51 protein-coding genes, 6 tRNA genes and 2 pseudogenes (2 of these 59 only partly in view) are annotated in these 56,247 nt (G+C 71.4%); 15 read left to right on the top strand and 44 right to left on the bottom strand.

The window, feature by feature from the left end:
• The 4 genes from alaS to rpsD form a co-directional block, all read right to left on the bottom strand.
• Positions 1-1,378, bottom strand: partial view of an alanine--tRNA ligase gene (gene alaS / locus QQM67_RS10290; protein WP_314173383.1) — the 5' portion only. 1,295 nt of this gene lie to the left of the window's left edge; the window shows 1,378 of its 2,673 coding nt (coding positions 1-1,378); it begins with the start codon at positions 1,376-1,378; its stop codon lies beyond the left edge, outside the window.
• Positions 1,378-1,722, bottom strand: a complete 345-nt coding sequence (locus QQM67_RS10285; RefSeq protein ID WP_314173382.1) for a DUF6167 family protein — start codon at positions 1,720-1,722, stop codon at positions 1,378-1,380. The genes alaS and QQM67_RS10285 overlap by 1 nt, the downstream gene beginning before the upstream one ends.
• Positions 1,723-1,729: 7 nt before the next feature.
• Positions 1,730-2,176 (bottom strand): DUF948 domain-containing protein, encoded by a 447-nt coding sequence (locus QQM67_RS10280; RefSeq protein WP_314173381.1) that lies wholly within the window; start codon positions 2,174-2,176, stop codon positions 1,730-1,732.
• 488 nt (positions 2,177-2,664) lie between these two features.
• Positions 2,665-3,291: a 30S ribosomal protein S4 gene (gene rpsD / locus QQM67_RS10275; protein WP_314173380.1), complete on the bottom strand. Its 627-nt coding sequence runs from the start codon at positions 3,289-3,291 to the stop codon at positions 2,665-2,667.
• 170 nt (positions 3,292-3,461) lie between these two features.
• Here rpsD and QQM67_RS10270 point away from each other — a divergent pair, with 170 nt between their 5' ends.
• Positions 3,462-4,181, top strand: a complete 720-nt coding sequence (locus tag QQM67_RS10270) for a DUF2470 domain-containing protein (protein ID WP_399066361.1) — start codon at positions 3,462-3,464, stop codon at positions 4,179-4,181.
• Between the two features lie 48 nt (positions 4,182-4,229).
• Here QQM67_RS10270 and QQM67_RS10265 read toward each other — a convergent pair whose 3' ends face one another.
• The 4 genes from QQM67_RS10265 to QQM67_RS10250 form a co-directional block, all read right to left on the bottom strand.
• Entirely contained in the window at positions 4,230-5,645 is a 1,416-nt protein-coding gene (locus QQM67_RS10265) for a replication-associated recombination protein A (protein ID WP_314173378.1), read from the bottom strand.
• Between the two features lie 56 nt (positions 5,646-5,701).
• Positions 5,702-6,337, bottom strand: a complete 636-nt coding sequence (locus QQM67_RS10260) for a vitamin K epoxide reductase family protein (RefSeq protein WP_399066071.1) — start codon at positions 6,335-6,337, stop codon at positions 5,702-5,704.
• Between the two features lie 70 nt (positions 6,338-6,407).
• Positions 6,408-7,670 carry a histidine--tRNA ligase gene (gene hisS, locus QQM67_RS10255; protein ID WP_314173376.1) on the bottom strand — a complete coding sequence of 421 codons (1,263 nt, stop codon included), beginning with the start codon at positions 7,668-7,670 and terminating at the stop codon, positions 6,408-6,410.
• Positions 7,671-7,681: 11 nt separating this feature from the next.
• Positions 7,682-8,401: an MBL fold metallo-hydrolase gene (locus tag QQM67_RS10250; RefSeq protein WP_314173375.1), complete on the bottom strand. Its 720-nt coding sequence runs from the start codon at positions 8,399-8,401 to the stop codon at positions 7,682-7,684.
• Between the two features lie 232 nt (positions 8,402-8,633).
• Here QQM67_RS10250 and QQM67_RS10245 point away from each other — a divergent pair, with 232 nt between their 5' ends.
• Together QQM67_RS10245 and QQM67_RS10240 are read left to right on the top strand one after the other, a co-directional pair.
• Positions 8,634-9,476 (top strand): peptidylprolyl isomerase, encoded by an 843-nt coding sequence (locus QQM67_RS10245; RefSeq protein WP_314173374.1) that lies wholly within the window; start codon positions 8,634-8,636, stop codon positions 9,474-9,476.
• Between the two features lie 160 nt (positions 9,477-9,636).
• Positions 9,637-10,869, top strand: coding sequence for a DUF349 domain-containing protein (locus tag QQM67_RS10240; protein WP_314173373.1), 1,233 nt, complete (start codon positions 9,637-9,639; stop codon positions 10,867-10,869).
• A 30-nt stretch (positions 10,870-10,899) separates the two neighbouring features.
• Here QQM67_RS10240 and QQM67_RS10235 read toward each other — a convergent pair whose 3' ends face one another.
• The 15 genes from QQM67_RS10235 to pgsA form a co-directional block, all read right to left on the bottom strand.
• Positions 10,900-13,563, bottom strand: coding sequence for a RelA/SpoT family protein (locus QQM67_RS10235; protein WP_399066066.1), 2,664 nt, complete (start codon positions 13,561-13,563; stop codon positions 10,900-10,902).
• A gap of 149 nt (positions 13,564-13,712) precedes the next feature.
• Positions 13,713-14,234: an adenine phosphoribosyltransferase gene (locus QQM67_RS10230; RefSeq protein WP_314173759.1), complete on the bottom strand. Its 522-nt coding sequence runs from the start codon at positions 14,232-14,234 to the stop codon at positions 13,713-13,715.
• 58 nt (positions 14,235-14,292) lie between these two features.
• Positions 14,293-15,489: a protein translocase subunit SecF gene (secF, locus tag QQM67_RS10225; protein ID WP_314173371.1), complete on the bottom strand. Its 1,197-nt coding sequence runs from the start codon at positions 15,487-15,489 to the stop codon at positions 14,293-14,295.
• Position 15,490: 1 nt separating this feature from the next.
• Positions 15,491-17,266, bottom strand: a complete 1,776-nt coding sequence (gene secD / locus QQM67_RS10220; protein WP_314173370.1) for a protein translocase subunit SecD — start codon at positions 17,264-17,266, stop codon at positions 15,491-15,493.
• 128 nt (positions 17,267-17,394) lie between these two features.
• Positions 17,395-17,916 carry a preprotein translocase subunit YajC gene (yajC, locus tag QQM67_RS10215; protein ID WP_314173369.1) on the bottom strand — a complete coding sequence of 174 codons (522 nt, stop codon included), beginning with the start codon at positions 17,914-17,916 and terminating at the stop codon, positions 17,395-17,397.
• 162 nt (positions 17,917-18,078) lie between these two features.
• Positions 18,079-19,170, bottom strand: coding sequence for a Holliday junction branch migration DNA helicase RuvB (ruvB, locus tag QQM67_RS10210; protein WP_314173368.1), 1,092 nt, complete (start codon positions 19,168-19,170; stop codon positions 18,079-18,081).
• A 144-nt stretch (positions 19,171-19,314) separates the two neighbouring features.
• A complete protein-coding gene (gene ruvA / locus QQM67_RS10205) occupies positions 19,315-19,950 on the bottom strand; it encodes a Holliday junction branch migration protein RuvA (protein ID WP_314173367.1) in 636 nt (211 codons plus the stop codon).
• Positions 19,950-20,558 (bottom strand): crossover junction endodeoxyribonuclease RuvC, encoded by a 609-nt coding sequence (gene ruvC / locus QQM67_RS10200; RefSeq protein ID WP_314173366.1) that lies wholly within the window; start codon positions 20,556-20,558, stop codon positions 19,950-19,952. Before ruvC ends, ruvA begins: the two co-directional genes overlap by 1 nt.
• A 193-nt stretch (positions 20,559-20,751) precedes the next feature.
• Positions 20,752-21,510 carry a YebC/PmpR family DNA-binding transcriptional regulator gene (locus QQM67_RS10195; protein ID WP_314173365.1) on the bottom strand — a complete coding sequence of 253 codons (759 nt, stop codon included), beginning with the start codon at positions 21,508-21,510 and terminating at the stop codon, positions 20,752-20,754.
• A gap of 108 nt (positions 21,511-21,618) precedes the next feature.
• Entirely contained in the window at positions 21,619-22,212 is a 594-nt protein-coding gene (pdxT, locus tag QQM67_RS10190) for a pyridoxal 5'-phosphate synthase glutaminase subunit PdxT (protein ID WP_314173364.1), read from the bottom strand.
• 60 nt (positions 22,213-22,272) lie between these two features.
• Positions 22,273-23,241: a pyridoxal 5'-phosphate synthase lyase subunit PdxS gene (gene pdxS / locus QQM67_RS10185; RefSeq protein WP_399066358.1), complete on the bottom strand. Its 969-nt coding sequence runs from the start codon at positions 23,239-23,241 to the stop codon at positions 22,273-22,275.
• A 130-nt stretch (positions 23,242-23,371) separates the two neighbouring features.
• A complete protein-coding gene (locus QQM67_RS10180) occupies positions 23,372-23,932 on the bottom strand; it encodes a LemA family protein (RefSeq protein WP_314173362.1) in 561 nt (186 codons plus the stop codon).
• Between the two features lie 80 nt (positions 23,933-24,012).
• The gene (locus QQM67_RS10175) at positions 24,013-25,173 is read right to left on the bottom strand and encodes a glycosyltransferase family 4 protein (protein WP_314173361.1); all 1,161 of its coding nucleotides are present in this window, start codon (positions 25,171-25,173) and stop codon (positions 24,013-24,015) included.
• Positions 25,170-26,219 (bottom strand): phosphatidylinositol mannoside acyltransferase, encoded by a 1,050-nt coding sequence (locus tag QQM67_RS10170; RefSeq protein WP_449657450.1) that lies wholly within the window; start codon positions 26,217-26,219, stop codon positions 25,170-25,172. Before QQM67_RS10170 ends, QQM67_RS10175 begins: the two co-directional genes overlap by 4 nt.
• A 41-nt stretch (positions 26,220-26,260) precedes the next feature.
• Complete coding sequence (gene pgsA / locus QQM67_RS10165) at positions 26,261-26,962, bottom strand: phosphatidylinositol phosphate synthase (RefSeq protein ID WP_399066057.1); 702 nt, start codon at positions 26,960-26,962, stop codon at positions 26,261-26,263.
• Between the two features lie 170 nt (positions 26,963-27,132).
• On the opposite strand from pgsA, the gene QQM67_RS10160 reads away from it, so the two are divergent.
• From QQM67_RS10160 to QQM67_RS10150, 3 genes are all read left to right on the top strand, one after another.
• Positions 27,133-29,331, top strand: a complete 2,199-nt coding sequence (locus tag QQM67_RS10160) for an elongation factor G-like protein EF-G2 (RefSeq protein WP_314173359.1) — start codon at positions 27,133-27,135, stop codon at positions 29,329-29,331.
• A 127-nt stretch (positions 29,332-29,458) separates the two neighbouring features.
• A complete protein-coding gene (locus QQM67_RS10155; RefSeq protein WP_314173358.1) occupies positions 29,459-31,129 on the top strand; it encodes a hypothetical protein in 1,671 nt (556 codons plus the stop codon).
• 558 nt (positions 31,130-31,687) lie between these two features.
• On the top strand, positions 31,688-33,166 hold the full coding sequence (locus QQM67_RS10150) for an amino acid permease (protein WP_314173357.1): 1,479 nt from the start codon (positions 31,688-31,690) through the stop codon (positions 33,164-33,166).
• 107 nt (positions 33,167-33,273) lie between these two features.
• Here QQM67_RS10150 and QQM67_RS10145 read toward each other — a convergent pair whose 3' ends face one another.
• The 4 genes from QQM67_RS10145 to thrS all read right to left on the bottom strand — a co-directional run bounded on the left by QQM67_RS10145 (position 33,274) and on the right by thrS (position 37,499).
• On the bottom strand, positions 33,274-34,005 hold the full coding sequence (locus QQM67_RS10145) for a VC0807 family protein (protein WP_314173356.1): 732 nt from the start codon (positions 34,003-34,005) through the stop codon (positions 33,274-33,276).
• A complete protein-coding gene (locus tag QQM67_RS10140; RefSeq protein ID WP_314173757.1) occupies positions 34,005-34,607 on the bottom strand; it encodes a TetR/AcrR family transcriptional regulator in 603 nt (200 codons plus the stop codon). Before QQM67_RS10140 ends, QQM67_RS10145 begins: the two co-directional genes overlap by 1 nt.
• A 256-nt stretch (positions 34,608-34,863) precedes the next feature.
• Entirely contained in the window at positions 34,864-35,424 is a 561-nt protein-coding gene (locus QQM67_RS10135; protein ID WP_314173355.1) for an HIT family protein, read from the bottom strand.
• A 98-nt stretch (positions 35,425-35,522) separates the two neighbouring features.
• Complete coding sequence (gene thrS / locus QQM67_RS10130) at positions 35,523-37,499, bottom strand: threonine--tRNA ligase (RefSeq protein ID WP_314173354.1); 1,977 nt, start codon at positions 37,497-37,499, stop codon at positions 35,523-35,525.
• 215 nt (positions 37,500-37,714) lie between these two features.
• Between thrS and QQM67_RS10125 the strand changes: the two genes are divergently transcribed.
• Positions 37,715-38,398 carry a 3'-5' exonuclease family protein gene (locus QQM67_RS10125; RefSeq protein WP_314173353.1) on the top strand — a complete coding sequence of 228 codons (684 nt, stop codon included), beginning with the start codon at positions 37,715-37,717 and terminating at the stop codon, positions 38,396-38,398.
• A gap of 270 nt (positions 38,399-38,668) precedes the next feature.
• On the opposite strand, the gene QQM67_RS10120 is transcribed toward QQM67_RS10125, so the two are convergent.
• The 4 genes from QQM67_RS10120 to QQM67_RS10105 form a co-directional block, all read right to left on the bottom strand.
• Positions 38,669-38,743 (bottom strand) — tRNA-Val (locus tag QQM67_RS10120).
• Between the two features lie 33 nt (positions 38,744-38,776).
• Entirely contained in the window at positions 38,777-39,253 is a 477-nt protein-coding gene (locus tag QQM67_RS10115) for an SRPBCC family protein (RefSeq protein WP_314173352.1), read from the bottom strand.
• 327 nt (positions 39,254-39,580) lie between these two features.
• Positions 39,581-39,652, bottom strand: a tRNA-Val gene (locus tag QQM67_RS10110).
• A 61-nt stretch (positions 39,653-39,713) separates the two neighbouring features.
• Positions 39,714-40,034: a TIGR02611 family protein gene (locus QQM67_RS10105; RefSeq protein WP_314173351.1), complete on the bottom strand. Its 321-nt coding sequence runs from the start codon at positions 40,032-40,034 to the stop codon at positions 39,714-39,716.
• Between the two features lie 190 nt (positions 40,035-40,224).
• Here QQM67_RS10105 and QQM67_RS10100 point away from each other — a divergent pair, with 190 nt between their 5' ends.
• On the top strand, positions 40,225-40,638 hold the full coding sequence (locus tag QQM67_RS10100; RefSeq protein WP_003959770.1) for an SsgA family sporulation/cell division regulator: 414 nt from the start codon (positions 40,225-40,227) through the stop codon (positions 40,636-40,638).
• Positions 40,639-40,827: 189 nt separating this feature from the next.
• Entirely contained in the window at positions 40,828-41,397 is a 570-nt protein-coding gene (locus QQM67_RS10095; RefSeq protein WP_314173349.1) for a CGNR zinc finger domain-containing protein, read from the top strand.
• A 20-nt stretch (positions 41,398-41,417) separates the two neighbouring features.
• Here the strand turns inward: QQM67_RS10095 and QQM67_RS10090 are convergent, their stop codons facing one another.
• Together QQM67_RS10090 and QQM67_RS10085 are read right to left on the bottom strand one after the other, a co-directional pair.
• Positions 41,418-41,636, bottom strand: a complete 219-nt coding sequence (locus QQM67_RS10090; RefSeq protein ID WP_314173348.1) for a hypothetical protein — start codon at positions 41,634-41,636, stop codon at positions 41,418-41,420.
• A 152-nt stretch (positions 41,637-41,788) separates the two neighbouring features.
• Positions 41,789-42,307, bottom strand: coding sequence for a hypothetical protein (locus QQM67_RS10085; RefSeq protein ID WP_314173347.1), 519 nt, complete (start codon positions 42,305-42,307; stop codon positions 41,789-41,791).
• Between the two features lie 102 nt (positions 42,308-42,409).
• On the opposite strand from QQM67_RS10085, the gene QQM67_RS10080 reads away from it, so the two are divergent.
• On the top strand, positions 42,410-42,919 hold the full coding sequence (locus tag QQM67_RS10080; RefSeq protein WP_314173346.1) for a DsbA family protein: 510 nt from the start codon (positions 42,410-42,412) through the stop codon (positions 42,917-42,919).
• Positions 42,920-42,973: 54 nt separating this feature from the next.
• On the opposite strand, the gene QQM67_RS10075 is transcribed toward QQM67_RS10080, so the two are convergent.
• The 3 genes from QQM67_RS10075 to QQM67_RS10065 all read right to left on the bottom strand — a co-directional run bounded on the left by QQM67_RS10075 (position 42,974) and on the right by QQM67_RS10065 (position 45,821).
• Complete coding sequence (locus QQM67_RS10075; protein WP_314173345.1) at positions 42,974-43,810, bottom strand: GNAT family N-acetyltransferase; 837 nt, start codon at positions 43,808-43,810, stop codon at positions 42,974-42,976.
• Between the two features lie 74 nt (positions 43,811-43,884).
• On the bottom strand, positions 43,885-44,706 hold the full coding sequence (locus QQM67_RS10070) for an aminotransferase class IV (protein WP_314173343.1): 822 nt from the start codon (positions 44,704-44,706) through the stop codon (positions 43,885-43,887).
• On the bottom strand, positions 44,703-45,821 hold the full coding sequence (locus QQM67_RS10065) for a chorismate-binding protein (protein ID WP_314173342.1): 1,119 nt from the start codon (positions 45,819-45,821) through the stop codon (positions 44,703-44,705). The genes QQM67_RS10070 and QQM67_RS10065 overlap by 4 nt, the downstream gene beginning before the upstream one ends.
• A gap of 190 nt (positions 45,822-46,011) precedes the next feature.
• On the opposite strand from QQM67_RS10065, the gene QQM67_RS10060 reads away from it, so the two are divergent.
• From QQM67_RS10060 to QQM67_RS10050, 3 genes are all read left to right on the top strand, one after another.
• Positions 46,012-46,084, top strand: a tRNA-Gly gene (locus QQM67_RS10060).
• Between the two features lie 30 nt (positions 46,085-46,114).
• Positions 46,115-46,188: transfer RNA gene (locus QQM67_RS10055), tRNA-Cys, on the top strand.
• A 1-nt stretch (position 46,189) separates the two neighbouring features.
• Positions 46,190-46,261: transfer RNA gene (locus QQM67_RS10050), tRNA-Val, on the top strand.
• A gap of 112 nt (positions 46,262-46,373) precedes the next feature.
• On the opposite strand, the gene QQM67_RS10045 is transcribed toward QQM67_RS10050, so the two are convergent.
• Together QQM67_RS10045 and QQM67_RS10040 are read right to left on the bottom strand one after the other, a co-directional pair.
• Complete coding sequence (locus QQM67_RS10045) at positions 46,374-46,940, bottom strand: GNAT family N-acetyltransferase (protein ID WP_314173756.1); 567 nt, start codon at positions 46,938-46,940, stop codon at positions 46,374-46,376.
• Positions 46,941-47,288: 348 nt separating this feature from the next.
• Positions 47,289-47,627, bottom strand: a pseudogene (locus tag QQM67_RS10040) (class I SAM-dependent methyltransferase); the annotation flags it as partial.
• 1,063 nt (positions 47,628-48,690) lie between these two features.
• On the opposite strand from QQM67_RS10040, the gene QQM67_RS10035 reads away from it, so the two are divergent.
• Positions 48,691-48,762: transfer RNA gene (locus tag QQM67_RS10035), tRNA-Val, on the top strand.
• Positions 48,763-48,836: 74 nt separating this feature from the next.
• On the opposite strand, the gene QQM67_RS10030 is transcribed toward QQM67_RS10035, so the two are convergent.
• From QQM67_RS10030 to QQM67_RS10020, 3 genes are all read right to left on the bottom strand, one after another.
• Positions 48,837-49,133: a TFIIB-type zinc ribbon-containing protein gene (locus QQM67_RS10030; protein WP_314173341.1), complete on the bottom strand. Its 297-nt coding sequence runs from the start codon at positions 49,131-49,133 to the stop codon at positions 48,837-48,839.
• Between the two features lie 38 nt (positions 49,134-49,171).
• Positions 49,172-50,266 carry a phosphotransferase gene (locus tag QQM67_RS10025; protein ID WP_399066043.1) on the bottom strand — a complete coding sequence of 365 codons (1,095 nt, stop codon included), beginning with the start codon at positions 50,264-50,266 and terminating at the stop codon, positions 49,172-49,174.
• Positions 50,267-50,499: 233 nt separating this feature from the next.
• Complete coding sequence (locus QQM67_RS10020) at positions 50,500-50,709, bottom strand: hypothetical protein (RefSeq protein WP_314173340.1); 210 nt, start codon at positions 50,707-50,709, stop codon at positions 50,500-50,502.
• Between the two features lie 746 nt (positions 50,710-51,455).
• Between QQM67_RS10020 and QQM67_RS30630 the strand changes: the two are divergent.
• Positions 51,456-52,313, top strand: a pseudogene (locus QQM67_RS30630) (serine/threonine-protein kinase); the annotation flags it as partial.
• A 991-nt stretch (positions 52,314-53,304) separates the two neighbouring features.
• Here the strand turns inward: QQM67_RS30630 and QQM67_RS10010 are convergent.
• From QQM67_RS10010 to cobT, 3 genes are all read right to left on the bottom strand, one after another.
• Positions 53,305-54,111: a TrmH family RNA methyltransferase gene (locus tag QQM67_RS10010; RefSeq protein ID WP_314173337.1), complete on the bottom strand. Its 807-nt coding sequence runs from the start codon at positions 54,109-54,111 to the stop codon at positions 53,305-53,307.
• An 11-nt stretch (positions 54,112-54,122) separates the two neighbouring features.
• A complete protein-coding gene (gene cobA / locus QQM67_RS10005) occupies positions 54,123-55,391 on the bottom strand; it encodes a uroporphyrinogen-III C-methyltransferase (protein WP_314173335.1) in 1,269 nt (422 codons plus the stop codon).
• Between the two features lie 424 nt (positions 55,392-55,815).
• Positions 55,816-56,247 carry the 3' portion of a nicotinate-nucleotide--dimethylbenzimidazole phosphoribosyltransferase gene (gene cobT / locus QQM67_RS10000; protein WP_314173334.1) on the bottom strand. The gene runs 3,768 nt beyond the window's last position, so only the last 432 of its 4,200 coding nucleotides appear in the window; the start codon falls outside the window, past its right edge; the stop codon is at positions 55,816-55,818.

The following is a 56,247-nucleotide window of genomic DNA, read 5'->3' as shown; positions in this document are numbered from 1 at the left end:
CGCTGCCGTCCGCGATCTCGCGGTACGCGGAGAGGTCGGCGTGGCCCTGCTTCTTCGACTTCGCGTCGGCCCTGGCGCGGTCCCGCTGCTCCTGCATGAGCCGCCGGAAGCCCGCCTCGTCGACGGAGAGGCCCTGTTCGGCGGCCATCTCCAGCGTGAGGTCGATGGGGAAGCCCCAGGTGTCGTGCAGCAGGAAGGCCTTCTCGCCGGGCAGGACGGTGCTGCCGGCGGCCTGGGTCTCGGTGACGGCGGTGTCCAGGATGTTGGTGCCGGACCGCAGCGTCTTGAGGAAGGCGGCCTCTTCGGCGAGGGCGACCGTCTCGATGCGCTTGCGGTCGGTCTCCAGCTCCGGATACTGCGGCGCCATGGCCTTGATGACGCTGTCGGTCAGTTCGGCGACGGTCGGGCCGGTCGCGCCGAGGATGCGCATGTTGCGGATGGCGCGGCGCATGATGCGGCGCAGCACGTAGCCCCGGCCCTCGTTGCCGGGGGTGACGCCGTCGCCGATGAGCATGACGGCGGTGCGGATGTGGTCGGCGACCACGCGGAGCGAGACGTCGGTGTGCTCGGCGTCGCCGTAGCGCACGCCGGTCAGTTCGGTGGCCTTGTCGAGCACCATGCGCGAGGTGTCGATCTCGTACATGTTGCGCACGCCCTGGAGCACCATCGCCAGGCGCTCGAAGCCGAGGCCGGTGTCGATGTTCTGGCTGGGCAGGTCGCCGATGATCGGGTAGTCCTTGCCCTCGCCGGGGCCGCGCTCGTACTGCATGAACACCAGGTTCCACAGCTCGACATAGCGCTCGCCGTTGACGGCGGGGCCGCCCTCGGGGCCGAACTCCGGGCCCCGGTCGTAGTTGACCTCCGAGCAGGGGCCGCAGGGGCCGGGGACGCCCATGTCCCAGTAGTTCTCGTCCTTGCCGAGGCGCTGGATGCGCTCCGCGGGCACGCCGACGACGTCGCGCCAGATGCGCTCCGCCTCGTCGTCCTCCTCGTAGACGGTGATCCACAGACGCTCGGGGTCGAGACCGTAACCGCCCTGGTCCTGCGGGGTGGTGAGCAGTTCCCAGGCGTAGACCGCGGCGCCTTCCTTGAAGTAGTCGCCGAAGGAGAAGTTGCCGCACATCTGGAAGAACGTGCCGTGCCGGGTGGTCTTGCCGACCTCCTCGATGTCCGGCGTGCGCACGCACTTCTGCACGCTGGTGGCCCGGTCGTACGGCGGTTTGACCTCACCGAGGAAGTACGGCTTGAAGGGGACCATGCCCGCCGGGACGAGCAGCAGCGTCGGGTCGTCCGCGATCAGCGACGCCGACGGCACGACGGTGTGCCCCCGCTCCTCGAAGAAGCGCAGCCAGCGGCGGCGGATTTCAGCCGACTCCATCAGTGGTCCTCGTTTCGGTCGTTCGGTCGGTCGGGGCCCAGGCGGTGGTGTGCCGGGCCGAGTTGCGGTCTGCGGGCCTGGGCGGGAAGCCCGGGGGCACCCGCGTGGCCGGGCGGCGGTGCGTCGAGCCCGAGGGCGTCGTTCAACTCGCTTTCGCGCTGGGCCATTCCGGCCCGTACGTCCAGGGCGAAGTCCTTCAGGCGGTGGCCGGTGTCGACGGCCTTGTCCGCGGCGCGGACGGCGAGCGCGTCGGGCGCGAGGGAGCGCAGCTTGCGCTGGACCTTGGTGGTGGCCCACACACCGGCTGCGGCGCCGGTGGTGAACCAGAAGGCACGGCGGAACATCTGAGGATCAGCCCTTTCCCCGGCCGCGCCCGCGGCCGCCGCCACCGCGCCGGGCGCCCGGCAGGGTGCGGCTGACGACGACGGGCGGCGGCGTCTGCGATGCGGCGGGCCGCTTCCGGCCCAGCGCACGCCGTACGCCGTAGCCGAAGGCCGCGACCTTCACGAGCGGGCCGCCGAAGGTGGTGGAGACGGTGGAGGAGAGCGCGGAGGCGTTGGAGGCGACCTCCTGGACGTCGGTCGCGATGGCGTCCACCCGGTCCAGCTGGGTCTGGGCGGAGCGCACCGTCGCGGACGCCTCTCCCAGCAGCGGCACGGCCCGCTCCGTGACGCCCGTCACCAGCTTGGTGGCCGCCTTGAGCGTCTGCGCGAGCCTCACCAGCACCACGGCGAGGAACGAGACCAGAATCGCCCAGAAGACCGCCACGAGGAGACCGGCCACCTCTCCACCGGACACGCTGCACCGCTTCCCTCGGGTCGTTCGGGGTCGGCCGCCGCTCCGGCTCGCGCTCGCTCTCGGACCGCATCCGGTGCCCGGACCCGGGCCCGGGCAGCGGCGGCTGTGAGCCCGAGCCTATCGCGCCGGCGGGGCCGCTTCGTACCGCATAAACGACGGCATCGGAGCAGGAGGGACGGTGTGCGCTCCGTCGCCGGAGCGCATGCGCGCCGGCGACGGCGGACGGTTCCGCGGCGGGTGCGGGGACCCGAACGGGCTTGCGCGGCACGCGGGTTGGACGGGTGGCGACGGGACGCTCGACCCGGCCGCCCACGGGCACCCGGTGAACCTGCCGACCCGCAGCGGCGGTTGAGGTGCGCACCCGCACGCCGCGCCTCCTCGGAGTACGCGGCGGCCCGCCGTGCCGGCGCTGGGCGGAATGCCCGGCGCACGCGGTGGCAGGCGGGCCGTGCCGGCGTGCTTCTGGCGCGCCTGTGACGCGCCAGGGCTCAGCGTGCGTAGTACTCGATGACCATCTGCTCGTCGCAAACCACAGGAATCTCCTTGCGGTTGGGCGTGCGGTCCAGCCGGAAGGCGAGCGCCTCCAGGTTGACCTCCAGATAGCGCGGGGTCTCGCCGTCGGGGGCGTAGCCGCCCTCGCGCGCGACCAGGAAGGGGTGCTTGGTGCGGCTGCGCTCGCGGACCTGCACCACGTCGTCCGGCTTGAGCCGGTACGAGGGCTTGTCGACCTTCCGGTCGTTCACGGCGATGTGGCCGTGCACGACCATCTGCCGGGCCTGGTAGATGGTGCGGGCCAGACCGGAGCGGAGCACGAGCGCGTCGAGGCGGCGCTCCAGCTCGATGACGAGCGCGTCGCTGGTCTTGCCGTCCGTCTTGCGGGCGCGGTCGTAGGCGCGGACCATCTGGCGCTCGCTGATGTCGTACTGGGCACGCAACCGCTGCTTCTCCAGCAGCCGGACCTTGTAGTCGCTGTTCTGCTTGCGGCCACGGCCGTGCTCGCCCGGCGGGTAGGGCCGGTGCTCGAAGTACTTCACGGCCTTCGGGGTCAGCGCGATGCCGAGGGCACGCGACTTCTTGACCTTGGGACGCGACTGGTTCACGGAACGGACCTCCATGTAAGTTAGGTGAGGCTTACCTTAGCGGAGGAGAACGTATGTTTCGACCTGGGATTCCCCGCTCCGGCACCGATACCGACCGGGGACAGCCGCGTCCCGTGGACGACGTCCGGGCACCCACTGCCGCGGAGCGCGTACGAACCCTCGTGGAATCCAGCGTATCGGCCGTGCTGGACATTCCGGCGGCCCGGGCCGCGGACCCCGCTCCGCCCGGACACGGCTCCCCGGAGGCCCGCGCCGTCACGGACGACGGCGACGTGGTGCTCCTGGTCCCCGCCTCGTCGCCCGCCGCTCAACTCGCGGGGCGCGCAAGCGGCGACGAGGTCACCGCGGTGATGGAAATCACCGACGTGGCACCCGTCGCGGTTCCGCACCGCGTGCGCGGGCGGGCCTGGATCGCGGGCTGGCTCAGCGCCGTCGAGGCCGGGGAACGGGCCGCTCTCTCGCGGCTGATCGCGGAGCGGCACCCGTCCGGGCCGCCCGCGGCCGACGTGGCGTGGCTGCTGCTGCGGCTGGAGGTCGGCGAGGCGTACGTCGACGACCTGTGGGGCGCGGAGGCCGTCGAACCCGACGACTTCGCGGCGGCGGCGCCCGACCCGATGGCGCCCCACGAGGCCGAACTGCTCCAGCACTTGGCCTCCTCGCACGACGATCAGATGCGCACGCTCTGCGGGCTGCTGGGCGAGCCGGGGCCCGCGTGCGCCGCCGCGGGCGCGCGGGCGGTGCCCCTGTCCGTGGACCGGTACGGAATGCGGGTGCGCTTCTGCGGCATCGAGGGGCAGCCCGCGGGCGCGTGCTTCGACGCGAGGTTCGAATTCCCGGACCCGGTCGAGGATGTGGCTCAGCTGAGGCGGGCGATGCGTCTGCTCTTCGAGGCGGCGGCGGAGTAGCGGGGCCGGCCGGCACGGGCTGGGCGCCCGCACCCCGCCGTGCGGCGCTCAGTCCTCGGGTGACTTGTGCGGCTCCGTGCTCGTGCTCTGCGGTGACTCCTGTGCCGGAACCGCCCCCGTGCCGCGCAGCCGCTCCCGTACGCGCTCGGCCACCTCCGCATAGCGGGCCTCGGCGCCGTAGCGCGTCGGTTCGTAGTAGCGCTTGCCGTGGATCGCGTCCGGCGCGTACTGCTGGGCGGCGATGGCGCCGGGGAGATCGTGCGGATACTGGTAGCCCTCGCCGTGGCCGAGCTTCTTGGAGCCCTGGTAGTGGCTGTCGCGCAGATGCGGCGGGACGGGGCCCGCGAGCCCGTTCCGCACGTCGGCCAGGGCCGCGTCGACAGCCATGTACGCGGCGTTGGACTTCGGGGCCAGGGCGAGGGCGACGACCGCGTGCCCGAGCGTGATGCGCGCCTCGGGAAAGCCGATCATGGCGACGGCCTGGGCCGCGGCCACGGCCGTCTGGAGGGCCGTCGGGTCGGCCAGGCCGATGTCCTCGCTCGCGGAGATCATCAGGCGGCGGGCGATGAAGCGGGGGTCCTCCCCCGCCTCGACCATCCGCGCCAGATAGTGCAGCGCGGCGTCGACGTCCGAGCCGCGGATGGACTTGATCAGGGCGCTCGCGACGTCGTAGTGCTGGTCGCCGTCGCGGTCGTAGGTGACCGCCGCCCTGTCGACCGCCTCCTCCAACGTGGCCAGCGTGACGGCGGTTTCGCCCTTCGCGAGGGCGGCGCCCGCGCCCGCCTCCAGCGCCGTCAGGGCGCGCCGGCCGTCGCCGCCCGCGATGCGCAGCAGGTGGCCCTCCGCCTCCGGAGGAAGCGTGACCGAGCCGCCGAGGCCGCGCTCCTCTTCGAGGGCGCGGCGGATCAGGGAGCGCACGTCCTCCTCGGTGAGCGCCTCCAGCGTGAGCAGCAGCGAGCGCGAGAGCAGCGGCGAGATCACCGAGAAGTACGGGTTCTCCGTCGTGGCGGCGATCAGCGTGACCCAGCGGTTCTCCACCGCGGGCAGCAGGGAGTCCTGCTGGGCCTTGCTGAAGCGGTGGATCTCGTCGAGGAAGAGAACGGTGTCCTTGCTGTACGCACCGGAGGAGCGCCGAGCGCTCTCGATCACCGCCCGCACCTCCTTCACCCCCGCCGTAATGGCCGAGAGCTCGACGAAGCGCTTGTCGGTGGCCTGGCTGACGACATACGCGAGCGTCGTCTTGCCGGTGCCCGGAGGCCCCCACAGCATCACGGAGGAGGGCCCGGCGGGGCCGCCTCCGCCCTCGCCGACGAGGCGGCGCAGCGGGGAGCCGGGGCGCAGCAGATGCTGCTGGCCCACGACATCGTCGAGGGTGCGCGGGCGCATCCGCACTGCCAGGGGGCTGGCGGACGGATCCTGCGCCTGACGTTCCTCTGCGGCCGCGGTGAACAGGTCGGGTTCCACGCCAGGAACCCTAAATCAACCGTCTGACAACCGGCTCCCGGCCGCCCTCGCCCGCCTCAGCCCGTCCAGAACTCCCACCAGCGCATCAGGACCAGCAGCCCGATGACGCCGATGTGCAGCGCCGGCAAGACCCAGGGGAACTCCTCCAGGAAGCCCCGCACCGGCGCGGGCGCCGGCAGGAAGCCGTGCCGCACGTTGTGCGCCGTCACGTACCAGAACATGACGATGGTGGCGACCCAGGCGAGGGAGCACCACAGGCACAGGGCGCCGATGTCGTACAGCGACTGGTACATGAGCCAGGTGCAGAATCCGACGCCGAAGAGCGTGCCCGCGTTGAACGTCAGCCAGTACCACCGGGGGAAGCGCGCCCCGGTGAGCAGGCTCATCCCGACGCAGATCACGACCGCGTACGCGACGAGGCCGATCATCGGGTTCGGCACCCCGAATGCCTCGGCCTGCGCGCTCTTCATGATGCTGCCGCAGGAGATCACCGGGTTGAGGCTGCACGCGGGCGTGAAGTCCGGGTTCTCCGCCAGCTTGATCTTGTCGAGGGTGATCACCCAGGACGCCAGAAGGCCCGCGGCCGCTGTGACAAGCAGCATCCAGGCGAAGGCACGGCCGGCGCCGACGACGCTCCCGGAAGGCTCGTCCACACCGGTGCGAGCGTCGTCGAGGGGTGCCGTCATGGTCATAAGCCCTTGATCCCGTCGTCGGTCGTCTTCTGCCCCGTGTGCCGCTCATTGTGCACCAAGGCCCGCACGGTCAGCGGAGTTTCGCGGCCACCTCGGCCACCACCCCGTCGAGCTGTACGGCGGTCTGCTCACCGCTGCGCAAATCCTTCAGCTGCGCCACGCCCTGAGCCAGGTCCCGCTCCCCGACCAGCAGCGCGAAGCGCGCGCCGGAGCGGTCCGCGGACTTCATGGCGTTCTTCATGCTCTTGCCGCCGTAGGCGAAGTCGGCCGCGACACCGCCCCTGCGCAGCTCCGTGACCACTCGGAAGAGTGTCCGGCGCGCCTCGTCGCCGATCGGGACGGCGAACACGTCCGTGGCGGAGGGCAGTTCGAGCTCGACGCCCTCCGCACGCAGCGCCAGCACGGTGCGGTCGACGCCGAGGGCCCAGCCGACGGACGGCAGTGCCGGACCGCCGATCATCTCCGAGAGCCCGTCGTAGCGGCCGCCGCCGCCCACGGCGGACTGCGAGCCGAGCCCGTCGTGCACGAACTCGAAGGTGGTGCGCGTGTAGTAGTCGAGGCCACGCACGAGCCGCGGGTCGTCCTCGTATCCGACGCCGGCCGCCGTCAGCAGCTCGCGCACCTGCTCGTGGTACGACTTGCAGGCCTCGCACAGGTGGTCGCGCATCATCGGCGCGTCCGTGAGCTGCCGCTGCACGCTCTCCCGCTTGTCGTCCAGCACACGCAGCGGGTTGATCTCGACCCGGGCGCGGGTGTCCTCGTCGAGGTCGAGGCGGCGCAGGAACTCCTGGAGGGCGGCGCGGTAGACGGGCCGGCACTCCTTGTCCCCCAGCGAGTTGAGCAGGACGCGGAAGTCGCGCAAGCCGAGCGAGCGGTACGCGTCGTGCGCGAGGATCACCAACTCGGCGTCGAGCGAGGGGTCTTCGGCGCCGATCGCCTCGGCACCGACCTGCGAGAAGTGCCGGTAGCGGCCCTTCTGCGGGCGCTCGTACCGGTAGTACGAGCCCGAATACCAGAGCTTGACCGGGAGGTTGCCGCTCTTGTGGAGGTTCGCCTGGAGGGCGGCGCGCAGCACGGAGGCGGTGCCTTCGGGCCGCAGGGCGAGTTCGTCGCCGCCCTTGGTGGTGAGGGTGTACATCTCCTTGGTGACGATGTCGGTGGACTCGCCGACGCCGCGCGCGAAGAGCTCGACCTGCTCGAAGCCCGGTGTCTCGGTGTATCCGTAGCCCGCGCGGCGCAGAGGAGCGGAGAGCGCCTCCCGCACGGCGAGGAAGTCGGCGGATTCCGGCGGGATGAGGTCGTAGGTGCCCCTGGGGGCCTTGAAGGTGGTCACGGAAGGTCTCGTCACATTCCTCGTCGCGGGGCGGCGGCGCTCGTACCGCCGCCGCCCGGCCCGGCGGCCACCTCCCGCATGAACGGATTGGTGGCGCGCTCCCGGCCGATGGTCGTCTGGGGGCCGTGCCCCGAGAGCACCACGGTCTCGTCCTCCAGCGGCAGGCACACGCGCGCCAGCGACTGAAGGATCTCCTCGTGGTCGCCCCCGGGAAGGTCGGTGCGTCCGATGGAGCCGGCGAAGAGCAGGTCGCCCGAGAAGAACACCGGCGGCACATCTGCCTGTTCGGGCATCCGGAACGTCACCGACCCCTTGGTATGGCCGGGCGCGTGCGTGACGGTCAGCTCAAGCCCCGCGAGCCGCAGCGTGGACCCGTCGGCGAGCTCCTCGACGTCGTCCGGCTCCCCCACGGTCAGCTCGCCCATCAACGGCTGCCCGATGCTGCGGCCCAGGGCCTTCTCCGGGTCGCTCATCATGTAGCGGTCCTCGGGGTGGATCCAGGCGGGCATCCCGTGGGCGCCGCACACCGGCACGACCGACGCGACGTGGTCGATGTGGCCGTGGGTCAGCATGACGGCGACCGGCTTCAGCCGGTGCTTGGCGACGGCCTCCGCGACGCCCTCGGTGGCCTGGTGGCCAGGGTCGATGATCACGCACTCCTCGCCGGCGGCGGGGGCGACCAGATAGCAGTTGGTCCCCCAGGCCCCGGCGGGGAACCCGGCAACGAGCACGATCGTCCTTCATTCGTCCGGAAGTCGGTCAGCGGCGGACGGGCTGCCCTGCCCGGAGCCGGCCGCGGGCCTGCGGCGATCCGGGCGGTCCGCCCCCGCCGATCAGGCTCGTCACAGCCTACCGGCGGCGGCCACGGCGCCGCGAACCCGTGTACGTCACGGCCGGACTCTGGTACGTACGCATGCATCCCCACGCACGCACGGCGCGAAGGACCCGAAGGAGAAGCCCCCCGTGGTCAGCAGCGAACAGCGCAGGAAGCAGCTCGCACGCGAGAAGTACCTGAGGCAGCAGGAGAGACGGGCGGCACGCAGGCGGCGGGCACGGCTGCGCAACATCGGGATCGCCCTCGCCGCGGTGCTGGTGCTCGGGGCGGGCGCGGCCTACGCGGCGTCGGGCGGCCTCGGCGGCGACGAGAAGAAAGACTCCTCGCGCGACAAGGCGGCGGGCGACCGGCCCTCTCCCAGCAAGGCCTCCGACCCGTGCGACAAGCCCGCCGAAGGCAAGCCGAACGGCAAGAAGTGGGACAAGGAGCCCGCCCTCGACATCGACGAGTCCGCGACGTACGCGATGACCCTGAAGACGACGTGCGGCGACATCGGCATCGACATGGACGCCTCGAAGGCACCGCACACGGTCAACTCCTTCCGCTTCCTGGCCGGGGAGAAGTTCTTCGAGCACACCGCGTGCCACCGCCTCGTCGACGGCGGCATCCACGTCCTCCAGTGCGGCGACCCGCTGGCCACCGGGAAGGGCGGCCCGGGCTACACGCTCCCGGACGAGAACCTCAAGGATCCGCGCGTGAAGGGCGGCACCTACCCGGCGGGCACCGTCGCGATGGCGAACAGATACGACGCGAAGACCAAGAAGGGCAGGGACACGGGAGGCAGCCAGTTCTTCCTGGTCTTCGAGGACACCGAGCTCCCGCCCGACTTCACGCCGTTCGGAAAGATCACCGAGGGCATGGACGTGCTGAAGAAGATCGCCAAGGCCGGATCGACCCCCGATCCGCAGACGGGGAACACCCGGCCCAACGCGACTGTGGTGATCGAGCGGGCCACCGTACGCAAGTCCTGACCGGCACAGCCGTATACGCACAGTGCCCTTCGCGTGCACAATTTCGCTCCGTCCGCATGCGGACAGCGCGGGCGACGTTCGCCTATGTTGGCAATGACGAGATCTGTGGACGATGCCGGGGGGCCCGCACCCAGCCTGGGCATCTTGTGGAGGAGGCGCTGTGAGCAGCGACCCGTCGTGGGGCCGCGTCGATGAGGCGGGGACCGTTTACGTGCGTACAGCCGACGGCGAGAAGGTCGTCGGATCGTGGCAGGCAGGCTCCCCGGAGGAAGCGCTCGCCTACTTCACGCGCAAGTACGAGGGCCTGGTCGTGGAGATCAGCCTCCTTGAGCGGCGCGTGAAGACCACCGATCTGTCCGCGAGGGACGCCACCACCGCGATCGAACACCTCCGGGAGCAGGTCGACGCGCATCACGCGGTCGGCGACCTGGAGGCGCTCGGCAAGCGGCTCGACGCCCTGACGGAGACGGTGGAGAAGCGCCGCGAGGAGCGCAAGGCGGAGAAGGCCCAGCAGAACGAGCGGGCCCGCCACTCCAAGGAGGAGCTGGTCGCCGAGGCCGAGGAACTGGCGCAGAGCGAGCAGTGGCGGGCCGCCGGCGAACGGCTGCGCGCCCTCGTCGAGAACTGGAAGCGCCTGCCGAGGCTGGACCGCAAGACGGACGACGAGCTGTGGCGCCGCTTCTCCCATGCCCGTTCGGCCTTCTCCAAGCGGCGCAAGGCCCACTTCGCGCAGCTCGACGCGCAGCGCGAGGAGGCCCGTCAGCGCAAGGAGAAGCTGGTGGCCGAGGCCCAGGCCCTCTCCGACTCCCGCGAGTGGGGCCCCACCGCCGCCAAGTACCGCGATCTGATGCAGGAGTGGAAGGCCGCGGGGCGTGCGCAGCGGGAGCACGAGGAGGACCTCTGGCAGCGCTTCCGCGGCGCGCAGGACGTCTTCTTCCAGGCCCGCAGCGAGGTCTTCGCCGAGCGCGACGTCGAGCAGCGGGAGAATCTGGCCCGCAAGGAGGAGCTGGCCGACGAGGCCGAGAAGCTGCTTCCCATCAGCGATCTGAAGTCCGCCCGCAACGCCTTCCGCGCGCTCAACGAGCGCTGGGACGCGGTGGGTCATGTGCCCCGCGACGCCCGGGCAAGGGTCGAGGGCCGCATGCATGCGGTGGAGCGGGCGATCCAGGAGGCCGAGGAGTCCGAGTGGCGCCGTACGAACCCCGAGGCGAGGGCGCGCGCCGCGGGTCTGACGGGGCAGCTCCAGGACGCGGTCGACAAGCTGCGCGGCCAGGCCGAGAAGGCGCGTGCGGCGGGGAACACCGCCAAGGCGGAGAAGCTGGAGAAGGAGCTGGCGGGCCGTCAGGAGCTGCTGGACCAGGCTCTGAAGGGGCTGGAGGAGTTCGGCGGCTGACGGACGGCGATCGGGAGACCGGGACTGCGGTCAGGACGGCCTGCGCGCCGAGGTGACCCGGTAGACGTCGTAGACGCCCTCCACGCCGCGCACCGCCTTCAGCACGTGCCCCAGATGTTTGGGGTCGCCCATCTCGAAGGTGAAGCGGGAGGTGGCGACCCGGTCCCGCGACGTCTGCACGGCCGCCGAAAGGATGTTGACGTGCTGGTCGGAGAGGATGCGCGTCACGTCGGAGAGCAGCCGCGAGCGGTCCAGCGCCTCGACCTGGATGGCCACGAGGAAGACCGACGACTGGCTCGGCGCCCACTCGACGTCGATGATCCGCTCGGGCTCCTTCGTCAGGGAGTCGACGTTGACGCAGTCCGTACGGTGCACCGAGACGCCGTTGCCGCGGGTGACGAAGCCGATGATGGGGTCGCCCGGCACGGGCGTGCAGCACCTGGCGAGCTTGACCCACACGTCGTCCACGCCCTTGACGACGACGCCCGGATCGGTCGTACGGCGCTTGGCGCGGCGCGTGGGCGGCGGCATGGGCGGGGCCGTCTCCGCCAGGTCCTCGTTGGCGGCGTCCTCCCCGCCGAGGGACTGCACGAGCTTCTGCACGACGCTCTGCGCCGACATGTGGCCCTCGCCGATGGCGGCGTAGAGGGCGGAGATGTCGGCGTAGCGCATCTCGTGGGCGAGGGTGACGAGGGAGTCGCCGGTGAGGATGCGCTGGATCGGCAGGTTCTGCTTGCGCATCGCGCGGGCGATGGCGTCCTTGCCCTGCTCGATCGCCTCGTCGCGGCGCTCCTTGGTGAACCACGCGCGGATCTTGTTACGGGCGCGAGGTGACTTCACGAAGCCCAGCCAGTCGCGGGAGGGCCCCGCGCCGGCGGACTTGGAGGTGAAGACCTCGACGGTGTCGCCGTTGTCGAGGGTGGACTCCAACGGCACCAGCCTGCCGTTGACGCGGGCGCCGATGGTGCGGTGGCCGACCTCGGTGTGCACCGCGTAGGCGAAGTCGACGGGCGTGGCCTCCGCGGGCAGCGCGATGACGTCGCCCTTCGGCGTGAAGACGAAGACCTCGTTGCGGGAGAGGTCGAAGCGCAGCGACTCCAGGAACTCGCCCGGATCCTCGGTCTCCTTCTGCCAGTCGAGCAACTGCCGCAGCCAGGACATGTCGTTGACGTGCTCGTCGCCCTTGCCGGTGCCCTTCGGGGCGTCCGTACGCACCTTGGAGGCGCCGGCGACCGCCTGCTGCTTGTACTTCCAGTGCGCGGCGATGCCGTACTCGGCGCGGCGGTGCATGTCGAAGGTGCGGATCTGGAGTTCGACGGGCTTGCCCCCGGGCCCGATGACCGTCGTGTGCAGCGACTGGTACATGTTGAACTTCGGCATCGCGATGTAGTCCTTGAACCGGCCGGGGACCGGGTTCCAGCGGGCGTGGACGGTGCCCAGCGCCGCATAGCAGTCGCGGACAGTGTCCACCAGGACGCGGATGCCGACCAGGTCGTAGATCTCCGCGAAGTCCCGGCCGCGGACGATCATCTTCTGGTAGACGCTGTAGTAGTGCTTCGGGCGGCCGGTGACGGTGGCCTTGATGCGGGCGGCGCGCAGGTCCGCCTGGACCTCGTCGGTGACGACGGCCAGATACTCGTCCCGCTTCGGTGCCCGCTCGGCGACGAGCCGCACGATCTCGTCGTACATCTTCGGGTAGAGGATCGCGAAAGCCAGGTCCTCCAGCTCCCACTTGATGGTGTTCATGCCCAGCCGGTGCGCGAGCGGGGCGAAGATCTCCAGGGTCTCCCTGGCCTTCTGCTCCTGCTTCGCCCGCTTCAGATAGCGCATGGTGCGCATGTTGTGCAGCCGGTCGGCGAGCTTGATGACCAGCACCCGGGGGTCCTTGGCCATGGCGACGACCATCTTGCGTACGGTCTCGGCCTGCGCGGCCTCGCCGAACTTGACCTTGTCGAGCTTGGTGACGCCGTCGACGAGGAGGGCGACCTGCTCGCCGAAGTCGCGGCGGAGGGTGTCCAGCCCGTACTCGGTGTCCTCGACGGTGTCGTGCAGCAGGCCCGCCATGAGCGTCGCCGGATCCATGCCCAGCTCGGCGAGGATCGTGGTCACGGCGAGCGGGTGCGTGATGTACGGGTCGCCGCTCTTGCGCTTCTGGCCGCGGTGCCAGCGCTCGGCGACCTGGTAGGCGTGCTCGATCTGGCGGAGGGTCGCGGACTCGATCTTCGGGTCGTTGCCGCGCACTATCCGCAGCAGCGGCTCCAGAACGGGGTTGAAGGGGCTGGAGCGCTGGACGCCGAGGCGGGCGAGGCGCGCCCGTACGCGGTTGGAGGAGCCGGAGCGGCCCGAGACGCCGGACACCGCGCGGGCGGGGGCCACACGCTCGCTCTGCGCCTTTCCGTCCGCCGCCTGTGCGGGGGCGGGGCCGCCGCGGTCGTCGACCGCCGTGGCGGAGGCGTCGGGTGCGCGGCCAGCCTTGCCGCCGTCGGCGGATTTGCCGCGGGTGCCGCGCGCCTGGCCGCCCTGGGGGCGGGAGCCACGGCGCTCACCGGGCTGGGAGGCCGCCGCCTGCTCCGCGCCGTTCGTGCTCTCGTGAGCCGGCTCGTCCGTGGCCGCGGCGACGGCGCCGGGCCCGCCGGGCTCGGCGTCGTGACGCTGTGCGGCGGTGTACGGCTCGGCCTCGTCTGGCAAGAGCACTCCTCGTTGGACCCCAGCTCGGACTGCCATGGTATCGACCTTGGCGGTGACCCTGCCCGCGGCCGGTGGTGAGGGCACAGCTCAGGGCGGTCACCCGCGTCTCCTGGGGAGAACGTAGCGGCTGACCGCCCTGTGGCGTCCGCTCGTGGTCAGACCGTGACCAACGCGTCCAATGGGGCTTCGCGCAGCGCGGGCTTCAGCCGGTCCCGGCCGCCGAGGAAGCCGAGCTCCATCAGGACCGCTATGCCGGTGACGTGCGCTCCGGCCCGCCGTACAAGTTGCAGGGCCGCGTCGGCCGTGCCTCCCGTCGCCAGGACGTCGTCGATGATCAGCACCCTGTCGTCCGCGACGAGGTCCTCGGCGTGGACCTCCATCTCGGCTGTGCCGTACTCCAGCTCGTAGGACTGCGCGAGGGTCGCGCCGGGAAGCTTGCCGGCCTTCCGTACGGGGATGAAGCCGAGGCCCGCCCGCACGGCGACCGGAGCGGCGAGGATGAACCCGCGGGCCTCCAGGCCGACGACCTTGGTGGCGCCGCGCTGCACGCAGATGCTCGCGAGGGTGTCGGTGAGCACCGAGAACGCCTCGGGGTCGGCGAGCAGCGGCGTGATGTCCTTGAACGTCACGCCTGGCACCGGGTAGTCCGCCACGTCCCGGATGCGGCCGAGGAGCATGTCCCGTACGGCCGGGGGAACTGTGGCCTCCGGCTCGCTCGTGCTGGCTGTCACGCGTTCACCTGCGCTTTCCGGAGGGACGGTTGCGGCTGCGGTTGCGCGAGGACGGCTGGCGGCGCTGAGCCCTGGAACCGGAGGACTCGCTCCGGCCGCGCGGACCGACGACTCCGGCGCCCGCGGTCGCGGCGCCCTCGGCGTCCGGGATGACGCTGCCGTTGCCGGGGCCCGGGATGCCGTCGTGCGGGCCATGTCCGTCCTCCGAGGACTCGTCCTGGCCCTCGCGGTCCTCGTGCTTGAGGCGCTTGGTGCGCACGCGCCTGGCCAGCGCCTTCATCTGGGGCTCGCGCTCCTTGAAGTCGGCGACGAGCGGCGTCGCGATGAAGATCGAGGAGTACGCGCCCGCGGCGAGGCCGACGAAGAGCGAGAGCGCGATGTCGTTGAGCATCCCGCCGCCGAGGAAGCCGCCACCGATGAAGAGCAGCCCCGCGACGGGGAGCAGCGCCACGACGGTCGTGTTGATCGACCGCACAAGGGTGCCGTTGATGCTGCGGTTGGCGATCTCGCTGTAGGTGTAGCGGGTCTGCTTGGTGACGTTGCGACTGCTCTCTCTCAGGCTGTCGAAGACGACGACGGTGTCGTAGAGCGAATAACCGAGAATCGTCAGCAGACCGATGACGGTTCCCGGTGTGACTTCGAAGCCGACGAGCGAATAGATGCCGACCGTGATCGTGATGTCGTGGATCAGCGCGATGAGCGCGGCGAGGGCCATTCGCCACTCGAAGGCGATGGCCAGATAGATCACCACGAGGACCATGAAGATCCCCAGGCCCAGCCATGCCTTGTTGGCGATCTGCTCGCCCCAGCTCGGCCCGACGAGCTGGGTGTCGATCTTGTTGGAGTCGACCTTGAGGTCGTCGGCGAGGGACTCCTTCACGTCCGAGGACTTGGCCGTGTCCAGACCCGCGATCTGGATCCGCATGCCGCCGTTGCCCAGCTTCTGGACGATGGCCTGGCGCCCGGAGTCCTTCTCGACCAGCTCGGTGGTGTGCTGGACGGAGGCGGTCGTCTTCGGCGTGGTGAGCACCGCGCCGCCCTGGAACTCGATGCCCATGTTGAGGCCGCGCACCACCAGGCCGACGATCGCGGTGATCGTGATCAGGATGGAGACGCCGTACCAGAGCTTGCGCTTGCCGATGAAGTCGTAGCCGACGTCGCCGCGGTAGAGCCGGGCACCGATGTTGCCGAGTCGCGACATCTCATGCCTCCTTCGGGTCGGTGCCGATGACGGACGTGCGTCGCCCGCGGCGCAGTGGAGGTTTGGCGCCCAGCCTTCTCGGGTCGAGACCGGACCACGCGTTGCCGCTGGAGAAGAACTTCGTACGGGCCAGCAGCGTCATCAGCGGCTTGGTGAAGAAGAAGACCACGACGATGTCGAGCAGCGTGGTCAGGCCGAGCGTGAACGCGAAGCCCTGCACCTTGCCGACCGTGACGATGAAGAGCACGGCAGCGGCGAGGAAGGACACGAAGTCGGAGACCAGGATCGTGCGCCGGGCACGTGGCCAGCCGCGTTCGACGGCGGGCCGGAGCGTGCGCCCCTCCCGGATCTCGTCGCGGATCCGTTCGAAGTAGACGATGAAGGAGTCCGCCGTGATGCCGATGGCGACGATCGCACCGCACACGGCCGGCAGGTTCAGCGCGAAGCCGATCGCCGGGCCGAGCAGCGACATGATCGTGTACGTGAGGACCGCGGAGACGAGGAGGCTGAGGATCGCGATGAGCGACAGCCCCCGGTAGTACGCGACCAGATACACCACCACGAGCCCGAGCCCGATGGCGCCCGCGATGATGCCGGCGTTGAGCTGCTCGCTGCCGAGCGCCGGGGTCACCGTCGTGACGTCCGACTCCTCGAAGGTCAGGGGCAGCGCACCGTAGGAGAGGATGTTGCCCAGCTCCTCGGCGGACTCCTGGGTGAAGCTGCCGGAGATCTCCGCGTTGGCCGTCAGCCGCTGGCTCACGGAGGGCGCGGAGACGACCTCGCCGTCCAGCGCGATCGCGAACTGGTTCTGCGGCTGCTGCTTCTTGGCGAGCTTGCCGGTGGTGTCGCCGAAGTCGCTCGATCCCTTGCCGTCGAAGGACATCGTGACGATCCACTGGCCGCGCTGCTGGTCGAACTGGGCCTTGGCGTCTGTGACGTTCTTGCCCTCGACGCCGACCGGCCCCAGCACGTACTTGACCTTCTCCTTGGCGTCGCACGCCAGGACCGGCTCGCTCGACTTGGCGGCCGAGGCCCGCTCACTCACCTTGGCCTTGGCCTCTTTGCCGTTGCAGTTCAGCTTCTGAAGCTTCTTCGCCAGCTCCGGCGGGACGCCCGGAGGCTGCTGCGCCTGCGGCGGAGTGGTGGGCGGCTTCGTCTTGTCAGGCTTCGGACTGGGCTTGCCGTCCGCGGGCGCGGCCTTCGCCTTGAGGGCGTCGGTGACGGCGCGGCCCTGGTCGCCCTGGCTGCTGCCCTGCCGGCTCTGCTCGCCCTGCTGCTTCTCACCCTGCTGCTTCTCGCCGGACTGCGACGGCGACTTGGAAGGGGACTGCGAGGGCGACTGCTGCGGCGGCTGGGGCTGCTTGGTGGTCGGCATGTACGTCAGCACAGGTCGGAACGCCAGCTTGGCGGTCGTACCGACCTGCTCGCGGGCCTGCTTCTCGTTCGTGCCGCGGGGGATGTTGGCGATGATGTGCCGGTCGCCCTGGGTCTGGACCTCGGCCTCGGACACGCCCAGACCGTTGACACGCCGCTCGATGATCCCCACGGCGGTGTTCATGTTGGTGGGGTTGATCGCGTCCGGCTTGCCCGGCTGGTTCTTCGCCTCGAGGGTGATGCTCGTGCCACCGGCGAGATCGATGCCGAGCCGGGGCGTGGTGTGGCCGGAGAAGAACATTCCCCCGGTCAGGCCCACCAGGGCCAGCAGGATCAACGTCAGCGAGCGCCATGGTTTCGCGTGCGCGCCCGGGCTCCTGCGGCCTTTCTTCGGTGCTGCCACCTTCTCGTCTCTCCTGTCCCAGCAGCCGGTGCCGGCCCAGGAGTTGAGTGGGGCCGCCACGCGGCGCACAGATGGTCTGCGGACGTGCTCCGCCGCCGGGCCCGGTCAGTGGCCCGGCGGCGCCGACCTTACTCGGAGTCGCTGCCCTTCCGCTTGACGTCCTCGGGCTGGTCGTCACCCTTGGCCGTCTCGTCCTTCGTGTCCGCCTCGGCGGCGCTCTTCGCGTCGGCGGCGGCAGCGGTCTCGTCGTCGTCCTCGTCGGCGGACTTCGCGAAGTCCACCTTGGAGCCCTCTGCGTCCTCGTCGTCCGAGGTGAGGGAGGAGGCGTCGTCCGGGACGACGGTCTCGCCGAGGCCGAGGTCGGGGGAGGCGCCGCTCACGATCCGCTCGTACTCCTCCTGCTCGAGTACGGCGCCGACGGCGTTCTTGGCGTAGAGAGCATGCGTGCCGGGAGCCACCTCAAGGAGGACCGTGTCGTCGCGGATCTCCTTGACGGTGGCGTACATGCCACCGATCGTGCGGACACCGGTGCCCGGCGTCATCGCGTCACGCATGGCCGCGGCCTTGCGCTGCTTGTTCTTGGCGGACCGGGTCATCAGGAACATGGCCCCGATGAGAACGATGAAGGGGAGGAGAGTAACGATATTCACGGCGGGAGGTAGTCCTTCGCACGACCGCGTCTGAGGCGGCCTGGATTTCGGGGTGGGCGGGCCGCCCGTAAGGGACGGCGTCGGCGGAGTCTAAGCGAGCCCTCGCCAATGGAACAACGTCAAGCGCTGCACTGGGGTTCCTGGCCGGCCAGTCCTTCCGCGTCACTCACCGAAGAGCCCCTGCTGGCCCGTGCCCGCCGGGGAGTGCGGGGCCTGCGCAGGACGGGCAAGTCCGAGGTGGTCCCATGCCGCCGGGGTGGCGATGCGGCCGCGCGGTGTGCGGGCCAGCAGCCCCTCCCGTACGAGGAAGGGCTCGGCCACCTCCTCCACCGTCTCCCGCTCCTCCCCCACCGCGACGGAGAGGGTGGACAGGCCGACGGGGCCGCCGCCGAAGAGCTTGACCAGGGCTCCGAGGACGGAGCGGTCCAGCCTGTCCAGGCCCCGCTCGTCGACCTCGTAGACCCTCAGGGCCCTGGAGGCGATCTCGCGGTCGATGACGCCGTCCGCCTTGACCTGGGCGTAGTCCCGCACGCGGCGCAGCAGACGGTTGGCGATGCGGGGCGTGCCGCGGGAGCGGCCGGCGATCTCGGCGGCGCCCTCGGCGTCGATGCGCAGCTCCAGCAGGCGGGCCGAGCGGTGCACGACCTGTTCCAGCTCCTCCGGCTCGTAGAACTCCATGTGGGCGGTGAACCCGAACCTGTCGCGCAGCGGCGGCGGCAGCAGCCCCGCGCGCGTGGTGGCGCCGACCAGGGTGAAGGGCGGCAGCTCCAGCGGGATGGCCGTGGCGCCGGGCCCCTTGCCGACGATCACGTCGACGCGGAAGTCCTCCATCGCCATGTAGAGCATCTCCTCGGCGGGCCGCGACATCCGGTGGATCTCGTCGAGGAAGAGGATCTCGCCCTCCTGGAGCGAGGAGAGGATCGCCGCCAGGTCGCCGGCGTGCTGGATGGCCGGGCCCGAGGTGATGCGGATCGGGGCGCCCATCTCCGCGGCGATGATCATGGAGAGGGTCGTCTTGCCGAGGCCCGGGGCACCGGAGAGCAGGACGTGGTCGGCGGTGCCCTGCCGCCGGCGGGCGGCCTTGAGCACGAGGTCGAGCTGCTCCCGCACCTTCGACTGGCCGATGAACTCGCCGAGTTCCTTGGGGCGCAGCGCCGCCTCGACGGCGCTCTCCTCGCTCTCCGCGTCGGGGCCGACGAGACGGTCGGTGCCGTCGGCCGCCGCCCCCGCGCTGCCGTACTCCTCGCCGCTCAAAGCGTCCGCCTCCGCCCGTGGTGGTGCGCGGGGCGGCGCGCGCCCCTGTGTGTGCCCGTGCTGCCGGGTGTCCGCGTACCGGCGCCGCGCGTGCGCGTGCCGCCGCCGGTGGTGCGCGCCGTGCCGAGCGCTGCCGCCCCCATCTCAGCGGGCCCGGTTCAGCGTCTGGAGGGCGGCGCGCAGCAGCTGCGGGACGGGCGGCTCCGCGCCGGCGGCCAGGGCCTCCTCGGCCTGCGGTGCGACGGCCGCGACGGCCTCCTCCGCCTCCCGCGTCGCATACCCCAACCCGACGAGCGCCGAGTGCAATTGACCGCGCCAGCCGCCGCCGTCCTGCGCCCCGGCTCCCTGCCCCGGAAGGTGCGCCGCCGCACCGGAGACGGGCTCTCCGAGGCGGTCACGCAACTCCAGGAGGAGCTTCTGCGCGCCCTTCTTCCCGATGCCGGGCACGGCCGTCAGCGCCTTCTCGTCGCCGCTCGAGACGGCCGCCCGCAGCGCGTCCGGCGAGTGCACGGCGAGCATGGACTGGGCGAGGCGCGGCCCGACTCCGCTCGCCGTCTGCAGCAACTCGAAGGTCTGCCGGGCGTCTTCGTCGTCGAACCCGTAGAGAGTCAGCGAATCCTCCCGTACGACAAGGGAGGTGGCCAGCTTGGCGTGCCGCCCGACGCGCAGCCGCGCGAGCGTGCCGGGTGTGCACTGCACGGCCATGCCCACGCCGCCCACCTCGACCACCGCGGTGTCGGGGGCGAGCGAGGCGACGGTGCCGGAGACGAAGGCGATCATCACGCGGTGCCTTTCGGGGCTCGTCCTGCGTCATCTGCCGTGCGGGCGGCGGCACTCGGGGCCGGCGGGGAGACCCCCGCGTGCCTCGCGTGTGCCTGCGCCTGCGCCTGCTGGAGGCGGTTGAGACGCTGCTGCACGGGGGCGCGCCAGATGTGGCAGATGGCCAGCGCCAGGGCGTCGGCGGCGTCGGCGGGACGAGGCGGCGCGTCGAGCCGAAGAAGGCGGGTGACCATGGTGCCGACCTGTGCCTTCTCCGCGCGCCCCGTGCCGGTCACGGCCGCCTTGACCTCGCTGGGCGTGTGCAGTTCGACGGGCAGGCCGCGGCGCGCGGCGCACAGCATCGCGACCGCGCTGGCCTGCGCGGTGCCCATCACCGTACGGACGTTGTGCTGGCTGAACACCCGCTCCACGGCGACGGCTTCGGGGTCGTGCCGCTCCAGCCACTGCTCGATGCCCTGCTCGATCAGCACGAGCCGCTCGGGGACGGGCACGTCCGCCGGTGTGCGCACGACGCCGGCGGCCCTCATCGTCAGCGCTCTGCCGGCGGCTCCCTCGACGACTCCGAGGCCGCAGCGGGTCAGCCCCGGGTCGACACCGAGCACACGCACGCCCGTCCTCCTCGCTCACGCTTGCGGCTCCGACTGTGTTCCCGCAGGTTATCGGCAGGCGCCGACAAACCCGCCGCGGCGTACCGGCGCGGGTGCGTGAACAGCCCCGATCCTGGAAGCAGTTGCGGGCAGCGGCAGCGCGGCGCACGTGGTGGACGGCGGCAGAGCCGGTGGACGGGCGGCCCGTGCGGCCTCAGGCGTCGACCTTCGCCATGATGTCGTCGGCGACGTCGAAGTTGGCGAACACGTTCTGCACGTCGTCGCTGTCCTCGAGCGCGTCGATCAGCTTGAAGATCTTGCGGGCGCCGTCCTCTTCCAGCGGCACCTGCACGCTGGGCAGGAAGCTGTTGTCGGCCGACTCGTAGTCGATGCCGGAGTCGACCAGGGCCGTGCGCACCGCGACCAGGTCGGTGGCCTCGCTGATGACCTCGAAGTTCTCACCGAGATCGTTGACTTCCTCGGCTCCGGCCTCAAGCACGGCGGTCAGCACGTCGTCCTCGGAGAGCCCGTCGTCTCCCTTGGGGACGATCACGACGCCCTTGCGGTTGAAGAGGTAGGAGACCGAGCCCGGGTCGGCCATGGAGCCGCCGTTGCGGGTCATCGCGACGCGTACGTCCGAGGCCGCGCGGTTGCGGTTGTCCGTGAGGCACTCGATGAGCACCGCGACGCCGTTGGGGCCGTAGCCCTCGTACATGATCGTCTCGTAGTCGGCGCCGCCCGCCTCGAGACCGGCGCCGCGCTTGACCGCGCTGTCGATGTTCTTGTTGGGGACCGAGCTCTTCTTCGCCTTCTGAATGGCGTCGTAGAGGGTCGGGTTGCCGTCCGGGTCGGCACCTCCGGTACGGGCCGCGACCTCGATGTTCTTGATCAGCTTGGCGAAGAGTTTGCCGCGCTTGGCATCGATCACGGCCTTCTTGTGCTTGGTGGTTGCCCACTTAGAGTGGCCGGACACAGCCTCGCTCCTTCGACGTCACCGACATGAACCGACGCGGAGATCCTACCGTCAGCGACTCAGCGTGCTGACCGCCCCGCGTCCCGCCCGTTCCCCGCGCCCGCGTGGTCAGGCGCGCGCGTCGCGCACCATGTCCACGAACAGCGCGTGCACCCTGTGGTCGCCGGTAAGTTCGGGATGGAACGCGGTCGCCAGCAGGGCGTCCTGGCGCACCGCGACCGGATGCCCGTCGTAGGCCGCCAGCGTCTCGGCCCGGACGCCGGCCGACTCGACCCACGGCGCCCTGATGAAGACGCCGTCGACCGGGCCGCCCTCGATTCCGGCGACGTCGAGGAGCGCCTCGAAGGACTCGTTCTGCCGCCCGAACGCGTTGCGGCGCACGATCATGTCGATGCCGCCGACGGTCTCCTGGCCCGAGCGGGGATCGAGGATCTTGTCGGCGAGCATGATCATGCCCGCGCACGAGCCGTACGCCGGCATGCCGGCCCGTACGCGCTCGCGCAGCGGCTCCATCAGGCCGAAGGCGACGGCCAGCTTGGAGATCGTCGTCGACTCGCCGCCCGGGATGATCAGACCGTCGACCTCGGCGAGTTCCTCGGGCCGCCGCACGGCGCGCGCCCGTGCGCCCGCCGCCGCGAGCGCGGCGAAGTGCTCGCGTACGTCGCCCTGGAGGGCGAGGACGCCGACTGCGGGAGTGCTCACGGGGTGGTGCCTCTCGTACGGATAGGGCCTGTTGTGCTTCGGGACGTCACCGGCGGTGCGTCACCAGCCGCGGGAGGCGTAGCGCTCGCCCTCGGGCAGGGTGTCGCAGTTGATGCCCACCATGGCCTCGCCGAGACCGCGCGAGGCGTCGGCGATGATCTTCGCGTCGTCGTAGAAGGTCGTCGCCTTCACGATGGCCGCGGCACGCTTGGCCGGGTCGCCGGACTTGAAGATCCCGGAGCCCACGAAGACGCCCTCGGCGCCGAGTTGACGCATCAGCGCGGCGTCCGCCGGGGTCGCGACGCCGCCCGCGGAGAAGAGCACGACGGGCAGCTTGCCCAGCTCGGCGACCTCGCGCACCAGCTCGTACGGGGCGCGCAGGTCCTTGGCCGCGGCGTACAGCTCGTGGCCGTCCAGCGACTTGAGCCTGCCGATGTCGCCGTTGATCTGGCGCATGTGGCGCACTGCCTCGACGACGTTGCCGGTGCCGGCCTCGCCCTTGGAGCGGATCATCGCGGCGCCCTCGGAGATGCGCCGCAGGGCCTCGCCGAGGTTGGTGGCCCCGCAGACGAACGGGGTGGTGAAGGCGAACTTGTCGCTGTGGTTGACCTCGTCGGCCGGGGTGAGGACCTCGGACTCGTCGATGTAGTCGACCCCGAGCGCCTGGAGGAGCTGCGCCTCGACGAAGTGGCCGATGCGGGACTTGGCCATCACCGGGATCGTGACGGCGTCGATGATCCCCTCGATCATGTCCGGGTCGGACATCCGCGCGACGCCGCCGTCCTTGCGGATGTCGGCGGGGACCCGTTCCAGCGCCATGACCGCGACGGCGCCGGCGTCCTCGGCGATCTTCGCCTGGTCCGGCGTCACGACGTCCATGATCACGCCGCCCTTGAGCTGTTCGGCCATGCCACGCTTGACGCGGGCGGTGCCGGTCGCGGGGGCCGGAGCGGCGGACGTGGAAGAGGGCACGGAAGACGGGGTGGACACGTATGACCTCACTCGACGGGAAAAGTACGACAGGACCATGGTAGTCCGCTGCATACAGGCTCCCGGAGAGGGGTGGCCTTGGAAAAGGGCCAATTCGGCTGCGGTGGACTGCCCGTCCGGGCGCCTGCGCGGTGCAGTTCGCGGCGCTCTTCCCGGGCGCCCGCCCCGCCTACCGCTGTGCGCCGTTCCCCCGGTCCGCCAGGGCCGGCGGCGGCTCGTCGTCCATCTCGAAGGCCAGCGGAAAGGGCGCATAGCCGGCCAACCGCAGCCAGCGGACGGTGCGATGGCGCCGCAGCGCACGGGCCGCCCGTACGGCGTCGTTGTGGAAGCGCCGCGCCATCGGCACCCGGCGTACGGCCGCGGCGAGTTCGGCCGCGGTGTCCTCGCCGCCCGGAGCGGCCCGTACCGCCTCGACCTGCGCGCTCTCGTCGAAGACGGCGCGCAGCGCCTGGCTCAGCTCGCTCTCGGCCACCTCGCGCTGCTCCTCCGGCGCCTGCCTGGCGTCGTGCGCGGCCTGGTAGAGGACGATCGACGCCGCTGGATCGAGGACGCCGGCGGTGGCCAACTCCTGGGCGATGGACGCCCGTCGGAGCAACTGCGCGTCGAGCGCGGCCCGCGCGGCGTCGATGCGGGCGTGCAGCCGGTCGAGCCGTCCGGCCGTCCAGCTGAGGTAGACGCCGACGAGAAGCACGGCGACGGCGAGCAGGATCAGGGTGGTCATGGTGGGCATCGCTTCCGCGCTCTCCCTCGTTCTTCAGCTGTCACCGGGCGCAGGCCGGCGGCTCCGCGCGCCCGGGCAGGGAGCGCGGCTCACTCACGGGCCAGGCCGAACCGGGCCCGCAGGCCGATGCGTTCGTCGGGCGAGACGGCCGCGGCGCCGTCGGTGACGGTCTCGTACACGGCCAGGATGTCGGCGCCGACCGTGGACCAGTCGAAGCGGCGCACGTGGCGGCTTCCGTACGCGCGCAGCCGCTCCCTGCGCTCGGGGTCGGTCAGCAGCCGCACGGCGGCGTCCGCGAGGGCGTCCGCGTCCGCGTTGGGGAAGAGTTCGCCCGCCGCTCCCCCGTCCAGCACCTGCGCGAAGGCGTCGAGATCGCTCGCGAGCACGGGAGCGCCGGAGGACATCGCCTCGACGAGGATGATCCCGAAGGACTCGCCTCCGGTGTTGGGCGCCACGTACAGGTCGACGCTGCGCAGCAGCCGCGCCTTGTCCTCGTCGCTGACCATGCCGAGGAACTCGACCCGGTCCCGCATGTCCTGGGGCAGATCCTCGACGGCCTCGTCCTCGTCGCCGCGCCCGGCGACCAGCAGCCGCGTCTGCGGCAGCGATTCGAGGATGCGCGGAAGCGCCTTCATCAGGACGGGAAGTCCCTTGCGGGGCTCGTCGATCCGGCCGATGAAGCCGATGGTGCCGCCCTGCCACTCGGCCTTGGGCTCGGCGCGCGCGAAGAAGTCCACGTCGACGCCGTTGGGGATGACGACGGCGTCACCGCCGAGGTGCTCGACGAAGGTCCGCCGTGCGTACTCGCTCACCGCGATCCGCGCGCTGATCTTCTCCAGCGCTGGCTGGAGGATCGGATACGCCGCGATCATCGCGCGCGAGCGGGGGTTGGAGGTGTGGAAGGTGGCGACGATGGGCCCCTGGGCGGCCCAGCAGGTCAGCAGCGCGAGCGAGGGCGTCGCCGGCTCGTGGATGTGCAGCACGTCGAAGCCGCCCTCGTGCACCCATCGCCGCACCCGTGCCGCCGAGAGGAAGCCGAAGTTCAGGCGCGCCACCGAGCCGTTGTAGGGCACGGGAACGGCGCGGCCCGCGGAGACGACGTACGGCGGCAGCGGCGTCTCGTCGTCGGACGGCGCCAGTACGGACACCTCGTGGCCGGCGCGGTCGAGATGCTCGGCCAGGTCGCGCACGTGGAACTGGACACCGCCGGGCACGTCCCAGGAGTACGGGCAGACGATCCCGATCCTCATGCCTCCCGCCCCTCCCCGGACGCGGCGTCCCTTCTCCCCGTGTCGTTCCCGGCGGGGCCCTTCCCGAACGTGTCCTTCTCCGCGGCGTTCTCGCTCCCGGCGGTCGTGTTCTTCGCGGAAGCACCCTCCGCGGACCTGTCCTCCGCCGTGTTCCTCGCGGGAGCGGCCCGCTCAGCCCTGTCGTCCGCCCCGGGCTCCGCGAAGTCCGAGAGCCAGAGCCGCTGCAACATGTGCCAGTCCTCGGGGTGCTCCGCGATCCCCTCCGCGAAGGCGTCCGCCACGGACTGCGTCATGACCGCCGCCTTCTCCGCCCGCGTGCCGTGCGCGGGAACCTCGACCGGCGGGTACACCCTCCCCTCCAGCCTCGGCGACTCCTCGTACCAGAGCGTCACCGGCAGCAGCATCGCCCCGGTCTGCTGGGCGAGCAGGGCCGGACCGGCGGGCATCCGCGTACGTTCGCCGAAGAACGTCACCTCAGTCCCCGACGCGGACAGATCGCGGTCGGCGACGAGGCACACCAGACCGCCGTCGCGCAGCCTGCGCGCGAGCGTCCCGAACGCGCCGCCGCCGGAGTGCGGCAGCACCTCCATGCCGAGCCCTTCGCGGTAGGCGACGAACCGGTCGAAGAGAGACTCGGGCTTGAGGCGTTCGACGACGGTGCTGAACGGCGTCTTGAGCGCCGTGGTGACGTACGCACCCGCCAGGTCCCAGTTGGCCAGATGCGGCAGCGCGAGGATGACGCCCCGGTCCGAGGCGATGCCGTCGGTCAGCCGGTGCAGATCGTGGATGTGCACGCTGTCCCGTATGTGGTGCTCGCGCCAGGCCGGCAGCCGGAACGACTCCATCCAGTACCGCAGATACGAGCGCATGCCGGCCCGTGAGAGCCGCATGAGGCGCTCGCGGGAGGCTCCGGGCACGACACGGGCGAGGTTCGCCTCAAGCTGGCGCACGCCCCTGCCGCGCTGCCTCCAGAGCGTGTCGGCGATGCCGCGGCCCAGGGCGGCGGCGGCCGGTTCGGGCAGGCGCCGCACGCCGGCCCAGCCCATCGAGTACAGCGAGTCCGTGAGCCGGTCACGTGCCGTGTCGCTCACGCGGTGCCCGTCCCCTCGGCCTCGGCCGCCTCACGCCGTACGGTGACGACGCGCTGCCCGAGCGTGACGAGACTGCCGAGGGCCACGGCCCACAGCGCGACGGGCAACAGCACGCCGATGTACGGGACTCCGAAGATCGTGAAGCCCGAGAACCCCGCGAGAACCAGCGTGATGACGAGCCGTTCGGCGCGCTCCACAAGGCCGTTGACGTTCACCGGCAGCCCGATGCTCTCTCCGCGCGCCTTGGTGTACGAGACGACCTGGCCGCTGGCGAGGCAGAAGATCGTGACCCCGCACATCAGGACGCTGTCGCCCCCGCCCGCGTACCACAGCGCGATGCCGCCGAAGACGGCCGCGTCGGCGACGCGGTCGAGCGTCGAGTCGAGGAAGGCTCCCCACCGGCTGGAACGCCCCAACTGCCGTGCCATGGTGCCGTCGACGAGATCGGAGAAGACGAAGAGCGTGATGACGACGGTGCCCCAGAAGAACTGGCCGAGCGGGTAGAAGACCAGCGCTCCCGCCACCACTCCCCCGGTGCCGATCAGGGTGACCGTATCGGGGCTCACTCCATGGCGCAGCAGCAGCGTCGCGATGGGGGTGAGGACACGCGTGAAGAACGCACGCGCGTACTTGTTCAGCATGGTCGTCCCGGTGATCGATACGAGTCCGGCGGCGGATTCGGCCACCGGCGGGCCCATGTTAGCCAGGCACGCGGGCACCCGGGCTCAGGGCCGGTGGCCCTCCGCTGCACTACGTATGGACGCGTGCCGGGTGCGGTGGAAAGCTCGAAGGACCGCGTTTTTCGCGACGGAGATTCTCGCGACGAAGCCAGACGGACCCAGCAGGTGTCGACCGGAAGGCGGGACACATGGGCGACAAGGCGAGCACACACCCCGGAGCCGCCGGCAGGGCAGCGGCGGCCGACCACCCCTCGAAACTGCGGAACGTGGTGCTGGTCGGCCACAGCGGATCAGGAAAGACCACCCTCGTGGAAGCACTCGCGCTGGCCTCCGGAGCCGTGACGAGGGCCGGCAGGGTGGAGGACGGCGGATCCCTGTCCGACTACGACGAGATCGAGCACCGCCAGCACCGTTCGGTGCAGTTGTCCCTGGTGCCGGTCGAGTGGGAAGGCATCCGGATCAACGTACTGGACACCCCCGGATATGCGGATTTCGTCGGGGAGTTGAGGGCCGGTCTGCGAGCAGCGGACGCGGCCCTCTTCGTCGTCTCGGCCGCCGACGGCGTGGACGGCGCGACGCGGCTGGTGTGGGACGAGTGCGCGGCGGTCGGGATGCCGCGGGCGATCGTGGTGACTCATCTCGACACCGCCCGCACCGACTTCGAGGACATGGTCTCCGTGTGCCAGAGCGCCTTCGGCGGAGACGACCCGGACGCGGTCATCCCGCTCTATCTGCCGCTGCACGGCGAGCAGGGCGCCGACGGGCACGCGCCCGTCGAGGGGTTGATCGGTCTCCTCTCGCAGCGCGTCTACGACTACTCCTCGGGGACGCGCACCGAGCGCGATCCCGACACCGGACAGCTGCCGAAGATCGAGGAGTCCAGGAACCGGCTCATCGAGGGGATCATCTCGGAGAGCGAGGACGAGACCCTCATGGACCGCTATCTCGGCGGCGAGGAGTGCGACGTCCAGACCCTCGTCAAGGACCTGGAGAAGGCCGTCGCACGCGGCGTCTTCCACCCCGTGCTGGCGGCCGCGCCGGCCGCGGAGGGCGCGCAGCACGGCCTGGGCACCCTGGAGCTGCTGGAGTTGATCACCGGCGGATTCCCCTCGCCTCTGGAGCACGAGATCCCGGCCGTCACGACGCCGGACGGCAAGCCGCGCCCGGCGCTGACGTGCGATCCGGACGGCCCGCTGGCGGCCGAGGTCGTCAAGACCTCCTCCGACCCGTACGTGGGCCGCATCTCACTCGTCCGTGTCTTCTCCGGCACGCTCCGTCCCGATGAGACCGTGCACGTCTCCGGGCACGGGCTGGAGGACCGCGGCCACGAGGACCACGACGTGGACGAGCGGATCGGCGCCGTGTCCGCCCCCTTCGGCAAGCAGCAGCGCCCGCTGGCCAAGGCCGTGGCGGGCGACCTGGCGTGCGTGGCCAAGCTGAGCCGGGCGGAGACGGGCGACACCCTCTCCGCGAAGGACGACCCGCTGCTGATGGAGCCGTGGGTGATGCCCGATCCGCTGCTGCCCGTCGCCATCGAGGCGCACACCAAGGCCGACGAGGACAAGCTCTCGCACGGGCTCTCCCGGCTCGTCGCCGAGGACCCGACGATGCGCCTGGAACAGAACCCCGACACCCATCAGCTCGTCCTGTGGTGCCTGGGCGAGGCGCACATGGGCGTCGCGCTGGAGCGGCTGCGCGGCCGCTACGGCGTCAACGTCGACTCCGTGCCGCACAAGGTGTCGCTGCGGGAGACCTTCGCCGAGAGCGCGTCAGGCCGCGGACGGCACGTCAAACAGTCGGGCGGGCACGGGCAGTTCGCGATCTGCGACATCACGGTGGAGCCGCTGCCCGGCGGCAGCGGCATCGAGTTCGTCGACAAGGTCGTCGGCGGCGCCGTGCCCCGGCAGTTCATCCCGTCCGTGGAGAAGGGCGTACGCGCGCAGGCCGCCAAGGGCGTCGCCGCCGGCTATCCCCTGGTGGACTTCCGGGTCACGCTGCACGACGGCAAGGCCCACTCGGTGGACTCCTCGGACGCCGCCTTCCAGACCGCGGGCGCGCTCGCACTGCGCGAGTGCGCGGCCAAGGCGCGCATCCATCTCCTGGAGCCCGTCGCGGAGTTGCAGGTGGACGTGGAGGACGAGTACGTCGGCTCCGTGATGAGCGACCTGTCCGGCAAGCGCGGAAAGGTCTCCGGCACCGAGCAGGCGACGGACGGGCACACGCTCGTACGGGCGCAGATCCCGGAGATAGAGATCAGCCGGTACGCGGTGGAGCTGCGGTCCCTCTCCCACGGGACGGGCCGGTTCGCCCGCTCGTACGCGTGCCACGAGCCGATGCCGCAGAACTTGGCCGGCAAGATCCTGGAAGCCGCTCAGAACGGCGGCTGACTGCGGTTACGCTGGGCAAAGACACGTGAAAAGGTGTGCCGGCCACGGCAGTTGGGAATATGCCGTGGTCGGCACCGCGTGCGGCGGTGGGCGGCAGCGAACAGGGCTTGACGAAGTGGGGGGCTCAGTGGCCGGGTTCGAGGATTTCGAAGGGATCGAGGCCGCGTCCGACTTCAGCCCGGGCGCCCAAGTGCCGCTCTCGGGCTCGGGCGGCCAGACGGCGGCCACGCAGGCCCTCGCGTCGGGCGCGTACCGGGACGGCCCGATCACGGATCTCATCGCGGCGAACGACAGCGCGTCGGTGAAGGCGCCCCGCCTCTCCCTCTTCGAGCCGAACCTCGGCGAAGCCTTCTCGCGCGCCGTGCAGGTGCGGCTCCTGGGAGGCGCGCGCAAGGCTCTCATCCAGTCCTTCGGCATCGAGCCGCAGACGGTGGTCGAGCACTGCCTGGCGGCCACGCGCATCCGCAAGGACCGGGACACCCGGCTGACCGTGATCATGGTCATCTTCGGCGTGCTGTTCCTGCCGGGCACCTTGCTGTGGCTGCTGGCCTTCCAGCTGCGCCGCGCGATCGCCGGCGCGCAGGACAAGCGCATGGGCGCGTTCGGCATGGCCGCGATGGTCGCACTGGGCGGTCTCGCCGTGCTGTTCATGCTGAAGCTTCCCTTCGACGGCGTGCTCGCGTACTACCTGCGCGGCATGCTCATCGCACCCATCGTCGGCTGGCTGTGGGCGAAGCAGGTCTGCGAACGCTCCGCCAAGATGCTCCGCGGACAGTGGGAGCAGCTTCTGGGCGGCAGCGGCGTGGGCGCGAAGATCCCCGAGGCGGTGCCCCAGGACCCGGGGGACGCGGGCGCCGAGCGCATCCGCCTGGGCCTCGCCAAACTCAGCGCCGAGCAGGCCAGCAACCTCGTCTACTACGCGGGCCCCAAGGGGATACTCGGCATGGGCACGCGCTGGGGCAGCTGGCAGCTCGCCGAGGAGCTCGTCCCGAAGGACCCGGAGGCGGACATCAACCCGTTCCGCAGCTGGGACGTCGCCCGCGCCATCTACGACCAGCTGCGCATGCTGGAGCGCGGCCCGCTGCACACCGGCGGCTTCCCCAAACCCTCCATCCGGCACTGGATCGTCTCCCCCATCGGCGAGGGCGCCAAGGAGGTCAGCCGCCCCGAGGGCCAGGAGGTCGAGGGGTACCGCATCAAGGACTTCGAGATACAGCGCATCTGCAACGAGCAGCAGTTCGGCAGCGGCAACAGGCACTATCTCGGCGTCCAGTTCGTGCTCTGGGACGGCCAGTTGGTGATCACGCTGCTGATCACGGTGACGGTGCTGCACCACACGATGCGCATCGAGGTCACGGGCCACGCCCTCGGGCCGGTGCATCCGCTGTTCACCACCAAGCCCAAGGCCAAGACCAAGACCGTCTCCAAGAGCGTGAAGTTCTGGGAGACCAAGGACATCAAGCTCCCGCTGGTGGAGACACCCGAGGTGGTGCGGCTCGCGGCGCGCGCACCCTTCACCTGGTTCCCGCCGGTGCTGGACTTCCTCGGCGGCAAGCTGAACCTTCCGGAGCCCTTCGGGCTGCGGCACGCCTGGGCGGACAAGCCGTGGCGGCACCGCTTCATGGCCGACGACGCGCTGCGCGCCGCCACTCCCGTGCTGCGGGTGGTGCATGCCGCGGCGATGCGCGTCCTGGACGAGAACGGCTGCAACACCGACCAGTTCGGCGCCCGTTCGCTCGTCCTCAGCGGCCAGGTGCAGGGCGCGGAGCCCAAGAAGGCCGACGCGTACGACGCATAACGCGGCGACCCCGGGCGTGAGCCGCGCCGGTCCCGGCGGGACGGCGCCCGGGCTGCCGACTGGGCTCCGCTCCGGACAGGCCGCCGGCCGCGGGGCCCCGAAATCCCGGGCCCCGCGCGCCGCTTGTGCATCTGTATGAAACGCAGCGGCTGACGTGTGACATCCGTCCATGGTGAGCGAAGCGCCCGGCTTCTACCTTCTGCGTACGTGAATTCACGTGGTGCCGGGTGATCCCCGGCACTCACCACTGCCGCACCGCCGCATTCCCGCAGGAGGACATCCGGCCCGGGATGTGACGCCGCCCGCCCCGACTCCCGCCTCCCGTCCGCCGTGCCCGCGGCGGAGCGATTCCGGCGCCGGAGCGGCCCGTTCTCGATCCGACCGGCCGTGGCTGCGTGCTGCGCGCCGCGTGCTTCCCGTCCCCTCTGCCCCGCGCATCCTCCGGGGCGCTCCGTCCCCGCAGGTCTCCGGCGCCCACAGCCGCGTACGGCCTTGCGCCGTACCGGGGCGTACTCCGGCTCTGTGTGCCGGGGCCGTCAGCCGATTTGGGAGTAAGCGATGAGTGTTCTCGACAAGTCCGGTCCACCGCGTACCGGCGTCCTCCGCAGGCAACCGATCTCGGGCGGTCCGGGCGGCGGGGAGTCCTCGGGGCTCAAGCGCACGCTCGGCCTGTGGCAGCTCACGGCGATCGGGCTCGGCGCGATCATCGGTGCGGGCATCTTCACCCTGGCCGGGACGGTGGCCAACGGCACCGCCGGTCCCGCGGTCAGCCTCTCCTTCATCCTCGCCGGTGTGGCGAGCGCCGCCGCGGCCCTGTCCTACGCGGAGTTCGCGGGACTCATCCCGCGGTCCGGATCCGCGTACACCTACAGCTATGCCGTGCTGGGCGAACTCGTCGCCTGGCTCATCGGATGGGACCTGCTGCTGGAGTACACCGCGATCGTCGCCGTCGTGGCCATCGGGGTGTCCGGCTACTTCTCGTTCCTGCTCCAGGGGCTCGGCGTCGACCTGCCGGCATGGATGCTGGGCGCACCGGGCACGGGCGACGGGCACCGCATCGACCTGTTCGCCGCGCTGCTGTGCCTGCTGATCGCCTGGCTCCTCAACCGCGGCATGAAGACCAGCGCCCGGGTCGAGACGATCCTGGTGTTCGTGAAGATCGCCATCGTCATCGCGGTCATCGTCGTCGGCGCCTTCTTCGTCAAGTCCGGCAATCTCACGCCGTTCCTGCCGTACGGCTTCGGCGGTGTCGTCACCGGCGCGGCCACGGTCTTCTTCGCCGTGTTCGGCTACGACGCGATGAGTACGGCGGCCGAGGAGTCCAAGGACGCCCAGCGCAATCTGCCCAAGGCGATCGTGCTCTCGCTCTCCATAGCGATGGTGCTGTATCTGCTCGCCTGCGCCGTGCTGACGGGCATGCAGCACTACAACAAGATCGACACCGAGAGCCCGTTCGCCACCGTCTTCCAGGCCGTGGGGCTGCCGGTCTTCGCCGACGTCATCGCGATCGGCGCGATCGTCGGCATCCTCACCGTGCTCTTCTCCTTCATGCTCGGCGCGTCCCGGGTGTGGTTCGCGATCAGCCGGGACGGCCTGCTGCCCTCATGGTTCGCAAAGGTCCATCCGCGCACCGAGGTTCCGCACCGGCCGACCTGGATCATCGGCATCGTCTCGGCGGCCATCGCCGGGCTGATGCCGATCGCCGAGGCCGCCGAGCTCACGAACATCGGCATTCTGCTGGCCTTCGTGGTCGTCTCCGCCGCGGTGATCGTCCTGCGCTACCGCTCGCCGGAGCTCCCGCGCAGCTTCCGGTGCCCCGGCATGCCGCTCGTACCACTCGTCGGCATCGCCTTCTCCCTGTGGCTCGTCGCGCAGTTGCAGGCCATGACGTTCGTACGCTTCATCGCCTGGTTCGTCCTCGGCCTCGCGGTGTACGGCCTCTACGGCTACCGGCACTCCAAGCTCGGACGCGGCGAGGGGAACCCCGGCGACGGCGACGGCCCCGCGGCCACCGCTCCCGTGCGGCACGAACCGTGAACGCGCACGGAGGGCGCCCCGTGCCCGCGCCTCCGGTGTGCTGAGCCGGTCCGGGCAGCCACGGCGCCGGTGAACGCCCGGACCGCGCGGTTCAGTTCGCCGGGGCCTCAACTCGCCGCTCGCGGGCGGGCCGCCTCCCCACCCGCGAGCGGCGATATCCGTACGCCCTGCCTGCGCAGTCCGTGGCGGCCCAGGTATGAGCGTCCGTAGAACCGCTGGAAGAGCAGGATCACCACGAGCGTCACTGCGAGCAGTACGTCGTCCAGCACCGGCACCAGGTCGACCGGCAGGGTCATCGCCATGCCGACCCGGACGGAGGCGTCGATCAGGCACGCGGCGCCCCAGAAGGCGCTGCACGTCCACAGCAGCCTCCGAAACGGCGGATGGCGGTCCCAATTCGCCTCCCACACCCGCTGCTTGTCCTCGTCGAGGATGACACGGGCGGCCTCGTAGAGGAACGGCCGCCGGAAGAACAGCGTGCACAGCATCCAGACGCCGAGTGCGGCCATGCCCCAGCCGTTGCGGATCAGCAGCATGCGCGCGCTCCCGGTGACGGACGACATCGCGACGCTCATGCCCATGGTGCCGAGCATGAACAGCGGCACGCCGCCGATCCGCCGCCGGACGACGAGGCCGTGCAGGGCCTCCGCGACGGGGATGGCCGCGCCCGCCAGCAGCGCGAGGAACTGGTTCACCCCAAGCCAGCGCAGACCGTAGAACAACGCGAGCGGGGCGATCACGCCGATCAGCAGGACACGGTTGAACTTCCCGCGGACCTGGGCGGGACGGTCTTCGCCGAAGCTCTCCGACACAGCAGAACCCTTCTGGGTATAGGACATCAGGTCGCCCGGGTCGCACACGTGAACGTGTCGACGAGCTCGCGGGTGTAGGCGTCGAAGTCGAACCCCGGACCGGGGTCTCCGGACAGCCGCTGCGCGGCGGCATCGACGGCGCCGCGAATGATCACTGCCATCGACCGCACGTCGAAGTCGCGGAACTCGCCGCTGCGTTGGCCTTCGGCCAGCAGCGGCTCCAGCCCCCGCACCGAGGGCTCCTGCACGCTCTGCGACGTGTTCGGCCGCCCGCGCTCGTCGCGCAGGTGGGGACCGATCGCTGTGAGCGCGGCCATCTCCCGTGGATGCTCGCGCAGGAACCTCAGGTTGGCCTCCAGGTACGCGCGCAGCTTGCCGGCGGCGGTGTCTTCGGCCCGCATGCTGTCGACGATGCAGCGCGCTCCGGCCTCGAAAACCTCCTTCACGATCTGCTGGATCAAGTCGTCCTTGTCCGCGAAGTGGTACGAGATCATCCGCGGGCTGCTCAGCCCGGCTCGCTCGGTGATGCGGGCGAACGACGCCTTGCCGTAACCCAGTTCGGCGATCACTTCGACCGCGGCCTCGACGATCTGCGCTCGCCGCGCAGCGTTGGTGAAGGTCCGTTCCATGGCCACCCCGCACGTTTTTATTCGGACGAATAAAAACTACCATGCTTGAATCACTCATGCTTGAATCGCTCGTCGGCGTCCACGGCTTCAGCAGATGCGGCCCATGCTTCGAGCAGGCCGAAGTCCACGAGCCGTGCCGGCATGTGCGCCGGAACGGCTCGTGGAAGCGGTGCGATTTCTGGGAGCGGTGCAGTCAGCGGGAGCGGGTGCGGGTGCGGCCGACGACGTACACGGGCAGCCGCCGGATGCGGTGGCGCTAGTCGTCCTGCCAGGCGTCGGCCAGCATCCGCCGTGTCTCCGCGAGGAGTTGGGGCAGCACCCGGGTGTGCCCGACGACCGGCATGAAGTTGGTGTCGCCACCCCAGCGCGGCACGACGTGCTGGTGCAGGTGCGCCGCGATTCCGGCGCCCGCGACGGAGCCCTGGTTCATGCCGATGTTGAAGCCCTGCGCGCCGGAGGCGACCCGCAGCGTCTTCATGGCCCGCTTGGTGAACTCGGCGAGCTCGCCGGTCTCTTCGTCCGTCAGCCCCGGATACTCGGCCACGTGCCGGAACGGTACGACCATCAAGTGCCCGCCGTTGTACGGGTAGAGGTTGAGCACCGCGTAGACCTGCTCGCCGCGCGCGAGGACGAGCCCGTCCTCGTCGCTCTTGGCCGGGATGGTGCAGAAGGGACAGCCGTCCTCGGCTCCGGGGCCGGTGGGCTTGTTCTCACCCTGGATGTACGCCATGCGGTGCGGAGTCCACAGGCGTTGGAACGCGTCCGGCGTCCCGACCCCGATCTGCTGTTCCGGCTCGCTCGTCATGCGGGCCAGCATAGGACTTCCGCGTCGGCGGGCAGGCGGCCAGGGCTCCTCCCGGGGCCCGGCCGTGCGGCTCCGGGCGCGGCCTGCGAACGGCCGCGCCCGGCATGCCGCTACGCCCGCCGTTCGGTGGCCTCCAGCAGCTCCGCGACGGCCTCGTTCTGCGGTACGCCGTTGCGCTGCGTGCCGTCGCGGTAGCGGAAGGAGACGGCTCCGGCCGAGACGTCCTCGTCCCCGGCGATGATCATGAAGGGGACCTTGGCCTTCTGCGCGTTCCGGATCTTCTTCTGCATCCGGTCCGAGGACGAGTCGACCTCGATGCGCAGGCCCTTCTTCCGGGCCTCCGCGGCGAACTCCTCCAGATACGGCACGTGTGTGTCGCCGATCGGGATGCACACCGCCTGCACCGGGGCCAGCCACGCCGGGAACGCACCCGCGTAGTGCTCCAGCAGCACCGCGAAGAACCTCTCGATCGACCCGAAGAGGGCGCGGTGGATCATCACCGGCTGCTGACGGGACCCGTCCGCGGCGGTGTATTCGAGCGCGAAGCGCTTCGGCTGCTGGAAGTCGACCTGGATCGTGGACATCTGCCAGGTCCGGCCGATCGCGTCCTTCGCCTGCACGGAGATCTTCGGCCCGTAGTACGCCGCGCCGCCCGGGTCCATCACCAGCTCCAGGCCCTGCTTGCCGGCGGCCAGGCGCAGTTCCTCGGTGGCCTCCTCCCACTCCTCGGGCTCCCCGATGAACTTGGGGTTGCCCTCCTCGCGGGTGGACAGCTCCAGATAGAAGTCGCTCAGACCGTAGTCACGCAGCAGGCCCAGGACGAACGTGAGCAGGTTGTCCAGCTCGTCCGCCATCTGCTCCTTGGTGCAGTAGATGTGCGAGTCGTCCTGGGTGAAGCCGCGGGCGCGGGTGAGACCGTGCACGACGCCGGACTTCTCGTAGCGGTAGACCGTCCCGAACTCGAAGAGCCGCAGCGGCAGTTCGCGGTACGAGCGGCCGCGCGCCTTGAAGATCAGGTTGTGCATCGGGCAGTTCATCGCCTTGAGCCGGTAGTTCTGCCCCTCGAACTCCAGGGGCGGGAACATCGACTCGGCGTAGTTCGGCAGGTGCCCCGAGGTCTCGAACAGCCCCTCCTTGGAGATGTGCGGGGTGTTGACGAACTCGTAGTCCGCCTCCTCGTGCCGCTGCCGCGAGTAGTCCTCCATCACCTTGCGTACGACGCCGCCCTTGGGATGGAAGACGGCCAGCCCCGAGCCCAGCTCCTCCGGGATCGAGAACAGGTCGAGCTCCGCGCCGAGCTTGCGGTGGTCCCGCTTCTCGGCCTCCGCGAGGAACTCCAGGTGCGCCTTCAGCTCGTCCTTGGTCGGCCACGCGGTGCCGTAGATGCGCTGGAGCTGCTTGTTCTTCTCGCTGCCGCGCCAGTACGCCGCCGCGCTGCGCATCAGCTTGAACGCCGGGATCGCCCGGGTCGTCGGCAGGTGCGGGCCGCGGCACAGGTCCTTCCAGCACAGCTCGCCCGACTTGGCGTCCAGGTTGTCGTAGATGGTCAGTTCGCCCGCGCCGACCTCCGCGGAGGCGCCTTCGGCCGCTTCGGCGGCGGAGCCCTTCAGACCGATGAGCTCCAGCTTGTACGGCTCGTCGGCCAGCTCCTCGCGGGCGTCCTCGTCGGTGGTGACGCGGCGCGAGAAGCGCTGCCCCTGCTTCTGGATCTGCTGCATCTTCTTCTCGATGAGCTTGAGATCGTCAGGAGTGAAGGGCACGGGGACGTCGAAGTCGTAGTAGAAGCCGTCCCGCACGGGCGGCCCGATGCCGAGCTTGGCGTCGGGGAAGAGCTCCTGCACGGCCTGCGCCATGACGTGGGCGGTGGAGTGGCGGAGGATGTCGAGCCCGTCCTGGCTGGCCAGCTCCACCGGCTCGACCTCGTCGCCCTCGGCGACCTCGTACGCCAGATCCTTCAGCTGCCCCGCCACACGCGCGGCCACGACCGAACGCTCGCCCTCGAAGAGAGCGGCGGCCGTCGTGCCCGTCGTCACCACGCGCTCTTCCCGCTCGGAATCGCGTTGGATGATCACACGGACATCGGTCACCGGTCTCTCCTGACTCTCATTTCGCAGAGCGCCGACGAACGTCGAGCGCAGCTCGAATCGTACCGAGAGCACTCCCCTTCCCGCGAAACGGTTACGTCCCCGCTCTCCGCCCGCACCCGCCTCTCCGGGGTGATTCCCGCACGCGCGGCCGAGGTTGACGCGCCACGGAGTGCGGTATCAGCAGCGCGGGCGCCCTTACGGACAGGAGTGGTGCCATGACCCCGTGGTACGAGGGGCCGCTCGCCGCGCTGGCCCTGCGCACCGGCCGTTCCGATCCGCAGCCGGGCGCGGCGGGCGGCCCCGACCCCGAACGGGACCGCGTGTGCGCCGCCGCCGTCGCCGTCCAGCAGGCGCCGGACGCACCGGTGGAGATGCACAGCCCGCCGGACGCGCCAGGCCTCCCGGCGAGACGGCTGGCCGGCCGCGTGGCCCGCTCCCTGGCCTCGCACGCCGCCGGAAGACCCCTCGTCGTCATGGACGCTCCGTACGATCTGACGCTGCTCGACCGGGAGTTGAGACGGCACGGGAACGCGCCGCTCGCGGGCAGCCTGGGCGGCCGGAGCATGTGCGTCCTCGATCCGGTGCTCCTCGACATACGCCTCGACCACGACGCGGCGGCCGGAGGCGGATGCCGCGGCCTTGCCCGGCTCTGCGGCCGCTACGGCCTGTCGGCGCCGGCGGACACCGTCCAGGACGAGGCAGCGGCTGGATTGGCGCTCGCCCGGGCGCTCGGCCGGCACTTCGCGCCGCAACTCGCGGGCCTCACGCCGGCCACTCTGCTCACCCTCCAGGCGATCTGGTTCGGCGCCGAAGCAGGCCGCCGCGGCGCCTGGTTCACGACCGGCACCCGCCGCCCGGCAGACCACATCTGGCCCCTGCGCCCCCTGACCCCGGCCTGAACTCCCGCCCCACGCACGGGGTGGCGGAGCCGAACTCACCCCGCCAGCCAGCGACGGGCACGGGCACGGAAGCCGCGCGGGAACGAATCCGAGCGGGATCAACAAGCGCAGCGCGCCAGCCCGGCACGCTCCACGATCCCAACACCCGCACCCCACACCGGTATCGGGGGTGCGGGTGGCGAATCCCCCGCCCAGCGAGGCGAAGCCCAAGCAGAAACAACAAGGCCGACGCCGGTCCGCTCTTTCCGCGGACACGCGTCGGCCTCGGCCTGGTGGGCGATACTGGGTTCGAACCAGTGACCTCTTCGGTGTGAACGAAGCGCTCTCCCGCTGAGCTAATCGCCCGCTCGCGGCACGTGCAGAACCATACAGTGCGGCTCAGTCATCATCCAAACCCCTACGGAGCCACCGCTCCAGGCCTCGCCGCCCCGCCCGCATCATCACCGCGTGGTTGGCACGGAAGAACGGCCGCGCCGGTACGACCAGGGACCTCAACAGCGGCTTGCGCACGTCCACTTGCTGCTCGTACACCGCGACCGTGCCTCCCGCGTGCGAGGCCCCGTCCCGGGTCACCGTCCAGCGCGCCCAGCCCGCCACATCACCGCTGATCTCCATCTCCAGCACACCGGAGCCGGGGTCGTGCCGGGTCGCACGTCCCGTGATCCACAGATCGAACGGAAGAACGGAGCGGATGCGCGCCCTGCCCGCCGACTCCTCCAGCGCGTGCACCTCGCGTACTTGGGGCCACCAGGCGGGGTACTCCCCGGCGGCCTCCAGCGCGGAGTAGACCTCTCCCGGCGACGCGTCGAGGCGCCAGACGCTGCGGAAGACGAAGCGGTGGCGGCTGGAGGTCATCGGCTCGCTCCTCACGCTCCCCGCCGCGGACGGCCGTTCGCATCCGCGGCCCGCTCACCTTCCCGCGTACTGCCGCTTCCTGTCACCGCCCCGGCGACGCATGCGGACGCCGGGCCGCCGAATTCGTCTGTTCCAGCGGAACTTCGCCGTCGGCTTCTCCGGAATGGAACCGTCCGAATTTACCGATGAAGTGAATTCCCGCCGTATCTCCTCTTCCACGGAGAAACACACGATGCGGCCGTCCGCAACACGAGGGGACTCCGCAACCGTGCCCAGACGAAAACCGGAGCCACGGGCCTTTCACGACCCGGGACTCCGGAGAAACGGTGGGCGATACTGGGTTCGAACCAGTGGCCTCTTCGGTGTGAACGAAGCGCTCTCCCACTGAGCTAATCGCCCGCTGCGCGGGCAAGATTACCGCATGCCAGCTCGTGCCCCTGCCGGCCGCGGACGGCCTGCGTTACCGCACCCGCTCCACCTCCTTGCGCCGCCGGCGCTCCCGGCGACGGTCCTGCAACCAGTGCGTCCACTCCAGAACCTGGCGCTTCGTCCAGCGCAGCACCCGCTGTGCCCAGGGAAACTCCGTCGCCCAAAGCCCGATGCCGGCGAAGATCACCAGCCAGCCCGGTCCCGGCAGCGGCAGCAGCACGACTCCGCCGGCGACGATCGCCAGACCGAGAACGAAGATCACCACCTGCCAGGTCCGGTGCAGCGGCTTCGACGCCTTGATGAATCGCGGGGCCCGCGAACCCAGGGGTCTGCGGTCACTCTCTGCGTACATAGCCCCAACGTAACCGAACTCGGCACCGTCACCGGAATAGCCGTACGCCACAAAAACGTGACAGGCCATATCAAGGGCTGCATTACTCGTAAAACGGTCAGAGGGGTTTACAACCGACGAGTACGTGGCATGTCGATTTCGCCGACGTGCGAACCCCCGAGCGCACACTGAGCGAAAGGCCCTGGCGCTTATGAACACCACGGTCAGCTGCGAGCTGCACCTGCGCCTCGTTGTTTCGAGCGAGTCATCACTGCCGGTACCCGCGGGGCTGCGGTACGACACGGCCGATCCCTATGCCGTCCACGCCACCTTCCACACCGGTGCCGAGGAGACCGTCGAATGGGTCTTCGCGCGCGACCTGCTCGCCGAGGGTCTCCACAGACCCACGGGCACCGGTGACGTCCGTGTATGGCCCTCCCGGAGCCACGGCCAGGGAGTCGTCTGCATCGCCCTCAGCTCTCCCGAGGGCGAGGCTCTGCTCGAGGCCCCGGCGCGGGCCCTGGAGTCCTTCCTCAAGCGAACCGACGCTGCCGTGCCGCCCGGCACCGAGCACCGACACTTCGACCTCGACACAGAGCTCTCGCACATCCTCGCGGAGAGCTGACACCACCGGTCCCGCGCAGCCGTCCGACTCGGGGCGACGGCTGCGCCTCCTTCGGCACAGCACGGCACGCAGGGCCACGCCGCCACTCCGGACCCCTTTCACGGGCTCCGGCAGTGGCGGCGTCGCTGTGCGGTGCAGGCGTTAGTCTCTGCCCACCGGACCCCGATGGGCAGACCCGAGGAGCGAACCGTGCAGATCAACCACGACACCCGGTGCGCACTCGACGACGTGGTGGAGCTGCTCAACACCGCGGCGGACGGCGACAGGCCCGATCTGCTCGTCTCCGTCGCCGAGCTCGGGGCGTTCGTGGAGCGCAACAGCCTCAGCGGCGTCGGGGCGCTGGACGAGGAGGATCTGAGCGCCGTGCGGTCGGTGCGGGAGCGCTTCTCGCAGGTGTTCGGGGCGGGCGACGACCGTACGGCGGCGGGGCTGGTGAACGCGCTGGTGGCCGAGGCGGGGACGACTCCGCAACTGACGGACCACGACGGCTACGACTGGCACGTGCACTACTTCGCGCCGGGCGCCTCCGTCGCCCACCACCTGGCGGCGGACGGCGGCATGGCGCTGGCGTTCATCATCGTCTCCGGGGAGCGCGACAGGCTGCGCCGGTGCGCCGCGCCCGACTGCCGCAGAGCCTTCGTCGATCTCTCCCGGAACCGCTCCCGGCGCTACTGCGACAGCCGTACGTGCGGCAACAGGCTGCACGTCGCGGCCTACCGCGCGCGGCAGCGGGAGTCCGCGGAGGCCGCGCGGGGCTGAGCGCCGCCGCGCCGGGAAGGTCAGCCCAGGAAGAGGTCATGGGCGCCGGTGATGCCGAGAAGGACCGCGATGAACGCGAGGAAGAACATCAGCGGCGGCTGGGAGAGGGCGTAGAGGCAGCCCTTCTGCTCGGGCAGCTGCACCTCGGGCAGCGCCGGTACGTGGACGGGCTGGGCGGTCGCGCCAGGCGCGGAGGGCGGCTCGGCGAGCTCGGCCGGGGGATTCGGCGTCATGTCCATCTCGCGGTGATGATGACGCAGCACGCACCCCGGCGAAGGTCAACACGCCCACGGCACGGTGGAGTTCACAGGTACTGCGGATGCCGTGGTGAAGAGCGTGGTAAATGCGTCCGGAAGTGCGCGGCTGCGGCTGCGGTGCGCTGACAGGTCTGTCAGATGCCGTGCTTCTTGAGGATGGCCTCGATGTCGGAGAAGTCGTCGGTGTCACCGCCGGAGGACTTCTCCTGCTTGCCGGACGCCGGTTTTCGCTCCTGCCCCGTGGTCGAGGCGGACGCGGCCGAACCGAGGGCGGGGGTGCTCGCCGTACCGGAGGCGGCGGCGCGCCCCGGGGCGGACGGTGCGGCGGGCCGCGTCTCCTCACGGCCCGTACGGCCCTTGCGGCGTGACCGTCTTCCGGCGAAGCGCCCGATGACATACAGCACGAACGCGACGGCCAGAACCGCGAACCCCGCCCAGACCGAGGGCTTGAGCACGAGGTCCGCCGCCCAGGTGCCGACCGCTTTGCCGATCTTCCCCCCGAGGCCGATCAGTCCGGCCATGGCCAGCCCGACCGGGACCAGCGAGAACGCCGCGATGCGGGTGGCGGCGGCGAATCGCCGCCGGAAGGCCGTCAGGAACGCTACGGCCAGGCCGGCTGCGGAGAGCGCGGCGCACACGGTCGTGGTCAGCATGGTTCCATCTTGCTACGCGCGCACGTGAGAGGCCATGGCGGTCCGCGGATTCAGGGAGATCTCCGGGTCATCGGCGTCCCGCGCGGCTGAGAGACTGTCGGAATGAACGACGTCTCCTCCCGCCCCGTACTCGACTACTGGTGCGAGCTCCAGTGCCCCGACTGTCACCGCGCGCTGGGCGATCTGGACGCGCTGCGCGAGCGGTACGGAGAGCGGCTGGAGATCCGGCTGCGGCACTTCCCGCTGGAGAAGCACAAGTACGCCTACGCCGCCGCCCAGGCCGCCGAGGAGGCCTATGCGCAGGGCGCCGGGGACGCCTACGCGGCGGCCGTGCTGGCACGCAACGCCGAACTCGCCTCGCGCGGCGAGGAGTTGCTGCTGGAGGTGGCGCGCGAGATGGGCCTGGACGCCGGGGAGTTCGAGGGCGCTCTGATCGACGGGCGCCATCTGCTCATCGTCGACGCCGATCAGGCCGAGGGGAAGGCGATCGGTGTCAAGGGAACGCCGACGTACGTCATCGGCGGGCAGCGGCTGGACGGCGGGAAGAGCCAGGAGGGGCTGCGGGCCCGCATCGAGGAGATCGCCGACGGGCTGCTGGGCGGACGCGCTTAGCGCGGGCGGTCCGCGGGCGCTGGCCCTGCGCCGAGCGGCGGCCTGTGGAACTGCTCAGAGCAACGGCTTGTGGAAGTGGTGCTCGACGACGCGGTAGCCGAGCGACGAATACAGGCGTATCGCGGGCGTGTTGGCGGTCAGGACGTGCAGGCCCAGCGTCCGCGCCCCGGCAGCCAGGGCCTCGCGCTCGGCGACGAGCATCAGGCTGCGGCCGTAACCGTGCCCGCGCTGCTCCTCGTCGACCTCGATCTCGTAGACGTATCCGTCGGCGTCCGGGCGCGGGCTGCGCTCGAATTCGAGCCAGACCCGTCCGACGCCGGTGCCGTCCCGGACGAGGACGCGCAGCACCGCGCCGCGCGTCGAGGCCCCGCCGGGCAGCAGCGCGTCGAAGGCCTCCGCGGCCCGGCGCGCGGCCTCCTCTGCGGGCAGGCCCCGGTCCGTCATGGCTTCCAGCAGCCGGGGCTGGCCGGCCTCGCGCCAGGCGGCGAACTCGGCGTCGGTCATGGCACGGGCCGTGCTTCCGGAGGGGAGCCCCGGCTCCTCCCCCAGTTCCTTGACCATGCTGCGGCCGCGCTCGCTGTAGCCGAGGCCGGCGGCCAGCCCCAGGGCGGCGTCCGCGCCGGCCGGTACGGAGATCTCCACGCGGCGGCAGCCCCAGTCGCGCAGCACCTCTTCCGCGGCGAGGGCGGCGACGGCGCCGCGTCCGCGCCGCCGCTCCCGGTCGGCGACGACGAGCTGCGTCACACGGCCGGTCACGGGACCGTACTGCGGGTCGACGGTCAGGCGCAGCAGCCCGACGGGACGGCTGTTGACGCAGATGTCGTACGAGCGGGAGCGGACGCCGTCGGCGTCGTACTGGTCGGGGCCGGTCGGGCGCAGAGTCGTGGTCACGGTCGATTTCTACCGGCTGCGCCGCTCCGCGTCACTCCGGTTCCGACGGGCCCCGGAGCGCGGTGCCCCGCCGCTCACGGGTCGGTGTCGGCCGCGGAGCGCTCGGCGAAGACCTTCATCGCCTTGAGGGTGACCGGGCCCGGGGCACCGGGCAGTTCACGGCCGTCGACGCGGTGCACCGCCTGGACGTCGCGCAGCGAGGAGGTCAGGAAGATCTCCTCGGCGCGCTCGAGCACGTCCAGCGGCAGATCGGTCTCCCGCGCGCCGGACCACTCCGCGACCAGGGCGCGGGTGATCCCGGCGAGGCAGCCGGACTCCAGCGGCGGCGTGTGCAGTACGCCGTCCAGGACCACGAAGACGTTGGTGCCGGTGCCTTCGCACAGACGGCCCCGGGTGTTGGCGAACAGGGCCTCGCCCGCGCCCTGTTCGTGCGCGCGGGAGAGCGCGAGGACGTTCTCCCCGTACGACGTCGTCTTCAGGCCCGCGAGCGCGCCCCCCTCGTTGCGCGTCCAGGGGACGGTGATCACGGCCGTGGTGTCGGGGCGCCGCGGCGACTCGGTGAGGACGACCACGAGGGTCGGCCGGCCGTCGCCGCGGTCGGAGCCGAGCGGCGAGGGCCCGCCGGTGTAGGTGATGCGCAGCCGCCCGAGGGGCACGTCCTCGGCCCCGACGACGGCGGCGCACGCGCGGCGCACCTCGTCCCGGTCGGGCTCCGGCAGCCCCAGGCCGCGGGCCGACCTCGCGAGGCGCTCGATGTGCCGCGTCAGGGCGAAGGGCGTGCCGTGAGTGGTCTTCACCGTCTCGAAGACCCCGTCGCCGACGGTCAGTCCGTGGTCCAGCACGGAGACGTGTGCGTCGTCGACCTCACGGAGCCCGCCGTCGAGCCAGATCCTCACAGGGCTCTCCTTCCGCTCTTCGCCGTGGAGGGCGGCACCTCGGGGTGCCGTACGTCCGACGCTACCTTGAGCAGGCCCGACGCCTTGAGTTCCGTCTCCGCCCACTCCCCCTCCGGGTCGGATCCCCAGGTGATCCCGGCGCCCGTGCCGAAGCGCAGCACCGCGCCGCCTCCGGGCGGAGTGCCGCGTTCGATCCAGAACGTACGTATGCCCACGGCCAGCTCACCGGTGCCGCGGTCGGCGTCGACCCAGCCGATCCCGCCGCAGTACGGGCCGCGGGGCGCGCGCTCCAGCTCGCCGATGATCCGCAGCGCGCTCAGCTTCGGGGCGCCGGTCACCGACCCGGGAGGGAAGGTGTGCCGGAGCAGTTCGGGCCAGCCGCTGCCGGGGGCGAGTTCGCCGCGCACGGTGGACACGAGGTGCACGAGCCCGGGGTGCGGCTCGATCTCGCACAGCCCGGGGACGGTGACCGACCCCGCAGCGCAGACGCGGCCGAGGTCGTTGCGCACCAGGTCGACGATCATCACGTTCTCGGCGTGGTCCTTCTCCAGCAGCCCGTCGGCAGTACGGGCCGTGCCCTTGATGGGCCCCGACGTCACGGTGCTGCCCGTGCGGCGCAGATACAGCTCCGGGGAGGCCGTCGCCACCTCGACGCCGTGGGCGGGGAGACGGACGGCGCCCCCGTACGGGGCGGGGTTGCCGCGCGCCAGCAGCGCCGAGAGCCCGGCGATGTCGGAGGCGTCCGGCGAGGGATCGGGCAGCGGCGCGCTCAGCACCCGGCAGAGGTTCGCCTGGTAGACCTCGCCGGCGGCGATGTACTCGCGTATGCGCCGCACTCCGGCGACGTACGCGTCCCGGTCCATGGAGCTGGTCCACGCCCCGGGTGCCGGGCCGCGCCACCGCGAGGCCGCGGGGGCGGGCAAGGTGCCCGGCGCCGTGCCACGCTGCGGCGCCTCGCGTACGTCGCCGAAGCGCGCGCACAGCAACTGCCCTTCGAAGTCCGCGACCACGGACCACCAGCCCGCGGACTCCAGCGCCGAGGGGTCACTGGTGACGTCACGCAGGTCGGTGGCGAGGAGGGAGCCGAACCGGGCGAAGGGCGTCGGGGCGTACACACGAGCGAGTCTATGGTGCGGACGGACGGATGCTTCCGGAGTTCCCGGCGGGGTCAGAAGGCGGCCGGACCGCCGTACTGCGCGGCGTACAGCCGGTCACGCAGGGCAAACAGAATTTGAGCTGGCACCGATATCCGCTAGAGTTCAACGAGTCGCCGGGACGCGGAAGCGGACCCGCGCGACAACACCTGCGGACGTGGCTCAGTTGGTAGAGCATCACCTTGCCAAGGTGAGGGTCGCGAGTTCGAATCTCGTCGTCCGCTCTGAGTGGGAGTTCACGCGGCTCCCGCCTCGGTGGAGTGGCCGAGAGGCGAGGCAACGGCCTGCAAAGCCGTCTACACGGGTTCAAATCCCGTCTCCACCTCCACGGACGATTAGCTCAGCGGGAGAGCGCTTCCCTGACACGGAAGAGGTCACTGGTTCAATCCCAGTATCGTCCACGCAGGCCAGGGGCCGTTTCCCGGTGAGGGAAGCGGCCCCTGGTGCGTTGTGAGTGACCAACTGCGTGAATGCGGGCCGGAGTTGGCGAGCCGGTCGGACGCCGCGGACAGTTCAGCGTTCGGCGGAGCCCGGTGACCGGGTGCCCGCCATCTCGACCGTGAAGGCCCAGCGTTCGTTCCCGCGCCAGGCCCCGTCCAGGAACTGGAAGTGCGGAGAGAAGCCCTCGCGCCGGAAGCCGAGGCGCTCGACCAGCCTGATGGACGGAGCGTTGGCGGGCTGGATGTTGGCTTCCAGCCGGTGCAATCCGAGCTCGCCGAAGGCGAGTTCCATGACGAGCCGCAAGCCCTCGGTCATGTAGCCGCGCCCGGTGGTGGACGCGAAGGCGACGTACCCCAGGGCGCCGCTCTGGATGGTTCCGCGGACGATGTTGTTGATGTTGATCCCGCCGACGATCGCGCCCGTACGGCGCGAACAGACCAGGAACCCTTCGTGGGTTGGCTGGTCGAACCGTGCGATGTACTCACGGAACGCCTCAGGGGTGCTCTCCCGGGACGGGACCCATGGGTGGTGCAGTTCGGCGCTCTCCTGGGTCAGAGCGGCGAGTTCCTCGTAGTCGCGGACGGATACGCGCCGGATGGCCACCCGTGGGCCGTGGGCGAGGAAGCCGTCGTCGGTCATCGTGTGATCGTAGCCACGCGTCTGTACGGCCGTCGCCGCGGCCAGTTGGAAGTGCCAGACGACCACGAGCGGCGTTCCGTCCAGTGCTGCCGCGGTGGCTTCCGGGCATCGGTGCAACAGGTCCCAGGACATGTGCGTCGGCAGCGGGTCGGGGGCGGTACGGGGATCGAGGGAGCGGTGGGGACGGCGGGGTTCCTCGCAACGGCGGACCTGGAATCCGAGCGGGAGGGCGGCCGCCAGGTAGTCGCTGAGCGGCCTGTGGTGCTCCCTGGGCAGCGCGGGGCGGCCGTCGGGGTCCGAGTAGACGGGACGCGGGGCGAGGCAGGACACCAGCAGGTGCGCGTCCGAGACGACGAGGTGCCCGCCGGGGCGCAGTACGCGCGCGAACTCGGCCAGGACCGGGGCGAGTCGGGCCACGTGGGAAAGGGCCAGCGCGCACACGACCGCGTCCACGGAGCTGTCGGGAAGCGGGAGCCGGTGCAGGTCGGCGGTTGCGAAGGCCACCCGTGGCAGGCGGTCACGGGCCCGCGCGAGCATCTCGGGTGACTGGTCGACGCCGACCACGCGGTGGCCCAGACGGTCGAGGTGTGCCGTGTGCCTGCCCGTGCCGCAGGCCGCGTCCAGTGCGTTGCCGACGGGCAGACCGTCGAGGATGCGCCGGACGACGGGCTGTTCGATGTCGATCATCTGGTTGCCGGGGTCGTCGTAGTGCGCTGCCCACGACCGGTACATCTCGCCCGTACTGATAGTGCCGGGAGCCGCCGTCACGGTCTCACCCTGTGCGAGAGCGGGATCGTCCAGAAGTGCGCGGATCTCGCCGACGCGGGCGTCGACGAACGCCTTGTCCGCGCTTCCTTCTCTGAATCCGCGCAGCAGGGCGGCACCCTCGATGCCGAGCAGATAGCCGAGCGCACTGAGATACGTCACTCGCGGACCGTACGAGCGGGCGACTCGGCGCTTCCAGCGGTTTTCGCGGTGTCGGGGAGCTACAGCGGCTCGTGGCGGTGCCACTGGAGGTAGCGGTCCGGGCGGAGGTCCGCGATGCCCCACTCCAGCCTCAGGATGCCCTCGCTCATGGAGCAGGCGTACGCGACGATGACCAGGCTCGTGTCCGGGGGGGATCCGCGCGAGGCCGCGGTGAACCTCGTGGTCCTCGAACTCCTCCAGGCCGAGGTCGAGTTCGCCCTGCATGGGCTCCGGGCCGAACTCGCGTATGAGCTCGGCCCGCAGGCCGTCCTTCTTCTTCAGCCGGGCCGCGGTGACGGGCAGGTTCCTGCTCGCGTACCGGAAGGGATAGATCAGGTGGCCGGCGACGACCATGGCGGTCCGGGCGCGCAGACGGACGGGGGTGGCTTCGGCGAAGTGCTCCAGGCCGGCCGCGAGTTCCTCGAACTGGGCCGCGTACAGCCCGTGTCCGTACGCCTCCAGCGTCTGCGTGTGGACGCCGTCCTGCCCGCTGCGTGCCCTCTCGTGCGCCCGCGTCAGGCTCTTGACGACGGCCGCGGCCAACGGCTCGGCCAGGTCGCCGAAGGTCTCGCGTGCCCAGGGAGCAGCCGAGTCGGTCATCCGATCTCCCATCCGCCGAGGGACAGAGCAGCCCGGACGACCGTGCAGCAGAGGGCCACGTCGCACAAGTGCGCACGGCCGGCGCGGGGAGCGCACACGTGCGGGCCGCGCGCGAGGCGCCCCCGCTCTCCCGCGGATTTGTCTTGCAGGTCAGGGCGTGACAATATCTCTGGCGCAACAGCCCGCGCGGTTAGCTCAGCGGGAGAGCGCTTCCCTGACACGGAAGAGGTCACTGGTTCAATCCCAGTACCGCGCACAGTGAAGGTGCCCCGGCCGGATGACGGCCGGGGCACCTTTTGTGCGTGGCTCAACTCCCGGCGGGAGCAGGGCTCATGACGAGAAGAGCATGTGGCCGAAGCCGCGCTTGTGGCCGTGCCCGTGGTGGCCGTGGTGGCCGTGGTGCGGGGCGCCCCAGGCGGGCGCGGCGGGGTAGGACTGCGGCGCGTGGCCCTGGCCGTACCCGCCGCCCGGAGGCGGGCCGGGCTGCGTCCATTGGGATTCCAGGCGGGTGAGCGCCTCGAGTTCGCCGTAGTCGAGAAAGATTCCCCGGCAGCCGCCGCACTGTTCGATCTGGACGCCGTTGCGGTTGAACGTCTGCATCGGCGCACCGCACTTGGGACACTGCATGGTCGACTTCCTCTCCACGTCGGTGTATTCACCGTCGGCTACTGCGGATCCAGCCTACGGCCCGTCTCCGCACGTTGTCCGGGGTCGGCGGCGACCGCGATGCGCTCGCAGGCCTGCACGCACGCCGTTTCGGTGCCGTCCAGGGGGCGTTGGGCGGCTTGGGCCTTGGCGATTGCCGTCGCCGCCGTCTGGACGGTGAGGGCCCGCGCGGGGGCGTCGAGGTGCGGCCAGGGGTCATGGGAGGCCGTGCCCGTCTCCGTCTGGTAGGCGCCCAGGAAGGCGGACCAGGACGATGAGGGCAGCAGCCCCGCCGCATACCAGGCCGCGGGCCGGGCGAGGTCCCATGCCGGGTCGCCGAGGCCGAGGTCGTCGACGTCGATGAGACGCCAGTCGCCGGTCCCCGGTTCGCTGACCAACTGGCCCAGGTGGAAGTCGCCGTGGCAGAGCGTGCCCGCGCGCGACGGGGGCGGCGGCTCTTCGTTCCTGCACCAGGCGGGCAGCGTCGTCCAGGCGGCCTCGATGCTGCCGGCCGCCGCCGCGAGGTCGGTGCCGGCGGGGCCGCGGCCGACCGCGGCCCGCATCCGCTCCATGGCGCGTACGGCCTTCGCGGGTCCGCGCATCGCGGGGAGCGGACGCGGCAGTTGCACGGACAGCGCCTCTACGGGGACGGAGTGCAGACGGGCGAGCAGCGTGCCCGCCGCCTCCCACGGGGCGGATTCGGGAGCCTCCGGGTCGACGGGCTCGCCGCGCGGCCAGAGCGTGACCCGCCGGCCGCCCTCCACGTACGGGGCGGCGTCGAGCGACTGCCTCGCGGGGACTCCGCGCGGCGTCAGCGGTGCCAGCATGATGCGGCCGAGGCGGGGGTGCGCGGCGACGCACAGCCGTACGGTCAGTTCGCCCGCGTCGGTCCGCGAGGCGGGCGGGTGTGCCTTGACGACGATGTCCCCGAAGGCGACGACGGTGGCGTCGGGACGCTCGGCGAGCACGGCCGGAGCCGCTTCCCAAGGACCCCGAACGGGACGGCGATCGGGACCTGACTCGGGAGCCGTACCGGTGCGGGTGCGCTGCGCGGCCGTCTCGCGCGCGAGCGCGCACAGCCGGTCGGTGAGCGTGAGCGTCGGCGTCGTCGGCACTGCCACCCCCTGTGACCGGTACGGCCGCTTCGCGGCTGCGGACGGCCGTGGCCCGCTGTGTGATCGTACGCGGAGCGGTCCGCGCAAGACCCGGCTGTGAGTCCCTCATACGTGAGGTCCGGGCAGCTCCCCAGCTGCCCGGACCTCAATGCCGTCCGTCGCACCCCCGTCCCCACGGGGCTGATGGCCGGGTAATCCCCGACTCGGGCCGCTCTCCCGAGCCTGGTGCACCTTCAGTGCCCCAGCATCCCGGCCACGGACGACGCCTGTGCGACCACCGCCTGCACCGCCCCGAAGGCGATGGCGAGGATGATGGCCAAGGGCAGCACCATGGCTGCCGCCACCAGCGGATGCCGCCGGTCGCTGCCACGGGAGCCGACGCCGGCGAGCGCCGTCAACCGTCCGCGCGCTCTGCGTGCCGCGCGCGCTGCCGTGTGCGCCATGGTCCGCTCCTGTCGTTTCCCGGGGCGGCGGGCGACTGACCTCGGGGGACGAGTGCTTCGCCCGCCGCTTGCAAGAAGACTAGGCGCGGGGCTGCGGCGGGGCGTCATGCCCGCGTATCGACTGCGGGGCCTCCCGCAGGATGACAGCGGGGCCCGCCGGATACTCCCCAGGGTGGAGGCGTACGCCGCCGGTCCGAGGGTCTTCCCTGAGGGGTACGTGCGCTGGGACGCGGCAGGCCCGGCGGTACGGGGCGGTGCGGGGACGGGCGGTTCTCCGCCGCGGGGCGCACGCCGTCATCGAGACGGTGCGGCCACGCGTACGAGTGGAGGCCCCAGGGTGACAGGAAAAGGTGACGTGAACAGGTGACATAGCTCACCACGCGCACTGCGGGCCGGGGCGCTTCCGGCCCGTCAACTCCCGCCGCCGGGCCGGGCGTACGCGGCGGGCGGGCGCCCCGGGAGAGGTGCCACGCGGGCGACCGGGCGGTCTGCACCCCGTCAAATCGCGTACCCGGGTGGGCCGTTGGTGTGCTCTGGGGGGGCTCCGTCCGGGCGGTGCACGTGAGTTGGGCACGGGACGGCGTCCCGATCCGGGGCGTGCATCGCGTGCGGCGGCGCGTGCGCGGCCTGTCGTCGCCGCACGGGAGCAGTCCGTAAGCTGTGCCTCGTCAGACGGACGCGCTAGGAAACGATCAGGGGCACCCGGTGACCGAGGGCGGGCCCACCACCTCAGGCAGGGGAACGACATGGCGATGATGCGGCTCCGACGCGAGGATCCGCGAGTCGTCGGCTCGTTCAGGCTGCACAGACGGCTGGGCGCCGGCGGGATGGGCGTGGTCTATCTCGGCTCGGACCGGCGCGGGCAGCGGGTCGCGCTGAAGGTGATCCGTCCGGATCTCGCCGAGGACAAGGAGTTCCGCTCGCGCTTCGCCCGCGAGGTGTCGGCCGCGCGCCGCATCCGCGGCGGCTGTACGGCACGGCTGGTCGCGGCGGATCTGGAGGCGGACCGTCCGTGGTTCGCGACGCAGTACGTGCCGGGCCCGGCGCTGCACGACAAGGTGACCGAGTCCGGCCCCCTTCCGGCCAGCCAAGTGGCGTCCATCGGGGCGGCGTTGGCGGAGGGGCTGGTCGCCGTGCACGAGGCCGGTGTCGTACACCGCGATCTCAAGCCGTCGAACATCCTGCTGTCCCCCAAGGGGCCGCGCATCATCGACTTCGGCATCGCGTGGGCGACGGGTGCGAGCACGCTGACGCATGTGGGCACGGCCGTGGGCTCGCCCGGGTTCCTCGCGCCCGAGCAGGTGCGGGGCGCGCTGGTCACGCCCGCGACCGATGTGTTCGCCCTGGGGGCGACGCTGGCGTACGCGGCGACCGCCGACTCCCCCTTCGGGCAGGGCAGTTCGGAAGTGATGCTCTACCGGGTGGTGCACGAGGAGCCGCAGCTGGAGAGTGTGCACGCCTCGCTCGCTCCGCTCATCCACGCGTGTCTGGTGAAGACCCCCGAGGAGCGTCCCAGCCCGCTCCAGCTCTCGCTCCGGCTGAAGGAGATCGCGGCGCGGGAGGCGCGCGGCCTGTCCGAACAGCCGGGCGGCGGCTCGGCCGGAGCGGACGCGGCGAGCCGCAACGGCCCCGCCAACGGCTCGCACGGGCCGCACCCGCACGGATCGCACGGATCACATGGCTCGTACGGTTCGCCGGCGCCGGACGGGCCTGGCGTTGCGGGTTCCCCGGGGAGTCCGGGTACCAGGGGCAACGGCGGCGGACCGGCCACCGGCAGCGGACCCGCGGGCGGCGCTCGCCCCCCGGCGTCCCGGGCCGGCGGCGCGGGAACCGGCAACGGCTCCAACAGGACGTCCTCGTCCGGGGGTTCGGCGAGCGGGCCGGGCGGCCGCGGAGGCGCCGTGCCGAGGTCGAGGCCGCCGGGCGACCGCGCCCGCGTGCGCCGCTCCGAGGAGCGCGGACGGCAGCGTGCCGAGGCGTCCCGCAAGGAGCGGCACCGCGACCATCACCGCGACCACGGCACGTCGGGCGCCTCGCGTGCGACGGGTGCCACGGGCGGTTCCGCGTCCGGTGCCGGTGGCCACGCGGGATCGTCCCGCGCGTCCACGCCCCGTGCCGGCGACCGCGCCGCCGGGGCCGGTACGGGAAGCCGCGCCCCTTCGCGTACTGCCACGCGCGCGGGCGGCAACGGAGCCGCCGGGCCGCGTGGCGGACAGGCGCGGCGGCCCGGCACGGGAGGCCGCGATCAGGGCCAGGGCTCCGCGCGGCGCGTGGCGGACCGGAGGCTGCTGCGGCAGCGGCTCGTGGTGTTCGTGACGGTGACCCTGCTCGTGGCGCTGGGGATCGCGGCGGCTCAGGGCTGTCAGGGACCGGCGCGCGGCCTCGGCGACGGCCGGGGTCCCGAGCGTCCGGCGCCCACGGCCCCGGCTCACGGAACCCCTGCTCACGGGACGTCAGATCACGCGGCGCACGCGTCGGCGGACACCGGCACGCGGGAGGCACCGGACGCGGCCATGGTGCGGCCGCACCACCTCTGAGCCGCCTCAGCTCTGAGCCACACCACCTCTGACCGCACCGCCCGAGAGCCGAGGCGCCTCACGTCCTCGTCACCGCGTAGAAGGCGACCGCGGCGGCGGCACCGACGTTGAGCGAGTCCACGCCGTGAGCCATCGGGATGCGTACGCGTTCGTCGGCGGCGCGCATGGCCCGTATCGACAACCCGCCGCCCTCGGCGCCGAGCAGCAGCGCCACCCGCGGCAGCCGGTCCGCCCCCGACTCGTCGAGCGGGACGGCGTTCGCGTCCGGGGTGAGCGCCATCAGCCGGAAGCCGGCGTCGCGCACGGACTCCAGGTCGTGCGGCCAGGCTGCGAGCCGTGCGTACGGCACGGAGAAGACCGCGCCCATCGACACCTTTACGGACCGCCGGTAGAGCGGATCCGCGCAGGACGGCGAGAGCAGCACTCCGTCCATGCCGAGGGCGGCGGCGCTGCGGAATATCGCCCCGATGTTGGTGTGGTCGTTGACCGCCTCCATGATCACCACCCGTCTCGACGCCGACAGCAGCGTGGCGGGTGCGGGCAGGGGGGTGCGTCCCATGGAGGCGAGCGCACCACGGTGCACGTGGTAGCCGGTGACCTGCTCGGCGAGTGCGGGGCTGATCACGTATGCGGGGGCGTGCGCCTCGTCGATCACGTCCCGCATGACGGGGACCCACTTCTCCGAGAGCAGCATCGAGCGCATCGGGTAACCGGCTTGCAGGGCACGGCGGATGACCTTCTCGCCCTCCGCGATGAAGAGGCCCTCGGCGGGCTCGCGCCGGCGGCGGAGCTCGACGTCGGTGAGCCCCGTGAAGTCGGACAGCCGGGGGTCGGCGGGATCGTCGACGGGGATGATTCCGGTCACGGTCGTTCTCGTCAGCCTCGGTCCCGGGTTCCCACGGACACCACGTCCCCGACGACGATGACCGCCGGGGGCCGTACGCCCTCCTCCGCGGCCCGTTCCGCGACCGTCGCGAGGGTGGCGTCGACGCGCCGCTCCCCCGCCGTCGTTCCCTCCTGCACGACGGCGACGGGCGTGGCCGCGTCCCTGCCGTGGCGCACCAGGGTCTCCGCGATGGCGCCGATGCGTTCCACCGCCATGAGCAGGACGAGCGTGCCGCGCAGCCGGGCGAGCGCCGGCCAGTCCACGAGGGACCGCGGGTCGTCGGGGGCGACGTGGCCGCTGACGACGGTGAACTCGTGCGCGACGCCGCGGTGGGTGACGGGGATGCCGACGGCGCCCGGAACGCTGATCGCGCTGGTGATGCCCGGCACGACGGTGACCGGGACCCCGGCCTCGGCGAGCTGCTCCACCTCCTCCATGCCGCGGCCGAAGACGAACGGGTCGCCGCCCTTGAGACGTACGACGGACCTGCCGGCCTTGGCGTGCTCGACGAGCGCGTCGTTGATGGCCTCCTGCGCCATGGCCCGCCCGTACGGGATCTTCGCCGCGTCGATCACCTCGACGTGCGGGGGCAGTTCGGCCAGCAGGTCACGGGGGCCCAGGCGGTCGGCGACGACGACGTCCGCCTCGGCGAGCAGCCTGCGCCCGCGCACCGTGATCAGGTCGGGGTCGCCGGGGCCGCCGCCGACGAGGGCGACTCCCCCGGTGCGTCCGCGGTGCCGGGGCGCGGTGAGCGTGCCGTCGTGCAGCCCTTCGACGACGGCGTCGCGGACGGCGGCGGAGCGGCGCGGGTCGCGCCCGGTGAGCACGGCGACGGTGACGCCCTCGCTCTGCCCGGTCGCGGGCGTCCAGGCGGTCGCGGCCGAGGCGTCGTCGCTGCGCACGCACCACACGCGGCGGGATTCCGCCTCGGCGGACGCGGCCCGGTTGGTCGCCGGGTCGTCGGTCGCGATCAGCGCGTACCAGGCGCCGTCCAGATCTCCGTCTGCGTACGGACGGCGCTGCCACGTCAGTTCGCCCGCATCGGCCATGGCCTCGACGGACGCGGTGACGGCGGGGGCGATCAGCAGCACGTCCGCGCCCGCGGCGAGCAGCGCGGGCAGTCGCCGCTGGGCGACGCTCCCGCCGCCGACGACCACGACCCGGCGCCCGGCGAGGCGGAGACCCACGGGGTAGGCGGGGTGGTCGGTCCCGGCATCGGACCGGGAACCGGACCCGGTCACGGACTCGGAATCGGACATGCGGGTGCGGCTCCTTGCTTGCGGGAACGGGCCGCTGCGGCGCTGGAGCGGCGGAAATCATGCGTGGGGACGTCGCTTGCAAACTCGCGTACAGCCTATGGCGCGGCGGGTGGCGCCGCTGTTCCGCGGATCACTGCGGACGGGGTTGTGCTGAGCCGGGCTGACCTGCGAGGCCGGAGCCGGGTCCGGGCCGTGGGCCCGGGAGTTCGGGGTTCGGGTTGCGTGCGGGTGCTGCATGCACCGGCTCGGTGCATCTGCTCCGTGGATCAGTCCGTACGTCGGGCGTCCGTACGCGGCCTTGCGCGCACGCCCCTCGCCGGGCGAACGCGGGCGGTCGGCTGTGGGCCGACCGCCCGACGCGGATCTTCCGGTACGACTGGATCTGCTGGTTCGGCTGATTCTGCTGGTTGACCGGCCTGTCGGTTCAGCCCTTCCCCGTGACTCCCGCCGAGTCGAACGTCGCGACCTCGTGCATGGCGCGCGCCGCGCTCTGCACCAGCGGGAGCGACAGCAGCGCGCCCGTGCCCTCGCCGAGCCGCAGGTCCAGGTCGACCAGCGGGCGCAGCCCGAGCTTCGTGAGAGCCGCCACGTGCCCGGGCTCGGAGCTGCGGTGCCCCGCGATGCAGGCCGCCAGCGCCTCCGGGGCGACGCAGCGAGCGACCAGGGCGGCGGCCCCCGCGCTGACGCCGTCGAGGATCACCGGCGTACGAAGGGAGGCGCCGCCGAGGATCAGTCCGACCAGCGCCGCGTGTTCGAGGCCGCCGACCGCGGCCAGCATGCCCAGCGGGTCCTCCGGATCGGGCTGGTGCACTTCGAGGGCGCGCCGCACGACGTCGACCTTGCGGGCGTGCGTCTC

This window comes from Streptomyces winkii (genome assembly GCF_032248595.1).
GTDB lineage: Bacteria > Actinomycetota > Actinomycetes > Streptomycetales > Streptomycetaceae > Streptomyces > Streptomyces winkii.
The sequence above is the reverse complement of the archived record's forward strand: the minus strand, read 5'-3'. Positions and strand labels throughout refer to the sequence as shown.

What these genes read in the sequence shown, in the direction of transcription:
- QQM67_RS10285 (WP_314173382.1), bottom strand. Translation starts at nt 1,722, where the DNA reads ATGTTCCGCCGTGCCTTCTGGTTCACCACCGGCGCCGCAGCCGGTGTG.
- rpsD (WP_314173380.1), bottom strand. Translation starts at nt 3,291, where the DNA reads ATGGAGGTCCGTTCCGTGAACCAGTCGCGTCCCAAGGTCAAGAAGTCG.
- QQM67_RS10260 (WP_399066071.1), bottom strand. Translation starts at nt 6,337, where the DNA reads ATGACCATGACGGCACCCCTCGACGACGCTCGCACCGGTGTGGACGAG.
- QQM67_RS10230 (WP_314173759.1), bottom strand. Translation starts at nt 14,234, where the DNA reads ATGCTCCTCGGCCGCATCCGGGACGTGGCGGACTACCCGGTGCCAGGC.
- secF (WP_314173371.1), bottom strand. Translation starts at nt 15,489, where the DNA reads ATGTCGCGACTCGGCAACATCGGTGCCCGGCTCTACCGCGGCGACGTC.
- ruvA (WP_314173367.1), bottom strand. Translation starts at nt 19,950, where the DNA reads ATGATCGCCTTCGTCTCCGGCACCGTCGCCTCGCTCGCCCCCGACACC.
- pdxS (WP_399066358.1), bottom strand. Translation starts at nt 23,241, where the DNA reads ATGGTCCTGTCGTACTTTTCCCGTCGAGTGAGGTCATACGTGTCCACC.
- QQM67_RS10180 (WP_314173362.1), bottom strand. Translation starts at nt 23,932, where the DNA reads ATGCCCACCATGACCACCCTGATCCTGCTCGCCGTCGCCGTGCTTCTC.
- QQM67_RS10175 (WP_314173361.1), bottom strand. Translation starts at nt 25,173, where the DNA reads ATGAGGATCGGGATCGTCTGCCCGTACTCCTGGGACGTGCCCGGCGGT.
- QQM67_RS10170 (WP_449657450.1), bottom strand. Translation starts at nt 26,219, where the DNA reads ATGGGCTGGGCCGGCGTGCGGCGCCTGCCCGAACCGGCCGCCGCCGCC.
- pgsA (WP_399066057.1), bottom strand. Translation starts at nt 26,962, where the DNA reads ATGGGCCCGCCGGTGGCCGAATCCGCCGCCGGACTCGTATCGATCACC.
- QQM67_RS10160 (WP_314173359.1), top strand. Translation starts at nt 27,133, where the DNA reads ATGGGCGACAAGGCGAGCACACACCCCGGAGCCGCCGGCAGGGCAGCG.
- QQM67_RS10150 (WP_314173357.1), top strand. Translation starts at nt 31,688, where the DNA reads ATGAGTGTTCTCGACAAGTCCGGTCCACCGCGTACCGGCGTCCTCCGC.
- QQM67_RS10145 (WP_314173356.1), bottom strand. Translation starts at nt 34,005, where the DNA reads ATGTCCTATACCCAGAAGGGTTCTGCTGTGTCGGAGAGCTTCGGCGAA.
- QQM67_RS10140 (WP_314173757.1), bottom strand. Translation starts at nt 34,607, where the DNA reads ATGGAACGGACCTTCACCAACGCTGCGCGGCGAGCGCAGATCGTCGAG.
- QQM67_RS10135 (WP_314173355.1), bottom strand. Translation starts at nt 35,424, where the DNA reads ATGCTGGCCCGCATGACGAGCGAGCCGGAACAGCAGATCGGGGTCGGG.
- QQM67_RS10125 (WP_314173353.1), top strand. Translation starts at nt 37,715, where the DNA reads ATGACCCCGTGGTACGAGGGGCCGCTCGCCGCGCTGGCCCTGCGCACC.
- QQM67_RS10115 (WP_314173352.1), bottom strand. Translation starts at nt 39,253, where the DNA reads ATGACCTCCAGCCGCCACCGCTTCGTCTTCCGCAGCGTCTGGCGCCTC.
- QQM67_RS10105 (WP_314173351.1), bottom strand. Translation starts at nt 40,034, where the DNA reads ATGTACGCAGAGAGTGACCGCAGACCCCTGGGTTCGCGGGCCCCGCGA.
- QQM67_RS10100 (WP_003959770.1), top strand. Translation starts at nt 40,225, where the DNA reads ATGAACACCACGGTCAGCTGCGAGCTGCACCTGCGCCTCGTTGTTTCG.
- QQM67_RS10090 (WP_314173348.1), bottom strand. Translation starts at nt 41,636, where the DNA reads ATGGACATGACGCCGAATCCCCCGGCCGAGCTCGCCGAGCCGCCCTCC.
- QQM67_RS10085 (WP_314173347.1), bottom strand. Translation starts at nt 42,307, where the DNA reads ATGCTGACCACGACCGTGTGCGCCGCGCTCTCCGCAGCCGGCCTGGCC.
- QQM67_RS10080 (WP_314173346.1), top strand. Translation starts at nt 42,410, where the DNA reads ATGAACGACGTCTCCTCCCGCCCCGTACTCGACTACTGGTGCGAGCTC.
- QQM67_RS10045 (WP_314173756.1), bottom strand. Translation starts at nt 46,940, where the DNA reads ATGACCGACGACGGCTTCCTCGCCCACGGCCCACGGGTGGCCATCCGG.
- QQM67_RS10030 (WP_314173341.1), bottom strand. Translation starts at nt 49,133, where the DNA reads ATGCAGTGTCCCAAGTGCGGTGCGCCGATGCAGACGTTCAACCGCAAC.
- QQM67_RS10020 (WP_314173340.1), bottom strand. Translation starts at nt 50,709, where the DNA reads ATGGCGCACACGGCAGCGCGCGCGGCACGCAGAGCGCGCGGACGGTTG.
- cobA (WP_314173335.1), bottom strand. Translation starts at nt 55,391, where the DNA reads ATGTCCGATTCCGAGTCCGTGACCGGGTCCGGTTCCCGGTCCGATGCC.